This window comes from Pigmentiphaga sp. NML080357, from assembly GCF_002188465.1.
Taxonomy (GTDB): Bacteria; Pseudomonadota; Gammaproteobacteria; order Burkholderiales; family Burkholderiaceae_B; genus Pigmentiphaga.
Map to the genome: position 1 here is coordinate 1 of NZ_NINW01000031.1, position 56,976 is coordinate 56,976.

Consider the following 56,976-nt stretch of genomic DNA (forward strand, 5'->3'; position numbering starts at 1 on the left):
CTGCCGGGGGATATGGCCATCGACCTTTTGCACGACGGCGACCGGATGATCGAACTCGCCGCGCCGCGCATCGATACCAGGAACACCCACGGTACCGGCTGCACGCTGTCCGCGGCCTTGGCGGCGCCGTTGCCGCAGGCCCGGGCCGCGCGCGACGCCACGCGCCGCGCCCACCAGCCGCGCCGCGGGTATGTCGCCGATGATCCCGGCCAGGTCCTCCTCCACGTCCCAGCGCAGGTCCCGGGCCAGGTCGCCCGCCACGTGCGCCAGCGCGGCGTCGCCCTCGATGCGCACCGCGCCCATGCGGCGGGCCGCATCGTCCGACAGCAGATCCGGCAGCCTGCCGCCGTCCACGGTCAGGATCACGTCGGGCACGGCGTCGGGCGCGGCGGCCTGGACCAGGCCATGCGGCGTGATCGTCAGCGCCAGGCGCGCGCCGCCGGCAACGAGGCAGGCCGTCTTGCCGGCATGCGGACGCAGCCGCTCGCGGGCCCAGGGCTCGCGCAACAACAGCGTATCGAGCGCCCGGATGGCAGCGGCGGAAGGATTCAGCAAGGACACGGGCATAGAATGAAAAAAACGCCCGTCCGGGGACGGGCGTTCCACGGGGTTCGACCCCGCAAGTGTACCGGCTGATGCGCAGGGACGTTATTTATTGTGGTCCTGCACCGGAATCTGCTGCACGCCGGCCAGCAGCCAGCCGCCATCGTTGGGCTTGAAGAGGTTCCAGACCTCTTCGAAGCGGAACGCTTCCGTGCCCGGCGCCTCGCGCAGCATGCCCGAGAAGCGGACGCTGGCCAGGTGGCCGTCGGAGACGGTCTCGATGCCCAGCAGCTCGGCGTTGAGCAGCACCACTTCGGTGACGTTCTGGCCTTGCCGCTGGCCGATCTGCTGGCTCAGCTCGGCAAGCAGGTCGTCGGTGACGAGGTCGCGCAGCTCGTCGACGTCGCCGCGATCCCAGACGCCCTGCAGCTTGACGAAGTAGTTCTTCGCATGGCGCAGGAAGTTCGTGGTGTCGAAGTCGCTGGGGATGCCCCACTCTCCCCTGGCGGGCTCTTCGACCGCCGAGGCAGCGGCCGGCGCGGCCGCGGGAGCGGCGGAAACCGGCGACAGGGATTCGCGCGCCATCGGGGCGGGCGGCTCGCTGCGCTGCTGGAAGCGGCTGTTGCCCGCGCCCTGCAGGGCCGGCTGCTGGCCGCCGCCGCGCAGGCGCCGGACGATGAACAGCACGGCGAAGATCACCAGCGCGATGAGCAGCAGGCTGCCGATGAACTCGGCCGCGGCGGCGCCCAGGCCGAAGTGCGACAGCAGCGCCGCCAGGCCCAGACCCGCGGCGATGCCGGCGATCGGGCCGAGCCAGCGCGACATGCCGCTGCGTGCCGCGGTGGCGCCGGCTGCGGCACCCGCGGCGGCCGGCGCAGCCTGCGACGGCGCGGCCTGCTGGTTCTGCTGCGGATTGCGCGTGGGCGGCACCGCCTGCCGCTGCGTAATGTTGCTCGATTGGCGGCCTACGCTGCCGCCGCCTCCCAGCCGCTTGGCCAGGGCGTCGTGCGAGACGCCGAGCATCGCCACGGTCGATATGGCGATGACCAGCGCCGGAAGGATCCTGGAAAACAATCGTCGAGACATTGTATGGATTCTCCTGTAATCAATGTCGTGGCGGACGGAGCCTGCCGGGCCGCCGCGGGTCCATGCCCCGGGGCGTCCGGCGAAAACCGAATCCGCCGTTCATGCCAGGTCAGGATGTCCGGTGCCGCACCGCCCCCGCAGACGGGACGGCTGTAACAACCTTTCCTGACAATAAGCTGAAATTTAACGGACTACGGCGCAAATCGCCAGTCGGGTAGCCCCGGATTTGCGAAGGATTTTGAAACAAGCGGCGTTCCGGAGCCTAGAGGCGCACGCCCTCGTGCAGGGCGACCACCCCCGCGGTCAGGTTGAAATACTGGACCCGCGCCAGGCCGGCCTGTTCCAGCATGCCGGCCAGGGTGGGCTGGTCGGGATGCATGCGGATGGACTCGGCCAGGTAGCGGTAGCTGGCTTCGTCCTTGGCGATCTTGCGGCCCAGCCAGGGCAGCACGTTGAACGAATACCAGTCGTAGGCGGCGCGCAGCGGCTTGGCCACCTGAGAGAACTCCAGCACCAGCAGCTTGCCGCCGGGCCGCAGGACCCGGGTCATTTCCGCCAGGGCCCGGTCCTTGTGGGTCATGTTGCGCAGCCCGAAAGCAACGGTCACGCGGTCGAAATAGCCGTTCGGGAAGGGTAGTTTCTCGGCGTCGCACACGGCGGTCGGCACCATCAGCCCGGCATCGAGCAGCCGGTCCCGTCCGACGCGCAGCATGGAATCGTTGATGTCGGTCAGCCAGACCTCGCCGGTCGGGCCGGCCCGGCGGGCGAACGCCTTGGCGAGATCGCCGGTGCCGCCCGCGATGTCCAGGACCTTCATGCCGGGGCGCACCCCCGCCCGCGCCACGGTGAAGACCTTCCACGCCCGGTGCAGGCCGCCCGACATCAGGTCGTTCATGACGTCGTAGCGGGAGGCCACCGAATGGAAGACCTCGGCCACCTTGCGCGCCTTCTCGGCCTCGGCCACCTGCTGGAAGCCGAAATGCGTGGTGCCGTCCGGCGTGGCGCCGCCCTCCGGCCCGGGGGAATACTGCTTATCGCTCATTGCTTACCTTCACGGCGTACTTCGGTTGTTTCCATCCCGCCTTGCGGCTCGGGATCGCGGGATGCGCCGGCGGCCTCCAGCGCGGCGAGGTACTCGGCCCACAGCCGGTCCTGGTCGCGGCCGAGCGCATAGAGGATGTCCCAGGAGTAGATGCCCGTGGTGTGGCCGTCCGAGAACCGGGGCTGCACCGCATAATTGCCGACCGGGTCGAGGGCCAGGATGTCCACGCCCCGCTTGCCCACCTGCAGGGTCTCCTGGCCCGGTCCGTGGCCCCGTACTTCGGCCGACGGGCTGTAGACCCGCAGCAGCTCGAACGGCAGCCTGAACGTATTGCCGTCGTCGAACGATATTTCGAGCACCTTCGACTGGCGGTGCACGACGATGTTGGTGGGAAGAGGCGTATTCCTGTCCAGGCCGGCCATAATGTTCTCGCGCTTAAGGGCTCCATGGTAGCCGATGGGGCGCCCCGCCGCCCGCAAGCTGCGCGGCGCCGGGCTTGCGGCGGGCCCGCCATGTCACATACCTGAAACAATACCGCCATACTATGGACATGCTTCAGCAACCCAATCCGGCATACCCCATGTCCAGCACCATTTTAGTCGTCGAAGACGAACCGGCCATCCAGGAGCTGGTATCGGTCAACCTGTCCTTCGCGGGCCACAAGGTCCTGCGGGCGGCCGATGCGGAACAGGCCCAGACCCTGATCCGCGCCGAGCTGCCCGACCTGATCCTGCTCGACTGGATGCTGCCCGGCACCTCCGGCGTCGCGCTGGCCCGCAAGCTGCGCGCCGAGGAACGCACCAAGGGCGTCCCCATCATCATGCTGACGGCCAAGGGCGCCGAGCAGGATAAAGTCGACGGCCTGGAAGCCGGCGCCGACGACTACATCACCAAGCCGTTCTCGCCCAAGGAGCTCATGGCCCGCATCAAGGCCGTGCTGCGCCGGCGCGCGCCGCAGCTGACCGACGACCTGATCGACGTCGCCGGCCTGAGGCTGGATCCGGTCACCCACCGGCTCAACGGCAACGGCATGCCCCTGAACATCGGGCCGACCGAGTTCCGCCTGCTGCATTTCTTCATGACCCACCCGGAGCGCGTGTTCTCGCGCTCGCAGTTGCTGGACCAGGTGTGGGGCGACCACGTGTTCGTGGAAGAGCGCACGGTGGACGTGCACATCCGCCGCCTGCGCAAGGCGCTCGAGCCCAGCAAGCACGACGGCCACGTGGAAACGGTGCGGGGCAGCGGCTATCGTTTCACCGCCCATCCTGCCGCGAACGGCAGTGCCGCCTGATCCACGCCGCTGAATGACCGGCGGCGGCCGATGCCGCCGCCTGCCTGCCCGGCCTCGCGCCACTTCATCACTCAAGGACTGCATCGCTTGCGCCGCCAGGCAATGCGACAATTCGTTTCATGGTCTGGATACGCAACCTCATCGCCGTCCTCGTGTGGGCCGGGCTGGCGGCCCTCTCCCGGCCGGTCACGGGCAATTTCAGCTGGGCGGTATTCAGCTTCGGGCTGGGCACGCTCCTCGCCTGGCACATCTGGCAGCTCTCGCGCGTCGTACGCTGGACCCGCGACCTGCAGCGCCCGCCGCCGCCGTCGGCCGGACTGTGGGACGAGGCGCTGGCTCGCATCTACCGGCACCTTCGCAGCCAGGAGCGCCAGCTCGCCCTGCTGGAAGGAAACGTGCAGGGCTTCTTCGCCGCCGCCCAGGCCCTGCCCGACGGCCTGGTCACTCTGGACGAGGAATTCCACATCGACTGGTGCAACCGCATCGCGCGCCAGCACCTGGGGCTGCGCCTGCCCGCCGACCGAGGCCAGAACCTGCTGAACCTGGTGCGGGCCCCGGCATTCGTCGACTATGCGCGCCAGGAGGACTGGCCCGCGCCGCTGCTGGTGCGCAGCCCTGGCGGCGGCGAACGGCTCCTCATGGTGCAGCTCATCTCGTACAACAAGCACCAGCGCATGCTGCTGACGCGCGACGTGACGCAGATCGAAAAACTCGAGACCACGCGCCGCGACTTCGTCGCCAACGTCTCGCATGAATTGCGCACGCCGCTGACGGTGCTGGCGGGCTTCCTGGAAACGCTGCGCGACATGCCGCCCGGCGCGCTGAGCGACGAACAGCGCGAACAGTACCTGAAGCTGATGCTCGACCAGGCCCAGCGCATGCAGGCCATCGTGGCGGACCTGCTGACCCTGTCGACCCTGGAGTCCTCGCCCACGACCGACCCGCAGCCCGTCAACATGCCCATCCTGATCGAAACGGCCCTGAGCCAGGCGCGCGCCCTGTCCGGCGGCCGCCACGCCTTCGCCAGCGACATCGACGCGGACATGGACGTCCTGGGCACCGCCACCGAGATCTCCTCGGCGATTTCCAACCTCATCATCAACGCCGTCCGCTACACGCCTGACGACGGGCACATCACCGTGAGCTGGCGGCGCGAAGCCGACGGCAGCGCCCGCTATGCGGTCAAGGATACCGGCATCGGCATCGCGGCCCAGCACCTGCCTCGCCTGACCGAGCGCTTCTACCGGGTGGACCGCAGCCGCTCGCGCGAATCCGGCGGCACCGGCCTGGGCCTGGCGATCACCAAGCACATCGCCATGCGCCACGAGGCCGAGCTGGACATCGCCAGCGAACTGGGGCAAGGCAGCACCTTCTCGCTGCGGTTCCCCGAATCCCGCGTCGTGGCGGCCGAGCATCGTACTCGCCAGTAAGGTCTCTCCCTAGGGACGCAGGCCCCGGAGTTAAGATAGGGCATCAGCCGCGGCCACCGCGCCGCCGCGCGCGCCTCCCCCAACCGCCCCATCGCCCTTTAGCCGGAGCCGTACCCCATGGCGAAAATCGTATTGCTCGAGAACATCCATCCCAGCGCGGTCGAGGTCTTCTCGGCCGCGGGCTTCACCGACATCGCGACCCACGCCGGCGCCCTGCCGCCCGAGGCGCTGCGCGAAGCCCTGCAAGGCGCCAGCGTGGTGGGCATCCGCTCGCGCACCCACCTGGACGCCGGTATCATCGAAAGCCTGCCGGACCTGCGCGTCATCGGCTGCTTCTGCATAGGCACCAACCAGGTCGACCTGGCCACCGCGCTGGAAAGCGGCGTCCCGGTCTTCAACGCGCCGTTCTCCAATACGCGCTCGGTAGCCGAGCTGGTACTGGCCGAGGCCATCCTGCTGCTGCGCCGCATTCCCGAAAAAAACCTGCGCGTGCACCAGGGCCACTGGGACAAGAGCGCGACCGGCGCCTACGAGGCGCGCGGCAAGACGCTCGGCATCATCGGCTACGGCAACATCGGCTCGCAGGTCGGCATCCTGGCCGAAGCCCTGGGCATGCGGGTGATCTTCCACGACGTCGAAGCCAAGCTGCCCCTGGGCAACGCCCGCGCCTACCCGGACCTGTCCGCCCTGCTGGCCGAGGCCGACGTGGTCACCCTGCACGTGCCCGGCGGCCGCTCCACCGAGAACATCATCAACGAAGCCACGATCTCGCAAATGAAGCGCGGCGCCATCCTGATCAACGCCTCGCGCGGCACCGTGGTCGACATCGACGCGCTGCGGGCCGCGCTCGACGCCGGCCTGCTGCGCGGCGCGGCGCTGGATGTCTTCCCGGTCGAGCCCAAGAGCGTGGACGAGCCGCTCAAGAGCCCGCTCATCGGCCTGCCCAACGTCATCCTGACGCCGCACATCGGCGGCAGCACGATGGAATCACAGGAAAACATCGGCAAGGAAGTGGCCGAGAAACTGGTGCGCTTCATCCAGGGCGGCACCACCAAGGGCGCGGTCAACTTCCCCGAGCTGCCGCACCAGGACCTGACCGGCACCTCCCGCATCCTCCACGTGCACCGCAACGAGCCCGGCGCGCTGGCCATGCTCAACGCGGTCTTCGCCGAGCGCAAGATCAATATCTGCAGCCAGCAGCTGCAGACCAAGGGGCCGATCGGCTACGTGCTGACCGACATCGGCAACCAGGCCGACTCGGCCTTGATGGACGCGCTGCGGCAACTGCCGATCACCGTGCGCTGCGATCTGCTGTAGCGCCGGTCCGTTCGGCCTGCCGGCTCAGGCGGCGCGGAATCGCAGGGACAGCCGCTCCTGCAGGCGGCTGTGGAATTCCGGCACGCGCTGCGCCGCCGATTGCAGCATGCGCCGGAACTCCTCGGGCTCGCCGCCCGCCGGCACGCGCGGCGCGGCCCAGATGGCGTCGGGAAAATGGCGGTCGCCGCGCCAGCGGGGAATGACGTGCCAATGGAGATGGGGCACCATGTTGCCCAGCGCGGCCAGATTGACCTTGTCAGGCCGCATGTGGTCGCGCATGACCGACTCGACCTCCAGCACCACCTGCATGACATGCAGGCGATCGGCGTCGTCGAGGTCTGTCATCTCGGCGGCATGGGTACGCCAGACGACTCTCACATAACCGGGATAATCCGCCTCGCCGACGGCGATGACGCGTAGCTTTTCGTTGCGCCAGAGCGCCGGCGCGTCGTCGGACGCGCACAGCGGGCAGGCAGGGGCAGCGGTGGGAACCATGGCGTATCTCCGGAACAGGCCCTATGGCTGGCCAGCCTCGCGCTGGCGCAGCTGGGTCTGGCTGATGAATCGCTGCAGCGCGCGCAGGCCGTCCGCGTCCAGGCCGTTCAGCGTGCAGCCCATGTGGTGGCCCTTATCGGGTTCGCGGCATGGCGTGACATGCATCACCTTGAGATCGGCCTCGACGCGGGTGCCGGGGTCGAGCGCGAGGACCGCGCGGTGCACACGCGTGCCGACCTCGATCATGGGGCTGCCCGGCGGCAGCCGCAACCCGACGCCGGTCATGCTGATGTCGATCACCACCAGCTCCATGTGGCGCGGCGTCGCTCCCAGCCGCACCCGGGCGACCGGGGGCGGGCTCTGCACCGGCCGCACCCGGAAATACGAGCGGCGCTGGAATCGATAGAGCTCCATCGGCAACAGGCACGCCAGCCGGCTACCGCCCGTGCCGGGCAGCCATTGCAGGTTCTGCGCGGGGAACTGGATCTTGACGTGGTCGAGATAGCTCACGGCCACCACGGCGCGCGCTTCGGTCAGGCGCTGCAGGCGGGCATCGTCCTGGGCACCGAACAGCCACAGCAGCCGCCTGCCGCGGTCCACCTCGGCGATGGCGGACAGGCTCGAAACGCCGTCTTCCGACGTAAGGGAAAGGATTTCGGACTGCTCGGCCATCCGTCCGAGCAGGGTCAGGATTTCCAGCGGCTGCGAGATCCGGAAATCCTCCAGCGATGCCGCATCGATCGTTTCGGGCGACAGCGGGAGCAGCGGGTTCTCCCTCATGGCCGCCCCCGCTGCCTCATCTGCGCGCAGACCACGCGTCTCAGAGCAATACGCGCTCGATACCGCCGTCGTTGGCGCGCCTGACGTAATCCTCCATCCATTGCTGCCCCAGGACGTGACGGGCGATCTCGACCACGATGTAGTCGGCGTCGAGGTTCGCGTCGTCGTTATAACGGCTGAGCCCCTGCAGGCACGACGGACAGGAAGTCAGCACCTTGACCTCGCCGTTGAAACCGTCCGCGCGCAGCTTGTCGGCCCCCTTGCGCAGTTCCTCTTCCTTGCGGAAGCGGACCTGCGTGGAAATATCGGGTCGGGTGACGGCCAGCGTGCCCGACTCGCCGCAGCAGCGGTCGCTCTTGTCCACCCCGTCGCCAACCAGGGCCCGGACCGTCTTCATGGGGTCCTGCAGCTTCATCGGCGTATGGCAGGGATCGTGGTACATGTACCGCGTGCCGGTCACGCCGTCGAGCTTGATGCCCTTTTCGAGCAGATATTCGTGAATGTCGATCAATCGGCAACCCGGGAAGATCTTCTCGAACTCGTAGCCGGCCAGTTGATCGTAGCAGGTTCCGCAACTGACGACGACGGTCTTGATGTCGAGGTAGTTGAGCGTGTTGGCCATCCGGTGGAACAGCACGCGGTTGTCGGTGATGATCTTCTGCGCCTTGTCCTCCATGCCATTGCCGCGCTGCGGATAACCGCAGCACAGGTAGCCGGGGGGCAGGACGGTCTGCACGCCGGCGTGCCAGAGCATGGCCTGGGTGGCGAGCCCCACTTGGGAGAACAGCCGCTCGGAACCGCAGCCGGGAAAATAGAACACCGCCTCGGTGTCGGCCGAAGTCGAGCGCGGATCGCGGATGATGGGGATGTACTTGGCATCCTCGATGTCCAGCAGCTTGCGCGCGCCCTGCTTGGGCAGGTTGCCGGGCATCTTCTTGTTGACGAAATGCACCACCTGTTCGCGCATGGGCGGCTTGCCCACGGTGGCCGGCGGATGCTCGGTCTGCTTGCGTGCGAACTTGGCCAGCACGTCGTTGGCCAGGCGCTGGGCCTTGTAGCCCACATCCACCATGGCCTTGCGGGTGGCGTTGATGGTGCGGGGGTCCTTCGCGTTGAGGAAGAACATCGCTGCCGCCGTGCCCGGATTGAACGACTTGCGGCCCATGCGGCGCAGCAGGCTGCGCATGTTCATGGAAACGTCGCCGAAGTCGATGTCGACGGGACAGGGTTTCTCGCACTTGTGGCAGACCGTGCAGTGGTCGGCCACGTCCTCGAACTCTTCCCAGTGCTTGATGCTGATGCCGCGCCGCGTCTGCTCTTCGTACAGGAAGGCCTCGACCAGCAGCGAGGTCGCGAGAATCTTGTTGCGCGGGGAATAGAGCAGGTTGGCGCGCGGCACGTGGGTGGCGCACACCGGCTTGCATTTGCCGCAGCGCAGGCAGTCCTTGATGGCGTGGGAAATCGCGCCGATGTCGCTCTGCTGCATGATGAGGGACTCGTGTCCCATCAGGTTGAAGCTGGGCGTATAGGCGTGGCGCAGGTCGCCGCCCGGCATGAGCTTGCCGGCGTTGAACCGGTTGTGCGGGTCGATGCGGCGCTTGTAGTCCTGGAACGGCGCCAGTTCGGCCTCGGACAGGAACTCGTACTTGGTGATGCCGATGCCGTGCTCGCCCGAGATCACGCCGTCCAGGTTGCGCGCGACGTCCATGATCCGCGCGACGGCCTCGTTGGCCTCCTGCAGCATCTCGTAATTGTCGGAGTTGACCGGGATGTTGGTGTGGACGTTGCCGTCGCCCGCATGCATGTGCAGCGCGACGAAAACGCGTCCCTTCAGCACGCGGTCGTGGATTTCCTGCGCCTTGGCCAGGATGGGCGCACAGGCCGCGCCCGAGAAGATGCGCGACAACGGCGCCTTGAGCTCGGCCTTCCAGGACACGCGCACGGTGCGGTCCTGTACCACGTCGAATACCCTCGCCCCGGGCTGTGCCTGCAGGCGTTCCTGCAGGGCCGGCAACAATTGCCCGAGGCCGATACGGGCGAACTCGCCCAGCGTATCGGCCAGCGGCAGGTCCATGCTGCGCAGGATCCAGTTCCAGCGCTCGCGCACGGACTCCAGCAATTCCAGCGCCTGCACGGCGCGATCGCCGAGGATCTCCTCGCGCGACAGCTTTTCGCCTTCGGCGTCCTCGCTCTTGCCTACGGGCAGGTCGCCGTCGAAGAACTCGGCCAGGCGGTCGATCAGCCTGAGCTTGTTGCGGGTGGACAGCTCGATGTTGATGCGCTCGATCTCGTCGGTGTACTCGCCCATGCGCGGCAGCGGGATCACCACGTCTTCGTTGATCTTGAAGGCGTTGGTATGGCGCGCGATGGCGGCGGTGCGCGAACGGTCGAGCCAGAACTTCTTGCGGGCCTCCGCGCTGACCGCCACGAAGCCTTCGCCGTGCCGGGTGTTGGCCAGGCGCACGACTTCGCTCGCGGCCGTTGCCACGGCATCCTCGTCGTCGCCGACGATGTCGCCGATCAGCACCATCTTGGGCAGCGTGCCGCGCTTGCTCTTGGTGGCGTAGCCGACCGCGCGCAGATACCGCTCGTCCAGGTGCTCCAGGCCGGCCAGGATCGCACCGCGCGCGCGTCCCTCGCCATCGAGATAGCTCTTGATCTCGACGATGGACGGAATCGCGTCGCGCGCCTGGCCGAAGAATTCCATGCACACCGTGCGGACGTGCTTGGGCATGCGGTGCAGCACCCAGCGCGCCGAGGTGATCAGGCCGTCGGTGCCTTCCTTCTGCACGCCCGGCAGGCCGGCCAGGAACTTGTCGGTCACGTCCTTGCCCAGGCCTTCCTTGCGGAACACGCGGCCGTGGATCTCGAGCATTTCGCTGCGCAGCAGGCGCTCGCCCGGCTTGCCGGCGCCATCGAACCATTTCAGCTCGAAGCGCGCCACCGGCACGTCGTGGATCTTGCCCAGGTTATGGTCCAGGCGCGTGACTTCCAGCCAGTTGCCCTCGGGATCGACCATGCGCCACCAGGCCAGGTTGTCGAGCGCCGTGCCCCACAACACGGCCTTCTTGCCGCCCGCGTTCATGGCCACGTTGCCGCCCACACAGGATGCCTCGGCCGAGGTCGGATCGACGGCGAACACGAAGCCGGCCTTGTCGGCGGCATCCGCCACGCGCTTGGTGACGACGCCGGCGCCGGTGAAGATCGTGGCGACCTCGCGGTCCACTCCCGGCAGCGGGCCGACCGTGACCTCGCCCAGGGTCTCGAGCTTCTCGGTATTGATGACGGCAGACTTCCAGGTCAGCGGCACCGCGCCGCCGGTATAGCCCGTGCCGCCTCCCCGCGGGATGATGGTCAGGCCCAGCTCGATACAGCCACGCACCAGGGCGGCGATTTCCTCTTCGCTGTCAGGAGTGAGCACCACGAAGGGAAACTCGACCCGCCAGTCGGTGGCGTCGGTTACATGGGAAACGCGCGACAGGCCGTCGAACTTGATGTTGTCTCGCGCCGTCGTGCGGCCCAGCACCTTCTGGACGCGGCGGCGCAGCTCGCCGGTCTCGTTGAACTCGTGCTCGAACGCCCGCACCGCGCTGCGCGCCATCTCGAGCAGCCGGCCCACCTTGCCGTCGCGTTCGGGATCGTCCGGCTCGCGGCGGCGTTCGATCTCGCGCAGCCGATGGTTCAGCGCCTCGACCAGGAGGCCCCGGCGCTTGGGATTGTCGAGCAGGTCATCTTGCAGGTAGGGGTTGCGGCGCACCACCCAGATGTCGCCCAAGACCTCGTACAACATGCGCGCCGAACGGCCGGTGCGGCGCTCGCCGCGCAGTTCGCACAGCATTTCCCAGGCCTGCGACCCCAGGAGCCGCTGTACGATTTCCCGGTCGGAGAACGACGTGTAGTTGTAGGGAATCTCCCGCAGGCGGGTAGGCGCGTGCGCGGGGGCGAGGGCAATGGGCAAAGGGGCGTTCATGTTGGGGGCTGTACTTCATCCCGAGGGTAGCCAGCCATTCTAGCCGATTGGCCCGGCCTCCCGCTGGAGCGCCCCCCTTTTTTCCGACCCGTCAAAAGGGTCATATCTGGCGGGAATTGCGGTCAACGCGTTGGGATCTCGTCGGTCCGGGGCGAGTGGACACCCACCTGGCCCGCGGCCCGGCGCCTTTCACCCCGCCAGGCGCGCCTGCCAGCCCGCCTCGGAAAAACCAACGCTGGCCACGCCGTCGGCCGTCACCAGCACCGGCCGCTTCACCAGTTGCGGATGTTCGGTGACCAGCGCCAGCCACTGCTCGCCCGCGGGCTGCTTGCGGTCTTCCGGCAGATTGCGCCAGGTCGTGGATGAGCGGTTCACCAGCTTCTCCCACCCCCCTACCTGGGCCGCCCAGTCGCGCAACGCGTCCTGCCCGACCGGATGCTCGCGATAGTCGATGAACTCGAAGTCCCGCCCCTGCCTCTCCAGCCACTTGCGTGCCTTGCGGCAGGTATCGCAATTGTTCAATCCGTAGACCCGTATCTTTTTCATCCGTCGACATCCAAGCTCATTTATCGGGGAACACCCACAAGAGGGCGGCGGTCATCGTCACGTAGCGGCCGAACTTGCCTATCGCCATGTAGACCATGCAGGCGCGGAAATCCAGCCGCAGCCATCCCGCCACCGCGCACAGCGGATCCCCCACCAGCGGCACCCAGGACAACAGCAGCGTCTTGGCGCCGTAGCGTTCTATCCAGGCATGGGCATAGGCATGCCAGCGGTCCTTGCGGGTAGGCTCGTGCGCCTCGTCCTGGTCATGCTCGTGAGAATGCTTCGCCTCGCGCCTGGCCTTGATGCGCTCGACCGCCCGCTTGGCCCCCACCCCCATCCAATAGCTGATCGCCCCGCCCACCGTGTTGCCCGCCGTGGCCACCAGGACCGCCGCCCAGAACATGTGGGGCGCGAGCTTCACGTAGCCGAACACCGCCGGCTCCGAGCCCATCGGCAACAGCGTCGCGGACACCAGGCTGACCATGAAAATGGCCGACAGCCCCACTTCCGGCAGAGCCAGCGTGTGGAGCAGCCACTGTACGGAAGATTCCAGCCATTGGTGCATGGGCGGGAGTGTAGCTGAAGCCCCTGCGGGGGCGGGGCCCCGCCTTGGGGCGGCACTGGCGGACCGGCGGAGCCGGATCCGCTGTGCCCCGGGTCGGCCTCGCTGCCTGGCATGGGAGAGCGTCTCTACGAGGACGTTGCCTCGTTCGATGCCCTGGCACGGCCGCCCAAAGTACCCTGTCCGAAAACCCGCAAAAGAACGTACCCCACCATCTGTGTCACACTAAAGGGTTGAGTTTTTTCCCACCAACCCCTGACGCAGCATCATGGCCACCGACTATCTCAAACGCATTCTCACCGCCAAAGTCTATGACGTCGCTATCGAGTCCGCCCTCGAAGCCGCTCCGCAGATTTCGGCGCGAATTGCGAACAAGGTGCTGCTCAAACGGGAAGACACCCAACCCGTATTCAGCTTCAAGCTGCGCGGCGCCTACAACAAGATGGCCAACCTGCCTCCCAAGGCGCTGGAACGCGGCGTCATCGCCGCCTCCGCCGGCAACCACGCCCAGGGCGTCGCGCTTGCCGCCCAGCGGATGGGCTGCCGCGCCGTCATCGTCATGCCCGTCACCACGCCCCAGCTCAAGGTCGACGCCGTCCGCGCCCGCAACGCCGAAGTCGTCCTGCACGGCGAAAGCTTCACCGACTCCTACAACCACGCCAAAGAACTCGAAGCCAAGGAAAAGCTCACCTTCGTCCATCCCTTCGACGATCCCGACGTCATCGCCGGCCAAGGCACCATAGGCATGGAAATCCTGCGCCAGCATCCCGGCCCCATCGATGCCATCTTCGTGGCCATCGGCGGCGGGGGGCTGATTTCCGGCGTGGCGGCCTACGTCAAGCAACTGCGCCCCGAGATCCGCATCATCGGCGTGCAGACCGAAGACTCCGACGCCATGGTCCAGAGCGTGAACAAAGGCCGCCGCGTCACCTTGTCCGACGTCGGCCTCTTCTCCGACGGCACCGCCGTCAAGCTCGTGGGCGAAGAAACCTATCGCCTCGTGCGCAAATACGTGGACGATTTCGTGGTCGTCGACACCGACGCCATCTGCGCCGCCATCAAGGACGTGTTCGAGGAAACCCGCAGCGTGCTCGAACCGGCCGGCGCGCTCGCGCTGGCGGGACTCAAGAAATATGCCGCCGAGCACCGCCTGAAAGGCAAGACCCTGGTGGCGATCGCCTGCGGCGCCAACATGAACTTCGATCGGCTGCGCTTCGTCGCCGATCGCGCCGAGGTCGGCGAGGCGCGCGAAGCGGTCTTCGCCGTCACCATGCCCGAGGAGCGCGGCAGCTTCCGCCGCTTCTGCGAGCTGGTCGGCAACCGCAACGTGACCGAGTTCAACTACCGCATGGCCGATTCCGAAAAGGCGCACGTCTTCGTCGGCCTGCAGATCGCCTCGGCGGGCGAATCGTCGAAGATCGCCGCCAACTTCCAGCGGCACGGCTTCACCGCCATCGACCTCACCCACGACGAACTGGCCAAGACCCATTTGCGCCACATGATCGGCGGCAGCGGTCCGGCGGCCGACAACGAACAGTTGTACCGCTTCGAGTTCCCCGAGCGCCCGGGCGCGCTGATGCGCTTCTTGAACTCGATGTCGCCCAACTGGAACATCAGCCTCTTCCACTACCGCAACCAGGGCGGCGACTACGGGCAGATCGTCGTCGGCCTGCAGGTGCCGCCGTCAGACAAGAAGGAATTCAAATCCTTCCTGGCGGAGCTGGGCTACCGGCACTGGGACGAGTCCGAGAATCCGGCGTACAAGCTGTTCTTGCGATAACGGGAGGCGGGCGCACCCTGCCCGCCCGACGGCGCACCCCGCCGTTGCCGGCTCCGCCAGGAAGCCGGCAAACCTGCCCTGGCTATGCCAGCTCGAACACGATGTCCTGCGCCCCTTCCCACAGCGTCTTCACGCCCAGCGCGCGAAGGTTTTCCTTGCCCTCGACGACGGTCAGGAAGTGGTTGCCGGCCAGTTGCCCCATCTTGCTGGCGAACATGCAGCTGCCGTACGCAAGGATGATCTCGGTCTCGCTGTAGCCGCCGGGATAGAACAGGATGTCGCCCACCGAGGGATGGCTGGTGTGGTTCTCGAAGCCCACGCCGAGCTTGAACTCTCCCAGCGGGATCCAGCAGCCCTCGCCGCTCCAGCGCACGTGGATGATCTTCTGCTTGTAGGGCAGCAGCTTCAGGAATGCGGCCACGGTCTCGGGGGCATCCGGATTGGTTTCGGCGATCAAAGTGTATTCGGCGGCGCGGATGCGGATTCTTGTCATGGTTGTCTGCGAAAGGTGGAGGCCGGGGCCGGCCCGGGAGTGGAACAACGGCCGCGTGGCGGGCCACGGACGCCGCGGGAAGGCGGCACGGCACGTCAAGTTTAATCAAATGCGCGCCGTGCTCAAGCGCGGCGCGCAGCCAAGACCTGTTTACGCTAGAGTCCCGCCGGCGCAGGGTCGGGGTCGCCGATCCACTTCGTGACGGTCGGCGCTTTCCAGGCCGCCAGCCCGTCGAGCAGCGCGCCCGGATCCGCTTCGATGACGATCATGTCGCGATGTTCGGGCTTCATGAATCCCTCCTGCACGGCATGGCTCAGCATGGCCCGCATGGGCTCGTAGAAGCCGCGCACGTTCAGGACCCCGCAGGCCTTGGTGTGGTCTCCCAGCTGGGTAAGCGTGGCCGCCTCAAACAATTCTTCGAACGTACCCAGCCCGCCCGGCATGGCGATGAAGGCATCGGCCAATTCGGCCATGCGCGCCTTGCGCGCCCGCATGTCGAGCACGATCTCGTGCGACGTCAGCCCGGGATGCAGGTGACCGCGATCATGCAGCCGGCGGTTGATGATGCCCACCGCCTGCCCGCCGGCCTCCAGCACCGTGTCGGCCATGATACCCATCAAGCCCTTGTGGGTGCCGCCGTAGACCAGCGTCAGGCCGCGGGCGGCGATCTGCGCGCCCAGCCGCCGCGCGGCTTGCGCGTACTCGTCGGAAAAGCCGAAATTCGAGCCGCAGAAAACCGCGACCTTGCCTAGTGCACGCACAGTGCTATTCATGAAAAAGATCCTCATCGCCGGCACGCCAGTTGATCGTAAGACCTTCGATTCCCCGCTGCCGAAGCGTGAAAGTGTAAACGCAGTTTCGAGCGGCAGCGCCGGGTTGCGCTAGAACCACTTCCCTTAACGCCAGGCATGCCGGATGGCAGCGCTCCGCACCCGCCCCCTCTCACTCCAAGAATGACGAGCGAACCCCTACCCCTCCATCCCCTGGATTTCTCGCTGCGTCGAGCGTTCCAGCTCAAGACCTTCCGAACCTCCTGCGCAGTCAGCCTGACAGAACTCTTGGCCGCCTGTGGCGGGGTGCACGTGGCAGGCGGCAATGCGCTTGGTCGACCATGACGACAGGCGAGACCACCGGTCCCTCCGTCTCGCTCGACAGCACCCCGCTTAAACTCATAACGCCACGGCCGCCAAGTCAGAGAGGAAGGGATCACGCCCCAGGTATTGTTGCCGACAGAACTGATGATGTAGGAGGTATAGAGGCTGAGGTCACCCCTATGTCCATAGACATAGACTCAACCCTGTATCCTCAGCTTCATTCCCCCAGACCTATTTGCACACAGCGCAGATCGTGGGTGGCACGCTCGTGCATCTCCCATCCTCGCTACCGCTGGGAACACGAATGCCGGTTCGGTATCGAACGTGACAATCGGCGGTTCATCCCCGCTTACGCGGGGAACACGTGGATACCCACTTTCCGTTGATCTGGACTACCGGTTCATCCCCGCTCCCGCGGGGAACACCGCATGGCAAGCGATAGGCGAAGTTCCGGGCGCGGTTCATCCCCGCTCCCGCGGGGAACACCTGAAGAGTCGTACCTTGAGCGCTGCCGAAAGCGGTTCATCCCCGCTCCCGCGGGGAACACATGAGGCGCTCGTAGGCAGTCAGATCCTGCGCCGGTTCATCCCCGCTCCCGCGGGGAACACGGGTTGTCCGGCAACGCGGATGCCATCATTCCGCGGTTCATCCCCGCTCCCGCGGGGAACACTGGCCCGGACCAGCCAAGACGAAGGCCTGGCGCGGTTCATCCCCGCTCCCGCGGGGAACACGAAAGGCGCCGACTGGGTGTGCATGTACCACGGCGGTTCATCCCCGCTCCCGCGGGGAACACAACAACGAAGACGTCGAACTGCAATTCCTCGCCGGTTCATCCCCGCTCCCGCGGGGAACACGCGCGGGTTCGCCGTCTTGAAACGAGCAACTGCTGGTTCATCCCCGCTCCCGCGGGGAACACGCAGGCGGTCTCGTCGGATCGGACGAAGGTTACGGTTCATCCCCGCTCCCGCGGGGAACACCGCATTGCCAGCGACAGCCGCATCTCCGGACGCGGTTCATCCCCGCTCCCGCGGGGAACACGGCGTGCACCGAGTGTGCGTGTGCTTTCAGTGTGGTTCATCCCCGCTCCCGCGGGGAACACTGCCAAGCGCGAGCCGTGTCCCGCCGCCGTAACGGTTCATCCCCGCTCCCGCGGGGAACACGTGAAGTCGATCTGCGCCCGCTTCTTAGCCATCGGTTCATCCCCGCTCCCGCGGGGAACACTTCCTCAATTCGACAGGAAGGGCACGCAACTTCGGTTCATCCCCGCTCCCGCGGGGAACACGGTATTCCGCTACAACGGAGAACTATACCGGGCGGTTCATCCCCGCTCCCGCGGGGAACACTCGTCCAGAAGCTTCTGTAGAGGGGCGTCACTGCGGTTCATCCCCGCTCCCGCGGGGAACACTTGTCGCGAATTTCCGCGCTTATCGTTTCGAGCGGTTCATCCCCGCTCCCGCGGGGAACACGCCTCTGACATTTTCACCCAGGACATTGAAGACGGTTCATCCCCGCTCCCGCGGGGAACACGATTTCGCGCTTCCCCGGCCGCCGCGAACGAACGGTTCATCCCCGCTCCCGCGGGGAACACTGGCGCAGCATCCGCGCGAGGCTGGCCAGGGGCGGTTCATCCCCGCTCCCGCGGGGAACACTGTACGCCGGCGCGTTGTGCACCGCGCAGCAGCGGTTCATCCCCGCTCCCGCGGGGAACACCTAGGCAAGGCCGAAAAAACGCCGTGGCGGGCCGGTTCATCCCCGCTCCCGCGGGGAACACGGCGCCGCCCTCGTTACCTGGCCCCAGGCGCCCGGTTCATCCCCGCTCCCGCGGGGAACACGTCGCAAGTGGCGAAGCCGGGCTTTTTCCTGTCTGGTTCATCCCCGCTCCCGCGGGGAACACCAATCGTCCTCTCGGACGGTTTCGCCTACCAGCGGTTCATCCCCGCTCCCGCGGGGAACACGATACCCGGTATCTAGCAACAGCATCGAACGTCGGTTCATCCCCGCTCCCGCGGGGAACACCCGGCGAGATCACCACCCGCTCGCTCGACCTGCGGTTCATCCCCGCTCCCGCGGGGAACACCGAAGACCTGATTTCAGCCCTGGGCGGCGAAGCGGTTCATCCCCGCTCCCGCGGGGAACACGGATACCCGGTATCTAGCAACATCGCGGATCGCCGGTTCATCCCCGCTCCCGCGGGGAACACGCCTGCACGGTCGCCTGCACAGTAGCGGCGGCCGGTTCATCCCCGCTCCCGCGGGGAACACGGTAGCATCGACAATACGCCTACCCCAACTACCGGTTCATCCCCGCTCCCGCGGGGAACACTTAATCAGGGCGGACAGGTAGTGGCCGGCGATCGGTTCATCCCCGCTCCCGCGGGGAACACACCAAACCTAACCGATTGTTTTCAAAAGAAAAAATCGGACCACAAGAATCTACCAACTTTTTGTTAAAGAGCCTGACCCTCTGGGGGCAAGAACGCAACCAGCCTCAACCCATCGTAATCGATCGGCTCCCGACGGTTTGTCCCCAATGTCTGAAAGTCGTAGCCAGATTCACTATTGCTTGCCCAGGCCATTACGACGTTGCCGTCTTCGTGACCCGCGTCGAGCTGTTGCCAGATCATTTCCCTCGTGCGTCGCGAAACGTCTCCTATATAGACACCGGACCGGACCTCGAGCAACCAAATGGCCAATCGCCCTCGCAGCCTTGGGGGAACATTTTCCGTGACAACCACAAGGAAGCTCATTATCGGCTCCGATGCCCGACATCGCCGTCGCTATCAGGGTTTGGGATGGCGGGCGGCACCGACTCCGGCGGCGCTTCGGGCGGCTGAATCCCGCCAGCGGCCAATACATCCTCGATCAAGGGAATGATTCGTCCAAGCAGCTTGTCCGATCGAAACAAGTCCCGGCAGGCCAATCGCACTTCGCGCTCAGGCGCTTCCGGAGACTTCGCAGCTATGCGAAAAGCCAGGGGGACCACGGTCTCGAATTTGTACAGATCGGCGATGTCGTAGACGAAAGACAGCGGCTTGCCCGTATGTATGAAACCCACGGCCGGAGCATAGCCCGCCGCCAGCACGGCAGCCTCGGTAATGCCATAGAGACAGGCCGTCGCCGCAGACAGGCAACGATTGGGGATATCCGCGGCATCCCATTGCTGGCGATCGTAGTTGCGGGATTGCCAGTTCACCTTGAACTGTTGGGCCAATAGTTTGTATGTACTACGCACGCGGGCTCCCTCGATGCCGCGCAACTGATCGACACTGCGCCGGGCGGGAGCCGGCTCGCCGAACCTCACCTCGTACATCTTACGTACCACTTTCAAGCGCAAGTCATCGTCCAAGGCGAGTTTGGCCTGGTATAGCAGGCGGTCGGCTCTTGCTCCGCCCGGTTGACCGCTCGAATACAAGCGAACACCTGATTCGCCTACCCAGACCAGCAGCGTGCCAACGGTCGCCGCAAGATTGACCGCCGCATGCGAAATGCGCGTCCCCGGCTCGAGCATGATGCAAGCCACCGAACCCACGGGAATGTGTTTGCGCACCCCCGTCTTGTCAATAAGGACGAACGCCCCGTCCAGTACGTCGATTTGCCCATACTGAACAAAGATCATCGAAATACGATCTTTCATGGGCAATGGCTTGAGGGGAGGAAGTAGATGATTGCCGGCCATGCTCGACGCTTCTTCCGCTATACCCCGTCACACAGGCCTACGAACAAGCATCAGGCCGCATCCGAAGGCCTTGGCATGTCCCAACCCCGAAACCAGCATCGCTGCGAAGGCATCCTGGTCGGTCACTCGGAGTCCTCCGCGGAAATCCACGGAGCTGAAGCGAAGTTGGTCTTCCTTGGCCACATGCTGGGTATACCCATCGACGGACAGGCTGGCCTGGTCTACCTTAAAACCATGTTGTTCCCCCTGCTGGCTGAGCCAGGCCGTGCACGCCGATCGCACCAAGGAATAGCCGGTTGCGGGTTTAGATCCCTCCGCCTTCGCACGCGTCTTGGCGTCCATGACCACGTCGTGGCGCCGACTCTTGCCGTCATCGTGCCGGCGCGTAACCACCGGGTTGGCACGCAGCTCGAACTCCAATTCATCGCCATTTTGCAGCCGGGGAGCATAGGGCCGTGTACGCACGGACCACGCGTCACTAAAGGCGACAGGAGGCCGTTTGGATACGACATAGAAACGCATGGCCGGTCCCTGGTCCGCCCGGCGGAAGATGTGGTCTCGAGTCGTACCCGCTTCAGAGGGGAAGAAGCGCCATAGCCATTGATGTTCAGCGTAGGCGCCCGGCAACAGCTGGCGCACGGCCTCGTGCTCCGAGCCAGGGGTAGGCGTAATCACACTGAAGTGCATGTCAGGCCCCCTGCGGCAGCATGGCGACGTGCTGCGTACGTTCGCCGTATTGCCAGGCGCCGCGGTGAATCAGCCGGTCACGTTGGCGAATGGTCAGGCTCGACTCGATGCCGGGCGTCATACCATCACACCAGGTCAACTTGGTGGGGCGACTGGACGGCACCTCGGCAGCGTACGGATAACGGGACAACGCGGAAAGGACGTCATCGACCTCGATCAGGCAAGGTGCCATGGGAGCTTCCAGCGGGCAGGATTTGCGTCCCAGGTAAGGGACAAAAACCGGTGTCAGCAAGGCCTGGCGCAAGGCCTCCAGCGAATAAGGGGCGTCTTGGCCGGCCTGGACGGCAATGCGATACCTGACGTCTTGTAGATGATCGCGGGCGGACAAGATGGTGCTCAACTGAGACCTGGGAAATGCCAGCTCATCCTTGCGGGTAGCATGGCGAGTCCCTTTCAGCAGACTGCGTGGCGCAACTTGCGCGGTATGGTAATCGCGCAGCATCGGACCAGAGGCATATACGCCAACCGCCAACAAATAATGCCGGTGAACCGCCTGGATGGCCTCTTCCTGATCACGCCGCAGCCCCATGGCTGCACACAGCAGACCGGCAAGCGCAGACGCAGTGGGAAGATCATGTGTCCCCCGGTATTCGCCCACAGCCGACTCTCCCCAGGAAGCCATGGCGCCTTGCAGTTGAAAGACCAGGTACTGCATGGCTCAGTCCCGTACGAAATCGATCAGGGATTGCAATGAACCCGTGCCCGCATCGGCATCGAAGGCCTGGCTGGCATCCGAGCAGGCGCCATATATCTTGTCGAAATTTGCACGCTGTGCCGTCAACGCTTCAATGGCCTCGGTCAGCATCGACTTGTCGTCGCTACCTCGCACGGGCCGTAAGAAAGCTTGTGACAGACTACGCGGCTGCTGAGTGCCTTTTTCGGCCAACACATAGGCGGCATATGCTCGCGAAGCGTAGCTGTTCTGCATGCCGGTGGGGCTTACCTTGCAGATGGTTTCCAGCAAGGACGCCAGCGCCCGCCGGGCCAGTTCCTGGTCACCCTTGAGGTTCTCCTGCAGCAATGTCCGGTTCACGCAGACATACAGGTAGAACAGGCCAGCGCCATAACCGCGCTCGCCTATGTGGCCTGCGCCGGTATCGTTGTCCAGATCGTCCACAGCGCTGAAGTAATCATCCTCGACTTCCGCCCGATGGACGGTAAAGGCGTGCGCGACTTGCACTGCCGCGTCCACGTTGAACTCGTTGGCACTGGCAAGCATGCGGCCAAACATGGACACGTCCACCGCGGTGGCATCCTTGCTGAGCAGCTTGAGCTCATCGGATTCAGGCCCCTTGCCGCGTTGAACGCAGCTCGCGGCCAATCGCAATGCCGCCTGATGTTCGGCGGGCGAGACATGCACGATCTCTTTGATCTGAAGCAGCTTCTTCAAGTCTTGATCGGACAGTCCTTCGTCATCGGTTTTTTTCTTTTTCGACTCCGGTTTTTCCACTTCCAGAGAACCGAAAGCCGCAGCGATCTGGCGCGCCCACTCCAAGGCCTTTTGCGCATCCAGCCCCTGGGCAAGCATGGCGTCGTACACATCCTTTCCCAGAAGCCGGGTGCGTTTACCCAGATGATCGCCAACGGCGGTCTCGAACAGATCGGAAGTACGCCAGGCACGCTTGAGACTCTGCGATGACACGCGCAACCGTAAGGCCCCCCCCATCAGCGCCGTCTTGGGGCGGCCGGTATCGTCGCGGTTCAGATTGGCTGGAGCGTAGTGGGTCAAGACGTGCAATTGAATGAAGTCGGACATGGGATTCCTCGGTGCAACGCTAAAGGGAATAGGTGAGCAAATGCGCCAGGCGTCAGTTGGGCCAGCGGTAGTAGCCATAGGCCCAGTCACGCTTCACTTTGTCGCCCCAGAAGACGACATCTCGGGTGAGTTGAATCGGGCAGACCAAGCCGTCAATCAAGGGCAGGACCCGTCGCAGCCCTGTAAACAAAGCTTCGTCGTTGTGTGCGTCGAGCAGACGACGAAAACGCAATTCGCTGACGGCGTTGCGATCGGAGCCAGGGGTTCGTTCGCTCATGGCCAAGGGCATGGCAAGACGGCCGGTGGACTGCTTCAAATGAGACATCAGCGCGCAAGCCATGGCCAGACGGTCCCCCTTCCACTCATCGAACGCTCCTGGCTCGAGTTCGTTCAGTTGTTGGCGCAAACGATGCACCGCCGGACACATAACGGCATCGAGCACGGAAGAAGCCCGACGCAACTGCGCTCGCCCCCCCTTGTCGTGTTCGTCCATGTACGCCAGCCAACGCCGAATGGATAGTCCGCCAGGGCTGTCGGGGGTCAGAGTCAAAGACATGGATCCTCCTGCTCTTGCTGTGTTCTAAGCTGCCTGCTTTTTCCTGGATACTTGTTCGACAGGCAGGTTCAGTGTTTTCTTCAACTTGTCGCCCATCATGGTGGCGCGCAGGAACTCGCGGGCCTTGGCGACACGACGGGGGTTACTGCGGTCTATTTCCCCTGCGCCGACAAATACGTTTTCGAATAGCGCCATGTTGGTACGCTGCAGTGTTTTCAACCATGATTGGCTCAAGACCTCCAACTCTGAATCGCTCGGCCTCACATGCATGACATCGATCAAGCGTTGCAACAGCTTGTAGAATTCCGCCTCGGTGTCAGTCCAGAATGCGGCATCCACGGCGCTGTAGTCCCCCCGGGCTTCACCTCCGAACCAGGCGGCCTTGACTGCATTGCGTAATGCGTATGCACTGTCTTTGGCTCCCGCCAGCCAGCTTTGCAATACGGACTGCAGACGCTTGACATTGGCGGGGCTGTAATCGTCGAGGTTGTACACAGGCAGTCGGGCCTCATACCAGCACCTGGCTTTCATGTTGTCCATGTCGTAGCCGAACGCCCACAGGCTGGGAACGGGGCCCGCATGCCGCGTCCTGCGACTGGTTCGGAAATGCGTCACCACGCGGGCTGGACGCTGGGCTGCTTTCTCGTCGGTTACGCCTACCAGCCAGGGCAACCAATGGCGATACCCAAATCCCCCCGGCTGTGGGTGTAGGGGCAGCCATTCTCCCTTGACCTGGTAATAGGGCGATAGCACGTGATCCCAGGGCCCCTTGTAATTGAGCCCATATGGCGCCGTTGCGTACTGGGATAGCAACCTGACGTGATGTCGATGGCAGATGTCGCAATCACCTTCGACAGTTTGATCGAAGTCCAATCGGATGCGCCGAGGCGTGGACCAATAGATATGCAAAGGATGAGTCTGAATGGGACTCGTTTGCCCCTGGTCAGGCTGAATAGCGTCGACAGCCGCCAACCACGGAAAGGTGAAATGTGGGGCCGTCTTCCTGACGTCGCCTCCATGCGCCTCCCGCTCCGGCGATTCGATAACGTTCAACCAAAGATCGTGCCACAGCGACTTGGCAGGTTGGCACGCCAACAATGTGGTCAGCGGTCCGCCACCTCGCAAACCCGTACGGTGTCCGGCTCCACCTGCCGGAGCATTGACCTGGAGCGTAAACAGAGCGGTTACCGCGCAGTGAGGACACAGACGCTCGATGCGGCCACGCTTGACGAAGTGGTCGCTGTTGTTCTTGATGGCGTTCTCTCCTGGAGAGTCGATCAACAGACCGGAGATGCTGAAGTCGGCTTTCGCCGTCAGCGCGGCATCTTGCATGAACCGCGCGCCATTGCCGTCGTAGGTGAAATAGTCAACGCTGCCCTTCCACCACGATTGCAGCGTGCTGGCGTCGGGCGGAGTGGTAAACCACCGTTCCCAGTCGCGCGCGTTGCTCAGCGGCGCATGAGTTGATAGCAGGCCAATGGCGAATTGGGCCAGGGCTCCATTGAAATCGGCCCGATTCGCGTCAAAGGCAAGCAGTTCCGGATCCGCCAAGTCTGCGGGGGAGATCCAGCGACGCGCCCCGGAATGATCGCGAACGGGCATCCATGCATCGGTAAGCAGTGACACTGGACGTCCCCCATTATTGAGAATGAATTAATCGTACCCCGTTTTTTATCTGTTAAGCACGTATTGATCCTAGTTAAAAACCCTAGCATGGAAGATGCGATACTTGCACCACTCCCCAGTGGGGATGAACCGCACGTGTTGATTGCGGAAACAAGGTTCCCCAAGACATTGGGGTCGCAAGTCCGAGGGAAGGGGCTCTGTCCCTTCCCTCACCCACCCGATTCAACCGGACGCTGCAGCAGCCCGAACCCTGCGTCATACATCCACTGCCGCAACTCCAACGCCCCATCCCCTCTTCTTCCCAGCGCCTTTCCCACCCACCCCTGACTGACTTCCGCCAAGGGCAGCAACACCGACCATTTCCCCTGATCCGGCAGCGTCAACTTGGCTTCCTCCCACGCTTGTAAACATCGCGGATCACTCGGAGGTACCGCTTCAGCAATCAATCGCTCGGGCACTCTTATCGTGCTATAGGCCCATGCATGCCGAAGCTGTTCATGCAGCGCCCAGGGCAACAGCCGTTCGCCGTTCCATCGACACAGCACCACGCTCGTACTGGCCTCACCCAGGCGAGTCGGGGTTTGTGCATCTGACCACCATTGCTCGCCCCGCCACACATACCCGACGTCCAGCTTGATGGTGTTTCTGTATGCGTGGGATGCTTCACTACTCTCTTCGCCTCTGACTGCATTGGACGCACGCTGCAGCCCTGCGGGTAGATCCACATCGTCCGCGAAGACCCCCTCGATGAGTCGCCGCGCATCGGCAGGCATGCATAGCTGCCCTTCCTGCATGAAGCGAGCCGTCAGCCACAGTTGCCCAGGATCGCGATAGACCTTAAAGGACTTTGGACAGGCATCCTTGAACCAGGTCGCATCGGGCTGCTCGGTCCAGGCGGGACCCAGCACCCATAGGCAGGGTGGATCCCGTCCATCCGAATCCGAGGCGCAGGCAAGGCGATTGCCCAGGGCATCTCGTCGGTGACGTTGCAAACGACCTGCCCGCTGAATAAGACGATCGATCGGGGCCAGGTCGCTGATCATCCAGTCCCAGTCTGCATCCAGGGATTGTTCTGCAACCTGCGTGGCAATAACCAGTCGCCCGCGGCGCTGCCCGGAGGTGCTACGCACGCCGAAGTGGTCCAGAATGCGAGCCTCCATATCCAGCCGATCGCGCAGCGTGAACCGGGCATGGAAAAGCATGAGCTGCTCTGCTTCCAACTTGTTGGCAAACAGCGCGTAGGCCGCCATGGCATCGGCGACCGTATTGCGTATCCAGCAAACGCAACGCCCGTCGGCCAGCGCCTTGCGTACTCCCGCAACGACTTCGTTGATATCCGACACGTAGCGTATCTGCACAGTTCGGCTGACGTCGGCCCTGGTATCAACGCGGCGGGCCTCCACCTGCGGCCGAGCGGCACTCCAACTGGTGATCAATGGATAGTCCGTCTGGGCAGGAAGATTCGGTGCGGGCCGGCGACAGCCTTGCGCGAACGCGGTCAGCAACGCGCGCTTCATGCGCTCCGGCATCGTAGCCGAAAGCAGGATTGCGCTACCACCTGCCGACGCGTGAGCTTGCAGCAGACACTCCAGAATGCCCTGCATATAGGCATCGCAAGCATGGACCTCGTCAACGATCAACACCTTGCGAAACAGCCCCAGCAATCGCAATGATTGATGCTTGCCCTGCAAAACCGCCATCAAGGCCTGGTCTATGGTGCCTACGCCGGCCGGCGCCAACAAGGCCCGTTTATTGTGATCGGCCAACCACGCGGTGCAACGGGCCGACGCCGTTTCGTCCTCCTGATCCCGGTCCATTTCCGCAGGCCCGGCGCGCAGGACGGAACTGGCAAACGATTCAACCAACTCGCGCTGACCGTTGGCCAGGACCAGACTGGCCAAGCCATCGAACAGACGGGCGTAGAAATGGCTCATGCGGCCATACATGGCATTGGCCGTGGCCATCGTAGGCAGGCCGATGAAGAAACCGTCCACAACGCCTGCACCCATCATCCGATGGGTCAGCATCATGGCTGCTTCGGTCTTGCCTGCTCCGGTGACGTCCTCCAATAGATGAATCTGTGGGCTGTCGGTTAAGGGGACGTCGCTTGCCCAAGCTTGCAACGGAGATGGCTCCGTCAGCTCTGGGAACAATTCCGCAAAAGTGACACGCCGGCGGGTGCCGACAGGTAAGACACCGATTGCCTCGCAGGCTGCGCTAGCCCGTTCTTTTGCCCATTCCCAGTAGACATTGCATAGCACCTCGTCGTCGCGGTAGGGGAAATATTCCTGGTTGGAACCGACCCAATCTGCAAGCACCGCCAGTCCGGCTATCCACCAAGACAGTTCACGACTGGCATCCTCGAACGCCTGGGCATCGGCGAAACAAGGAGCCTGCCAGTCCATGTCAGCAAGAAACAGCTCCCGCATATAGCCAACGAACTCGCGAATAGCGCGATGGTCATCCGGATCCACGAAGTGAGGCCAGGGATGCTCCTCATTTTCCGAGGGCGGTTGACCATGATGGCCAGTCACTGCGCGTACCCAATGATCGATGGCAGGCAGCAGAGACCGGCTATCAGGCCCGAACCAACCTTCGTCAACTGCCTGGTCTTCCAGCACGGCAGTCCAGTAGACTAACCCCAAAGTATCGTGCCGGATCGAATAGCCATGACGGCTTTCGCGCTGTTGAAGCGTCAGCAGGATGTCGTTGCGCTGCCCTTGAAAGGCAGTGGAGAACTTGCCCAAGTCGTGTAGCGCAAGCCAGAAAGCCAGCCATCGCTCAAGCTGGCCGGCGACCATACCCAGGCGGTCGCAAAGCATGCGACGAAGCGAAGAAGCACGCCCAAGATATGCGACGCCGCAGGCCGCCACATCCAGGCAGTGGTAGGGCAGGAGGTGCCAACCAATCAGGCCGTCTTTCAACGGCCTCGCTTTTCCCCAATATCTCGACGATAAGCCAGCCATAGCTCGCAGATCCGTTGATGGCTTTTCGTCAACATAACATTTTGACAACTATGGATACAAATCGGGTTATCCCGCTGACAACAATGATGGCGAAACGCCTGATCAAGAAGAGACACGGAGCTATTCGGCCGCATGGCCCGGATTTGATCTGTACCAGGCAACCCAATGCAACTGAAGTGATTGAGCGCGTGCAGAGTGAGAAACCTAGCGTAGCGAGCTAGCGTTCGGAGCAGGAGAACTTTGTGCTGCCGCTTGAACTACCGGCGCAAACGGACCTGGCTCCCGTATTCTGAATCATTGTTCGCCAGCTTCGTCGCGCAGGTTTCCTAGCTGCAGCAGTAGTGTGGGCAAGGCCAGCTTCACGGTGTCCCACACAATGCCGAGATCGATATCGAAGTAGCCATGCGCCATGCGATTACGCATCGCACGCATATTGCGCCAAGGTACGTCGGGATGGGCTGCGGCAAAGCTGGCATGGTTGTCTATGATTTTCGTAACAGCCTCTCCGATGATGATGAGGCTCATTACAACCGCCTGCTGCGTTCGCCGGTCCGTCAGAAACTCGTCTTTGGACATGCCCTCGGTGAAGACGCACGCATTGACGGCGGCTTGGTGCATGTGATCGAGATAATCAGTAAGGCGATTCATACGGGTTGGGCTTCCGCAAGAACCTTGGCCCGAAACTTCATGGGCAAATCGCCCGGCGTGAGCAAGTCGACATGCACCCCCAGCAGCGTTTCCAATTCGTCCTGGAGGCCGCCGAGGTCGAACAATGTAGCGCCGGGCAGAGCATCGACCAAGATGTCGAGATCGCTGCCGTCCTGATCAGTACCGTGTAGAACCGAACCAAAGACGCGTGGATTCGCTGTCTTGAAACGAGCTGCCGCTTCGCGTACCGCGCTTCGTTTCAATGCAAGAATTTCGGATGGTCGCATGGTCGTCCTCCAGAGATCATTGCGAGGGCAGTTATATTGTAGTATCCGACAAGACGGAAGCCGGCCTCCGAAGGTTACGCCGCTCACTTCGTTTGGTCGCAGATGCTGGCGGCACTTTTGGTGTTGCGAAGCCGCTCAGTTGCATGTTTGATTACACCACGCTTTCGACAGACCGAGCGATTCATCCCCGGTTACGCGGGGAACACTGGATCCCATGGTGCTGAGGGGAACGAAAGGTCGGTTCATCCCCGCTTACGCGGGGAACACAATTGAAGAAGGCGTGCCACTGCCTGAACGCTACGGTTCATCCCCGCTTACGCGGGGAACACCTGCGCATTCCGGCATCCGCTTTCGCTTGCTGCGGTTCATCCCCGCTTACGCGGGGAACACATCTACCGCGATAAGGCGCGTGGTCGCCTCGTCGGTTCATCCCCGCTTACGCGGGGAACACTGGGTGAACGCCGCGGAGGAACTCGCCGTCAGCGGTTCATCCCCGCTTACGCGGGGAACACCTAACTGGCACCGTGACGGCGTTGTCCTGAAGCGGTTCATCCCCGCTTACGCGGGGAACACTGCTAGCGCGTCCTGCTCGCCTATTCGGATCGCGGTTCATCCCCGCTTACGCGGGGAACACGACAACATCGTCCAGCGGTTCAGGAGCCGATACGGTTCATCCCCGCTTACGCGGGGAACACACCGGCAGGCCAGTCATATCGGCTGCGCATCCCGGTTCATCCCCGCTTACGCGGGGAACACGATGGCGTAACAAGCGGCCGTTCGCTGGCCGCCTGGTTCATCCCCGCTTACGCGGGGAACACGCCTGCCGTCAAATCGGCATGCTCAAAAGTCACGGTTCATCCCCGCTTACGCGGGGAACACCAGTGCGGTCGCGATGGTGGAAAAGAAAGAGGCGGTTCATCCCCGCTTACGCGGGGAACACGCGTCGAAGGACTCTTTGAATTCGAGTTCCCGCGGTTCATCCCCGCTTACGCGGGGAACACGGGACTGTTCGATTGACGCGTGTTGACGTCTTCGGTTCATCCCCGCTTACGCGGGGAACACGCGCGTAGCGCCGTCCATCCATACGTTTTCGGCGGTTCATCCCCGCTTACGCGGGGAACACGTTGCTCAGTTTCGCTGACATCGTTGTGAGGGCGGTTCATCCCCGCTTACGCGGGGAACACGGAATCGCGGTATTTCTCGCAATTGCGCATGGCGGTTCATCCCCGCTTACGCGGGGAACACTCACTCATGGCGCTGCACATTGCGCTTGCATGGCGGTTCATCCCCGCTTACGCGGGGAACACGCTGGCGCCAATCCACGAGCAAGCCGTATAGGCGGTTCATCCCCGCTTACGCGGGGAACACCTAGCTATGCATGCGATGGGGCACGGCGTCGGCGGTTCATCCCCGCTTACGCGGGGAACACATGTCCATCTCGTTGCGTTGGTCAGGGTGAATCGGTTCATCCCCGCTTACGCGGGGAACACGACAAGGAGTTCCGCGACTTCCTGCTGTCCGCCGGTTCATCCCCGCTTACGCGGGGAACACCTATCATTTCCCGATTAGGCGAAGCCTACGCCCGGTTCATCCCCGCTTACGCGGGGAACACCCGTTCCCGCGTTGACGTGCGCGGGCATGTCCCGGTTCATCCCCGCTTACGCGGGGAACACCCAAGCGCCGGGATCATTCCGCCACGAAACGACGGTTCATCCCCGCTTACGCGGGGAACACGCGCGCTGATCATCGATGGCGAGGAACGGCCGCGGTTCATCCCCGCTTACGCGGGGAACACATCTCCGGCTGCTGCATCAGCTTGTTGACGATCGGTTCATCCCCGCTTACGCGGGGAACACGGCGCGATCAATGATGACCTGACCGGCGGCCTCGGTTCATCCCCGCTTACGCGGGGAACACACCGAGAAGCCCTCGAGGGAGTTCGCCGGCCGCGGTTCATCCCCGCTTACGCGGGGAACACCCGAACGCTATTGCTATCGACCTGGAGGTCCCCGGTTCATCCCCGCTTACGCGGGGAACACCTCCATCACGCGAGCGGCACGATCGAGCGCGGCGGTTCATCCCCGCTTACGCGGGGAACACTCGCTCAGGCGCTTAATGTCCTCGGTCAGCGACGGTTCATCCCCGCTTACGCGGGGAACACGCAACAACGCGGATCGCCTTTCTCGCCTGCTACGGTTCATCCCCGCTTACGCGGGGAACACGTCCGTTTCAACAGCCAGTGGGAGCGCGACAACGGTTCATCCCCGCTTACGCGGGGAACACGGACGTTTCGGTCGTGTCGGTCATGCTGCCTCCGGTTCATCCCCGCTTACGCGGGGAACACTATCGGACGCCGGCCGCAAACCTCCAAGCCATCGGTTCATCCCCGCTTACGCGGGGAACACTGGAACCGCGAGCAGCAGGCCATCGACCAGGACGGTTCATCCCCGCTTACGCGGGGAACACCGCGCCTGCCCGATGACGTACGGGTCTACATCCGGTTCATCCCCGCTTACGCGGGGAACACTGAAGTCTGGTTTGTACCGACCGGAACAAGCACGGTTCATCCCCGCTTACGCGGGGAACACGCGCATACGTTCATGCGCAATGTCCGCGTCATCGGTTCATCCCCGCTTACGCGGGGAACACACCTTGTCGATCCTGGAACTCGCCTCCGAGGCCGGTTCATCCCCGCTTACGCGGGGAACACGAAAGTCTGGCGGCCTTCCCGCATCGTCACCACGGTTCATCCCCGCTTACGCGGGGAACACGGGATCGTCTGCGAAGCCATCTCGTGCAGCGGCGGTTCATCCCCGCTTACGCGGGGAACACACCAAATATAAGTAATTGTTTTAAAAAGAGAAAATCGGTCTCTTGGAATCTACCAACTTTTTAAAGAACCAAGCCCGCCTGAAAAGGCAAACAGATCGTCCCTCAAGCCATCATAGCCAATCAGCTCTCAGCCGCAACAAATGCGAGCTCTGGACGTTCCGCATGGAATGAGGATCCAGGCTCCATCCCGCGAGCACAACCCCCTCACATCCTTAACTCAAAGTGGCTTTTCCCTCGGGTCAGCATATGACCCATCTAAACAGGTCGCTAAAAAGCGGTTACGAGAACAAGTTGACCGAACCGACGGCATTGACATCAGCGTGTTTTTTTCACGTAGCGGGACCGTCCCGATCATGCAGCCGGCGGTTGATGATACCCATCAAGCCCTTGTGGGTGCCGCCGTAGACCAGCGTCAGGCCGCGGGCGGCGATCTGCGCGCCCAGCCGCCGCGCGGCTTGCGCGTACTCGTCGGAAAAGCCGAAATTCGAGCCGCAGAAAACCGCGACCTTGCCTAGTGCAACTGCTGTGGTGCTCATTCAAGATTCCCAATCGCCGGCCGCGTCACGCCATGGCCATGTCGTTCTTGCGTTGCGCCCACCCGGTCAGCCTGACTTCGATCAGGGCGGAGACCGCATACAGCGCGACACCCAGCACCGCCAGGATGAACAGGCCGGCGAACACCAGTGGCACGTCGAAATTGCCGCTTGCGATCATCATCACGTTGCCGATGCCCTTGTTGGCGGCAACGGTCTCGGACAGCACGGTGCCGACGAACGAAAGTGTAATGGCAATCTTCAGCGATGCGAACAGATAGGGCAGCGCGCGCGGCAGGCCTACGTTCCAGAGCACGTCGCGCTTGCTGGCGCCCAGCACCTTCAGGACGTCCTCCAGTTCGGGCTCGGTATTGGCGAGGCCCGTGGCCACGTTGACCACCACCGGGAAGATGCTGATGACGAGCGAGGTCAGGATCGCCGGCATCGTTCCGGCGCCGAACCAGACGACGAAGATCGGCACCACGGCCACCTTGGGAATGCTGGAGAAGCCGACCAGCAGCGGATAGGCCACGTCGTAGGCCAGGCGCGAGGAGCCGATGATCACGCCCAGCACGATGCCCACCAGCACGCCGAGCACGAACCCGGTCACGGTCGTGTAGAGCGTCTGCACGGTATGCGGCCAGAGCAGCGGCATCTTCTCCACCAGCACGGCGGCGATCTGGCTGGGGCGCGGCAGGACCAGGTCGGACACGCCCGTTGCCAGGCAGATCGCCTCCCACAGCAGGAAGAAGCCGGCCAATGCCAGGACGGACAGGATGTAGCGCTTCGTCTTGGGCGAAAGCAGCGGCTTTTTCTCGTCGCTCATGCGACTCTCCTTTCGAGCGGTTCGATCTTGGCGGGAGCGGTATCGCTTTCCGTGCGTGCATGGGCGATGCGCATGCGCAGTTCCTGGACCAGGGTGGCGAATTCCGGCGCGTAGCTGTCCTCCAGCGTACGCGGGCGCGGGAAGCCGACCTCCCGGTCCTCCAGGATGCGGCCGGGGCGCGAGCTCATCACGCAGATGCGATTGGCCAGGTAGGCGGATTCACGCAGGTCGTGCGTCACCAGCAGCACCGTCGGCCGCTTGGCGATCCACAGTTCCTGCATGATGGCCCACAGTTCTTCCCGGGTGAACTGGTCCAGCGCACCGAACGGCTCGTCCAGCAGCAGCAGTTGCGGGTCATGCACCAGCGCGCGGCACAGCGACGCCCGCTGCAGCATGCCCCCGGACAATTGCCATGGGCGCTTGTCGCCGAAGCCTTTCAGGCCCACCTGTTCCAGCAGTGCCTCGGCCCGCTCGGCGAACTCGCCCCGCTTCTTCCGGGCGTAGTCGGCGCGGAACGGCTGAACGATCTTGAGCGGAATCATGACGTTCTCGCGGATGGTCAGCCAGGGCAGCATGGTGGGGTTCTGGAACGCCAGGCCGATGCGCACGCGCGGCGTATGCGGATCGGCCGGTCCGCCGCCCTTGGCGCCGGCCTCGCGCCCGCCGACGATGACGCCGCCGGAACTGGGATTGAGCAGCCCCGCCACCAGTTTCAGGATGGTGGATTTGCCGCAGCCGCTGGGGCCGACCAGCGCGACGAAATCGCCCTGGTCGATGTCCAGGTCGGTGTGGTCCAGCGCCAGCGTGCCGCCGCCGTAGCGCAGCGTCACGTCCGCCAGTTCGATGAAGGATCGAGTCATGAAATCATTCCCTGAGGAGAGGCGGCGCTTCGATGCGCAAGATGGCGGCCACGGGCCCGCCGCCGGGTGGACCTTGATGCTCGGCACCGCCGGACACGTACAGGGCGGTATGGCCTGCTACCGAAGCGAGCACGCCGCCGACCGCCGCGCGCGCATGGCGGGTGGCATTGATGTCGGAGTCGTTCAGCATGGTGTGGCGCTGCCCGCGCACGCCGCCGTCGGGACTGGCCTCGGCCTTGGCAAGCAGGTTCACCAGCCGCTGGCCGAGCGCCTCGGCATCGCGGTCGGGATCCAGGCCGAAAGACTCGCGCAGCATGGCGCGCACGCTCGCGGCGTCCACGGCGTCCCGCATCAGCGTGTGCGCCATGCGGTAGGGCGACAGGCTGCCCTGGGCCTCGCCCAGAACGATCACCACGTTGCCCTCGAGTTCGATGCCGGCCGATACCGACGCGCGGGCCGACCACAGCGACCAGTCGTTCAGCACCGAGGCGTCGCCGACGCGTTCGCGCGCGACCTCGCCGGTCGCCACCGCCACGCCCAGCGCCGAGGCGCCGCGCGAGTAGCCCATGGACTCGTACGTGTCGCGCGTGACCGGGTCTGCCGAGCGCGACAACGCATCGTTCACCTTGGCCGACGTCAATAGCGGGCACTTGACCTGCACGAAATGCACGTCGGCCGCCGACGCGATGCCGGCGTCGGCCATGGCGGCCTTCACGGCCTCGGCCGTGGCGTCGATCTGCGCCGCGCGACCGATTTCCTCGGGCGCGAAATCGCGCGTGTGCGCGACGCCGACCACCAGTCGCTTGTCCGCCGGCGGCGCGTCCGCAGCCTCGGCGAAACGGCGCGTGAATACGGTGAAATGCGGCGACAAAACGCCTTCGGTCCCGCCCGACATGACAAGCGCCACGCGCGACTCGGCCTCGGCCGGCGAGCAGCCCAGGTAGGGAGCCAGGAAATGGCACCAGCTCACCGCCGCATACTCGCGCGTGTGGTCGTTGACACAGCCATTGCCTTCGGTCTTGCCCATGACCGCCACGATCTGGCGCGGATCCAGCTCGCCCGCATCCACCAGCGCCCGGACCCCGGACAGGTCGCCCGGCCCGCGGCAGGATACGCGGTGCACGCCCACGACCTGCGCCCGGCGGCCCGCGGTTTCTGCTCTCCCGGTCATGCGGCCTCCCGGCGGGGTGCAGCCGTGGGCGGAACACCCGCCGGCGTCTCCAGGATGTTCGACGTGTAGCTCTCGACGTTGCGGGGCTTGGAAGCCGGCATGCGCTGCACGCCCTTGACTGACTGCCCCCACCCGGCGGCCTCCTCGACCAGCCGGCCGTCGCGCATGACGAAGCGGCCACGCACCAGGGTATGCAGCGGATACCCCTTCACGACGCGGCCGTTCCATGGCGAGATCTTGCTGACGCTGTGCAGCTTGCCTTCCGACAGGACCCCTTCGCGCTCCAGGTCCACGATGGCGATGTCCGCATGCGCGCCGGCGGCGATCACGCCTTTCGTGCCATACAGGCCCCAGGCCTTGGCCGGGTTGACCGAGCTCCAGCGCACATAGTCCATAAGGCTTGCCCGCCCGCGGTTGATCTCGGTCAGCATCAGCGGCATCTGCGTTTCCACCCCGGGAAAGCCGCAGTCGCATTGCCAGATATTGGGCCGGCTTTTCTCTTCCGGCGTGTGCGGGGCGTGGTCGGTGGCGATCATGTCGATCACGCCCTCCACCAGGGCATCCCATAGCGGCTGGTTGTGATGGGCTTCCCGTATCGGCGGGTTCAGGCGCAGGATGCCGCCCAGGCGAGTCATGTCGCCGATGTTCAGCAGCAGGTATTGCGGGCAGGTCTCGACCGTGACGTCCACGCCGCGCCGCTTGGCGTCGCGCAGCAGGAACAGCGAATCGCGCGAACTGTGGTGGGCGATGTGCACCCGGGCCCCGGTCCATTCGGCCAGCGTCAGGACCCGGCCGATGGCCTCGATCTCGCACACGGCCGGGCGCGAGGCAAGATGGGCCATGGCGTCTATCCGTCCCGCCTCTTCCATGCGCTGCTGGCGGCGCGCCATGATGGACGAGTTCTCGGCATGCACGACCGTGCGTATGCCCAGGGGCGCCAGCTTCTCGAACCCCTCCAACAGCGCGCCGTCGGTGGGCGCGGGCAAATTGCCGAAGGTGTTGCCGACGAAGGCCTTGAAGCTGGTCACGCCAGCGTCCAGCAATTCTTCCAGCCTGTCTATGGTGTCGTCGCCCAGGAGGCCATGGATGCCGTAGTCCACATAGGACGATTCCGCCGCCTTCTGCTTGATTCGCAGCGCCTCGACCGTGCCGGTGGCGGGATTCGTATTGGGCATCTCGAACACGGTGGTGACACCGCCGCAGGCTGCTGCGGCCGACCCGCTCTTCCACGTTTCCTTGTTGGGATACCCTGGATCGCGAAAATGCACGTGGCTGTCGATCGCGCCCGGCAAGAGGTACAGGCCGTCGGCCTGCAGCGTCTCGCGCGCGGAAGGCATCATGTCGTCATGGCCGACGGCGACGATCCGGCCGCCGTCGATGGCGACCGACGCCTCGATGATCTGGTCGGGCGACACGATCCTGCCACCCCGGATGAGGAGATCCACCTGGCTCATGCATCTTCTCCTTACAGTGCGGCCCAGCCGCCGTCGACCGGCAGATCGACGCCGGTGATCTGGCGCGACGCGTCGCTGGCAAGGAAGAGGCAGGCCATGGCCACGTCCTCGTCAGTCGAAACGCGGCGCAATGCATAGTCGGCGGCATGGCGCGCCATGGCTTCTTCCAGCGGGATGCCCAGCTTCCTGGCCATGTCGGCGCAGACCTTCTCGCGAAAGCGCGGGCCGTCCACCATGCCGGGCGCAACGCAGTTGACGTTGATGTTGTGCGGGCCGGCCTCCAGCGCGAAGCTCTTGGTAATGCCGCGCAGGCCCCATTTCGAGGCGGAATACGCCATGCGGCCGGCGCGCCCGCGCATGCCGAAAGTGCCGCCGACGTTGACGATCTTGCCGTAGCGCCGGGCGATCATGCCTGGCAGCACGGCATGCATGGTGTTGAAGCAGCCCTTCATGTTGAGGCCGACGATCTCGTCGAACTCCTCGGCGGTGGTCTCCCAGCCCGTCTTGCCGATCGGGCCCGAGCCGCCGGCCACGTTGACCAGGATGTCGACCCGGCCGAAAGCCGCTTCGGCTTCCCGCCCCAGGGCCTCGGTCTGGCCGGCGTCGGTCAGGTCGCACCGGATAACCTTGGCGCGCACGCCCAGCGCGCGCGCCTCGGCCGCGACCGGCTCGATGGCGGCGACATCCCGCCCGGCCAGTACCAGCGAGCATCCTTCCCGGGCAAAGGCGAGCGTGATCGCCCTGCCCATGCCCTTGGCGGGACCGGTGATGACCGCCACTTTGTCTTTCAGCTGCAATTCCATGTCATGTCTCTCGATCAATACGGGTACGGCTTCATGTCTCCCGCGCCGGCTGGCGGGAGGCGGTTCAGAAGTGCGTGGGGCGTTCGGCGCGCGCCGGCAGGAAGCCGCGGTCGAATACCGCGGACGTGGCGGGGGTGCTGCTCAGCTGGTTGGCCTGCACCACGAGGTCGATGGCGCGCTTCAAGCGAGCGTCGTCCACGTCGCCAAGCCCGATCCTGGCGATCTCGGGGTGGCTCATGTCGCGTTTCATGGTGGCCAGCAACTTCTCCTTCTCCAGCTCGGCCTTGAGCAGCGGTTCGCGCTTGAGCACCGCGGCGATGCCGGCATCGGGATCGGCCACGACGTCCTTGATCGCCTTGTTGAGCGCGCGCAGGAAGCCCTTGACCGCCTCGGGGTTCTCCTTGGCGAATTTGCGCGAGAACATGATGGTGTTGGAGTACAGGTCCAGGCCATAGTCGGCGTACTTGATGAAGCGCAGGTCCTTCTCGGGATCCATGCCGCTCAGCTTGGCGGCGAACCACACGGTATTCACGTAGCCGAACACGCCGTCGACCTGGTCGCGCAGCAACATTTGCTCGCGCAGGTTGGGCGCCATGTTGTTGATCTTGACCTTGGCCAGGTCGAATCCCGCCGTCTTCGCCAGCGTCGGGAACAGCTTGAGCGCGCCGTCGCCGGCCGGCCCGCCGAGGGTGCGGCCCTCGAAATCCTTGGGCGTCTTGATGGGGCTGTCTTTTTTCACGACCACGGTGAAGGGCGCGACGTTGTACAGCATGTAGACGGCCACCGGCGCGTCGTCGGGGCGGCGTGCGGCAAAGTCGATCAGCGCGTTCATGTCGCCGAACGCCGCCGTGTACGTGCCGGCGGCGACCTTGGGCACGCCGGCGGCCGATCCCTCGCCCTGGTCGATCTGGACATCCAATCCTTCGGCCTTGAAATAGCCGCGCTCCTGGGCCAGGAAGAACCAGGCCTGCGCCCCCTCGTACTTCCAGTTCAAGGTGAGCTTGATCCGGCTCTGGGCAGCGGCCACGGCGGGAAGCACCGACAGGCACAGCCCCAGTGCGGCGGCGCCGGCCGCGGAAAGGGCAAGCCGTTTGAAACGATCGATCATGGAGCGACTCCTAGAGAACGGGGGTGGAGGAACGCCCCGGCGATGGCGGGGCGATGGCCGCCAGGGCGCCGGTCAGGTCGCGCGCGCTGGCGACGAAACCGTGCAATTGCCTGACGAGGAAATGAATGGCCTGGGTCACGTAATCCGGCGACGGCGACCCGCAGGCATCGGCCAGGAGGATGTTGTCGTAGCCGAGAAAGCCCGCGTCCTGCAGCGTGGAGAACACGCAGCGGTCGGTATTGACGCCCGCGTAGAACAGTGTCGTGATGCCCTGCTGGCGCAGCAGGCTGTCCAGTTCGTTGTCCCAGAACCCGCTCAGGCGATGCTTGTAGACGGTAGTGTCGCCCTGGGCCACAGGCAGCTCGTCGACGACGCGCGCGCCCCACTCGCCAGCCACGACGCTGGGACCGCGATCGTCGGGCGAGCGCTCGGCATAGCCCACGCCGTCGGCGCTGCGCTTGCCCTTGAAAAGGATGGTGGGGCTCAGATTCAGGCGATCGGCGCGCACTCCCCAGTTGAGCCAGACTACCCGTCCGCCCGCGGCGCGCCACGCGGGCAACAGCGCGGCGATGGCGGGGATGGGCGCGCGCATGGGCGAGACGTCCACGCCCTTCTGGCCGAACCAGCCGCTCGCATGGCAAAAGTCATTCTGCATGTCGATCACGATCAGGGCGGAACGGGCGAGATCGAATTCCAGCGCCTGCCCGTCGGCCGGCAGTCGCAGCGGCCGCGGCGGCCGGGGAGAACGGACGAGGCTCAGGCAGTCGCCTCGTTGCGTCCATGCGTTGTCCGGCGAGGGGCCGAACGGGGTGATCGGAATGGATGGTGCGTTCATGGTCTCGGCAAAGCGTGGTCCGGTGAATCCCGGAACGTGATTTGCTCTATGCAATGACCGTACCCGTCCACCCGTTTCAGCGATTCAGTTCAATGCCATTTGAAGGACTACCCGTTGCCGCGGCGGCAACGATGCGAAATAGGCCCGCACCACGCTTGGCTGGCGCCCTGTCCGCACAAGCCCTGGGCTCGTTCCGGCGCCAGAGCCGGGATGGCCCGCGCGCCTCGATCGCTCGCCGGCCCATGCACCAAAGCGAGGCGGCATGCCCGTCATCGGGCGGTCCGGGCCACGAGACGGTGCACCCATCACTCCCCTGCTTCCAGGTCCTATCCTCATGAATCATCTGCGCTTTCTCCGCTACGTCGACGAAGTCGCACGCATCGGCTCCATCCGCCAGGCCGCCGAGCGGCTCCATGTCGCGCCATCGGCCGTCAACCGTCGCATCCAGGACCTGGAGGAAGAACTGGGCACGCCCATCTTCGAGCGCCTGCCGCGCGGCATGCGGCTGACCGCCGCCGGCGAGCTCTTCGTACGCTACATACGCAGCCGCAGTGCCGAACTCGACGGCGTCCGGTCACAGATCGAGGAGCTGAAAGGGAAGCGCCGAGGAACGGTCCGCATCGTCGCCAGCCAGGCGCTGGGGCCGGCCTACCTGCCCGGTGCGGTGGCTTCTTTCCGCACCGCCCATCCCCTGGTCGCGTTCGAGGTGACCATCGGCGATCACCTGCAGGCACTCGAGGCGCTGCGGGCGTTCGACGTGGACCTGGCGCTGGTGTTCAACCTTGCGCCGGAGGCCGACATCGAGGCCATCAGGCAGTTCGACCAGCCGCTGGTGGCCCTGATGCACCGCAGCCACCCGCTGGCCCGGCGTCCGCACGTCTACTTGCGCGACTGTGCCGACTATCCGGTGGTGCTGCCCGATCGCGACATAGGCGGCCGCCAGCTGCTGGAACGCTTCATGATGCGCAGCTCGGTCAAGCTGCGGCCGATGGTGGAAAGCAACTCGTTCGAGTTCCTGCGCGGCTGTCTCTACTACCAGCACGCCATTTCTTTCCAGATCGCCATAGGCGCGGTCACCGAGGGAGGGGAGCTGGTCGCGCGGCAACTGGAGGATCGGCATTTCCCCAAGGGCAAGCTGGTGCTGGCGAGTTTGCGGCACCGCCAGTTGCCGGTCATCGCGCACGCCTTCGTCGAGCACGTCCAGCAGACGCTGGCGACGGCCGGCGACTGATGCCGGCCGCCACCAGCGTCAAGCCATTCGACGCCCCGCCACCTGCACGCCGCGCTTGAACACGGCAAGCCGGGCGGCCTGCCGCAATATCGCGTCAGGCGCGGAATGCGCGTCCAGCAACACCAGGTCGGCGTGGCAGCCAGGCTCCATGCCATAGTCCTGCAATCGCAGCATGCGCGCCGCATTGCCGGTCATGGTCGACCAGATCCGTTCCAGCCCGGCGTTGTGCAGTTGGTGCGTGATCTGGGCGAGCAGCAGCATGGCCTTGAGCGGGTCGGCATCGCCATAGCGCACGAACGGATCTCGCATGTTGTCGGTGCCGCAGGCCACGTTGATCCCGGCCTCCATCAGCTCGAGCACGCGCGTGAGCCGCATGCGGGTGGGCAGCACGCAGACGTTCACGCCGGCGCGCCCGAGCGCATCGATCGCGTCGGCCGCCTCGGCCTCGCCCACGCAGGCCAGCGACGCGATGTGCGACACCGCGACCCGGCCCTGCCATCCCTGCGCCAGCGTCTTGTGCGCCACATAGGGCAGCGTGAAGGACTCCGGCGTGTCCCAGTTGTCGAGGTGATAATCGATGTCGCAGTCGTAGCGGGCCGCCAGCGCGAAACTCTCGTCCACCTGGCGCTCGGGGTCCGATGGCCACAGTGCCCGGTTGACGTTGCCGCCGACGATGCGCACGCCAGCCTCGAGGGCTTGCTCGATGTACGGCGCCGCGCCGTCCTCCACGGACCCCGCGGTCTCGAACCAGCCTTCCTGGGGAAAGGCGATGACCTGCAGGTCCACCTTTCCCGCCAGCACCCGCGCCGCCGCGCGCACGCCCGCCACGGCCCTCAGGCCGACGTGGCGGTCAGCCTCGCAGTTGGTGCGCGCCACGGTCGTGCCGTGCATCAAGCCCATTTGCAGTGACGCCGTCGCGCGGGCGGCGACGTCCTCTTCGGTAAAGGCGGACTTGAGGCGGCGCACCGCCCGTATCGCCGCGTCCAGGTCGGACGCGGCCACGGCGTCGTGCACGCGATCGCTGGTCAGCGCCTTGTCCACATGGACGTGGGGATCGACAAAGGCCGGCGAGAGCAGCCGCCCGCCCGCGTCCCAGACGTCGGCATACCTGCCGCCGTCTCCCTCCGGCGCCACCTCGGCGATGCGCCCGCCCGCCACGATCACGCGCCACCGCCCCTCGCGCCCCGGAAGGGCGGCATTGCGGATGCCCCAGGCATCCCGTCCTCCCGGCCCGGTCGTCATAGCGGCAGCTTGGCCGTGCGTTCGGCCTTGGACGGCAGGAAGCCCCGGTTGAACACCTCGTTGGGGGCGGGCTTGTGGGGCAATCCGTAGCTGTCGGCGATCTGGTCGATGGCGCGCGCCATCCGTTCGTCGCGCACGTCCCCCAATCCGATCTCGGCCACCTCGGACGTCAGGATCGAATGCTTGAGCACGTACAGCATGCGGCGCTTCTCGATGCTCTTGTCGATCAGCGGTTCGTTGCGCGCCAGGTTGTCGATGCAGGCATCCGCGGCGGCGATGCATTCCTTCATCGCCCGGTTGACCGCCTTCACCAGGCCGCCCACCGCGCGCGGCTGCTCGGCCAGCAGCTTGGCGGACACCAGCACGCCGTTGCTGTACAGGTCCAGGCCGTTGTCGTTGTAGAAGATCCAGCGGATGTCCTTGTCCGGGTCTACGTGCTGGGCGACCAGGTTCATGTAGCTGGTGGCGGCGAACACGGCCGAGGCATCTACCTGCCCGCGCAGCAGCATCTGCTCCTGCAGGTTTGGCGCCATGTTGGTCCAGTTCACCTTCTTCTCGTCGATGCCGTTGCGCCGGGCGAGCGCGGCGAAGACCTTCAGGGCCGCCGCCCCCGCGGGCGATCCCAGCGTCTTGCCCTCGACGTCCTTGAGCGTCCTGATCGGCCCGTCCGCCTTGGCGATCAGCGCGAACGGCGCCTGGTTGTAGATCATGTACACCATGACCGGCGCCTCGCCCGGCTTGGTTGCCGCATTCTGGATGATGGCATTCACGTCGCCCACGCCCGCCTGGTAGCCGCCGGACATGACCCGCGTCACCGCCGCCGCCGACCCGTCGCCCTGGTCGATGGCCACGTCCAGCTTTTCATCCTTGAAGTAGCCCTTGTCCTTGGCCCAGTAGAACCAGGCGTGTACGCCCTGGATCTTCCAGTCCAGCGTGAATCTGATCTTGGTGGGAGCCTGGGCGGCGGCAGGCAGGGCGCACGCCAGGGCAAGCAAACCGGCGCCCAGGGTAGTCCAGCGGGAAATAGGCATGTCGGATCGTTCCTTCGATAGGGTGGCGACCCGAAAGGCAATCCCCCTCGCAGCTTCGAGCGGCAGGACGCCCGCTCATGGTGCACGCGGGGTCCTGTTCCGGGCCATACCCGGCTCATGCATGCCTTGTGCCAGGCGGCGAGCGCGCGCCTTGCTTTTTTACGGCCCATCCGTTGCCGTATGGGCAACGGATGGGCGGGCTGGAGTGCTCAGTGTCCGGATTTGCGCTTGCGGCCCGGTTCCAGCAGCCGCGGATCGAGCGCGTTCAGGTGTTCGTAGATGTCGAGCATGGCCGACTTCAGCCGCGCCACTTCGCTCTTGCCGAAACTGTGGATGGCCACTTCCTCGAACTCGACAGCCAGCGGAATCAGTTCTTCCGCCAACCGTCTTCCTTCCGCGGTGAGGTTTATCGCCACGGCGCGCGCATTGTCCTCCAGCCGGTTCCGGACCACCAGGCCGCGCTCCTCCATGGTGCCGATCAGCCGCGACAGCGACGACACCTCCAGCGTGGTCGCCTTGCCCAGTTCGTTCAGTCTCTGGTCGCCCCTTTCCCATAGCGACACCAGCACGCGATACATCGGCAGCGTGAGGTCATAAGGCTTGAGCCGCTTGCTGAACAACTCGCCTATGCGCACGCCCACGCGGTTGAGCAAGTAGGGAAAGGAATCGGTCAATCGATACATGGTCAAGGCTGCGCTCAGGAACCGGGGCAGAGAAAACCCCTATCTGATTTGGACTTTACAACAGTTGTATTTTCAATTGTTGTATGTGAAACTGTTCAAACAGTACGAAGAACATGGAGGAAGACACATGGCCGCCACGCCTTCCGGCAACGTGCAAGCCGCGTTTCGCCAGGCCATGCGCAGCATCGCCGCCACCGTCTCCATCATCACCGCTGGCGACCGCGAGCGCGGCCACGGCATGACCGCCACCGCGGTCACCTCTGTATCGCTCGATCCCGCGGCGCTGCTGGTCTGCATCAATAACCACACGCTGCTGCATCACATCATGTCCTCGACCGAGCGGTTCTGCGTCAACGTATTGGCGCAAGAACACCAGGACCTTTCCGCCGCCTTCAGCGGCGCGGTCGCGCCCGGCGAACGGTTTTCCCTGGGCGACTGGGCCGAAACCGAAGAAGGCATCAAGCACCTGGCCTCGGCGCAGGCCCGCATTTTCTGCGTCAAGAAGCTCGCCGTTCCGTTCGGCACGCACACCGTCTTCATCGGCGAGGTCCACGACGTGCAGCTGTCAGACCGCAGTGCCCCGCTGCTTTACCAGAACGCGACTTATTGCCGCTCGATCCCCATGGCGTCGGGCTAGCGCATTTCCACTCCCTTGCACCGCGTGCCGGAAGGCCGGCCATTCATGCACACAACTCGGAGACCATCATGAGCAGTTTCGCGGAACACGCCATTCTGTCGCCGCCCGGCGGCACGGACGCGCCCTCCCCGCCCCTCGTCGCCGCATTGCGCGAGCTGGCTCCCGGCTTGCGCGCCGCTGCGCGAGAAGTGGAGGCCGCGCGCCGCATACCCGCTGCTCACATGGAACTGGTGCGCGCCACCGGCTTCTTCGACCTGGTCAAGCCAGCTGCATACGGCGGCGCGGAGCAGAGCTTCGCAGCGCTGGTCGAGGCCAATCTGCTCCTTGCACAGCACTGCGCATCGACCGCCTGGGTGTGCGGCCTGCTGGCCGCGCATCAATGGCTGCTGGCGGGCTTTCCGGCCGAAGCGCAGCACGACGTCTGGGGCGCCGACCCCGATGCGCTGCTATGCGGATCGTATGCGCCGGCAAGCCGGGCGCAGCCGGCGCCAGGCGGCCTGCGGCTGAGCGGAAGCTGGAGTTTTGCCAGTGGCTGCGAGAACGCCCGGTGGGCGCTCTGCGCCGCCATGGTGCCGTGCGCCGACGATCCGTCTCGCCTGGAGCCCGCCTTCCTGCTGGTACCCGCGACGGACTATCGCATCGTCGACACATGGAACGTGGTCGGGCTGGCGGGCACAGGCAGCAAGACACTGGTGCTCGACGATGTGTACGTGCCTGCCCATCGTCTGCTGACCTTCGCCCAGACCACGTCGGGCAACACTCCAGGCGCCGCGCATTACCGGCAAGTCCCCGGCTACCGCATTCCCATGCTGACCGTCATTCCCTCGTGCCTGGCCTCGGTCGCGGTAGGTGCCGCGCAGGGGGCACTCGACGAGTACGTAGCGGTCACCAGCGGCCGCGTCACCCGCGGCGCGGTGGCCGGCGCGCATCAGAAGATGGCCGAGTTCGCCACGGTCCAGTTGCGCGTGGCGGAAGCGGCCGCCAGCGCGGACGCGGCACGGGAGATCCTTCTGCGCGACCTGCGCTGGGTCACCGCCAGGGTCGGCGGCGGCCATGCCGTGACCGAGGAAGACCGCATCGTTTGCCGGCGCGGCCAGTCGTTCGCGGTATCGCTGGCGCTGCGGGCGATCGAGGCCCTCAACGCGTCCACCGGCGGCGCGGGCCTGCAGATGGACAACCCGGTGCAGCGGGCCTGGCGCGACATCAACGCGGTCGGCCGCCACATCAGCATGAACTGGGATGCGGTGGGCACGATGTACGGGCAGATGGCGCTGGGGTTGACGCCGCGTGGGCAATATTGACCCCCCCTACGCCTTTCGGGCGCCCCCCAGGGGGCGATGCGGGTGGACCGGCGTAGCCGGATCCACCGCATCCTGGATCTAGTACCGCTTTCTTGGAATGTGGCGCCGGTGCTTCGCTGGCTGCCAGCGGTAGCAGTGGCGTGACACCTCAAGAAGCTCGTACTAGATCCCGGGCACCGCGTTCTGCGTGAATTGGGATCTTGCATTTTCTGACTGCATGTACAGGAGAGAGGGATGAAAGGAAAAATCGCGCTGGAAGAGCATTTCGCCACGGAAGAGACCCTGATGGATTCGGCGGGCTTCGTGCCGGAGAAGGACTGGCCGGAGCTGAAGTCGCGGCTGCTCGATATCCAGGACAGGCGGCTGCGCCTGATGGACGAGCATGGCATCGAGGTCATGATCCTGTCGCTGAACGCGCCGGCGGTGCAGGCCATCGGGGACCACCGCAAGGCGCATGAGACGGCCCGCAGGGCCAACGACTTCCTGGCGGAGGAAGTGGCCAAGCGGCCGGACCGGTTCCGCGGCTTTGCCGCGCTGGCCATGCAGGAACCGGAACTCGCGGCGGCCGAACTGGAGCGCTGCGTGAAGGACCTGGGTTTCGTCGGCGCGCTGGTCAACGGATTCTCCGAAGACGTGCGGCATTCCAAGCCGCTGTACTACGACATGCCGCAGTACCGGCCGTTCTGGGCAACCGTCCAGACGCTCGACGTCCCGTTCTACCTGCATCCGCGCAATCCGCTGCCACTCGACGCCGGGATCTACGACGGACACGGCTGGCTGCTCGGACCGACGTGGGCATTCGGGCAGGAAACGGCGGTGCATGCCCTGCGGCTGATGGGCTCGGGCCTATTCGACCAGTTTCCGGCGCTGCGCATCATCCTGGGCCACATGGGAGAAGGCCTGCCCTACAGCATGTGGCGCATCGACCACCGCAACGCCTGGCTCAAGGCCAAGCCGAAGTATCCGGCCAAGAGGAAGATCGTCGACTACTTCAACGAGAACTTCTACCTGACCACCTCGGGCAACTTCCGCACGCAGGCGCTGATCGATGCCATCCTCGAGATCGGCGCCGACCGCATTCTGTTCTCCACCGACTGGCCGTTCGAGAACATCGACCATGCGGCCGAATGGTTCGACTCAACCAGCATCAGCGAAGCCGACCGGCTCAAAATAGGCAGCGCCAATGCGGCGCGGCTGTTCAAGCTGGACCGGTAATCGCCCCCCCCCCCCCGGCCGGACATCGTATCCGGCCGGCGATCCCATCCCATAGATGGCCCGAGCCATCAGGAGGAAGACAATGAAGACGATCAATCGATGGTGGATCGTGGTCGGATCCGTGTTCGGCCTGTTGGTCGGCAATGGTCCCATCATGCAATTCACCTTCGGCGTGTTTCTGCTGCCGGTCACCAGCGAGTTCGGCTGGTCGCGTTCCACCACATCGCTGGCCCTGGTGATCGGGCTATGCGTGACCGCGCTATGCGTGCCGCTGGCCGGAAGGCTCGCCGACCGCCACGGCGTGCGCGCCGTCACCCTGCCGGCCATCACGCTGTTCGCGCTCTCGATGGTCGCGCTGGCCTTCCTGGCCGATACGCCGGCGAAGTTCATGATCATCTATGCGCTGATGGGCATCGCCGCGGCGGGCCAGACGCCCCTGCCCTACGCCAAGGCCATTGCCACCTGGTTCGACGACAAGCGCGGGCTGGCGCTGGGCGTGGCCATGTCCGGCGTCGGCCTGGGAGCGGCGCTGGTTCCCCAGTTCGCCCAGGCGCTAGTCGCGCACGTGGGCTGGCGCGGCGCATACGTCGGGCTGGCGGCGCTCACCTTCGTTGTCGGGTTTACCGCAGTCGGCCTGGCGGTGCGCGAACCGCCCCATCGCGCCGCGGCCGACGGCCTGCCGGCGTTGCCCGGGCTGACCGGGCGACAGGCGCTGCGCAGCCCCCTGTTCTGGAAACTGGCCATCGCCTTTGCGGGCGTCGCCCTCGCCACGAACGGCGTCATCGCCCACGTGGTTCCGTTGCTGGTCGACCGCGGCATTGCCGCCACGCTCGCCACCTCGGCGCTGGGCTTCGCCGGCCTTGCGCTCATCGGAGGCAGGCTGCTGGCTGGCTTCCTGCTCGACCGCATCTTCGCGCCCTACGTGGCGGCCTTCTTCTTCCTGGTCCCGGTAGCCGGCATCGCCCTGCTGCTCGCCAACCCGTCGCCCGCCTATGCGGCCGTCGCGGTCGTGCTGATAGGGCTGGGCCTGGGCGCGGAAGTGGACCTGATCGCCTTCCTGCTGTCGCGCTACCTGGGCTTGAAGAGCTTCGGCGAGATCTATGGCTATTTGTTCGCCGCCTTCATGGCGGGGTCCGGCGGAGGCCCCTATGTCATGGGGCTCGTGTTCGACGCGACAGGAAGCTATTCGTCGGCATTGACCGGATTGAGCCTGGTCCTGCTGGCTTCCGCGATGCTGGTGCTGCGGCTCGGCGCCTACGCCTACCCTCGCCAGAATGGCGGCGGCAATCGGTCGGAGGTGTTGCAGGCGGCGCATTGACGAGCACGGCGTCACCGCGATGTAACGGGAAGCGGGGAGGATGGCAGCGCTTTGCACCTGCAAGCGCCCCCTCCCACGACATCCCGAGAACAATGAGCCAGCATACCTACCCCGCCGTCCCCCTCGATTTTTCCTTGCGCCGGGCTTTCCTGCTCAAGACCTTCCGCACCGCGGGCGCCGTGAGCCTGGCGGGATTCCTGGCCGCCTGTGGCGGCGACGGCGACGACCCGGCCGATCCCACCGCGCCGGTCGATCCCGATCCGGTCGATCCGAACCCGCCTGTCGAGCCCGAGAAGTTCAACCCCTTCGCGCAGTTTTCCGCCCTGCAGCCCGCGGACGCCAACGGCGTGATGCTTCCCAAGGGCTTCTCCTCGCGCATCGTCGCGCGCAGCGGCCAAGCGCCGGTGAGCGGCAGCAGCTTCCTGTGGCACGCGGCGCCCGACGGAGGCGCCTGTTACCCCACGGACGGAGGCGGCTGGATCTATGTCAGCAACGCGGAGATGACTGCTCCGCTAGGCGGCGTCAGCGCGTTGAAGTTCGACAAGAACGGGAAAATCATCGATGCCTATCCGGTCCTCAAGGGCACTTCCGGAAACTGTGCGGGTGGTCCCACGCCGTGGAATACCTGGCTGTCTTGCGAAGAATTCGAACTTACCCAGCAGATAGCCGGCCTGGTATGGGAATGCGATCCCTACCGGCCCTGGTCCGACGCCACCCCGCCGCGCGCCTGGCCCGCACTCGGCAAATATGCGCACGAAGCGGTGTGCGTGGACCCGGCGAATCGCATGCTGTACCTGACCGAGGACGCAGGCGGTGGGCGTGTCTACCGCTACGTCTGCGACTCGACCGACTGGCCGGCCGGCGCGGAACGCCCCGTCAAGTTCGAGTCGGGCCAGTTGCAAGTGTTGCGCATCGATGCGCTGCCACGCGACGCCAATGCGTCGGACGCGGCCTACGCCGACATTGTCGGCTTTGGCAAACCGCCCGCCTCGGTCACTTGGGAGCCGGTCGCCTTTCCCGACCAGGGGCAGAAGAGCATACGCGATACCTTGCGTGCCGGCGGCATTCTTCCGCCCGGGAATTATTTCCAGAAAGCCGAAGGCATCTGGTTCTTCAACGGCATCGTGTTCTTCGTCACCTCCAGCAATAGCCGGATCTGGGCTTACGACACCGCCAACCGCACGCTGGAAATCATCTTCGACGGCAAGCAGGGCACGCCGGAAACACACAGCATCGACGAACCCGACAACATCACGATCACGTCCTTCGGCGAAATGCTGGTCGCCGAGGACGCCGGCAATCTCGAGATCGGCGTACTGCGCGACAACGGCACCTCGCAGGCGGTGATGCGCCTGGTAGGCCACGACGACAGCGAGATCACCGGCCCCGCGGTGTCTCCCGACGGGACGCGACTCTACTTCAGCTCGCAGCGTGGCGCCACGGGCCGGTCGGAGGACGGAATCACATTCGAGATCCTGTTGCCCACCAAACTGGTGCTGTGAGGGGCATCGGTAGTAGCGAAAGCGACGGGCATCCCTGCTCCCGTGGGGAACACTGGGCCAGCCTAATGCGTTCGTCGAACTTGCTAAGCTCATCCCCGCTCCCGCGGGGAACACTTTCATTGCTGATCAGGACGAGGTGTCGTGGACGGTTCATCCCCGCTCCCGCGGGGAACACAATGCCTCGATCCTCGAAGTACCAAATGTGCTCGGTTCATCCCCGCTCCCGCGGGGAACACGGACGTTCGACCCCGGTTGCGAGGGCATAGAGCGGTTCATCCCCGCTCCCGCGGGGAACACTTCGGACGCGAGCTGGAGGAGAAGGGCCTGACCGGTTCATCCCCGCTCCCGCGGGGAACACGCCCGGATAACCCTCATGGCCCCTCGCTTGTCGCGGTTCATCCCCGCTCCCGCGGGGAACACGCTGCGCCCCATGCGCCCGCTGGTGAAATTCACGGTTCATCCCCGCTCCCGCGGGGAACACGCAGTTCCAGGCGTTGCCATTCACGACTCCCCCGGTTCATCCCCGCTCCCGCGGGGAACACAGCCCATTGCTGTCTCACTGAACGGCGCTTCGCGGTTCATCCCCGCTCCCGCGGGGAACACGGCCATATTGCCGCCGTGTTGCTCCACCCAGGCGGTTCATCCCCGCTCCCGCGGGGAACACATATCCCCGCATATCTCGCAATCACGCGCAAACGGTTCATCCCCGCTCCCGCGGGGAACACACCAAACATAACTGGTTGTTTTCAAAAGAAAAAACCAGGCCGAAAAAATCCACCAACTTTTGTTAAAGATCCGGAATCTCTAAAGGCGAGAAAGCAACCAGCCTCAATCCATCGTAGTCGATAGGTTCACGACGGTTTGCTCCAAGCGTTTGAAAATCATAGCCAGATTCGCTATTGCTGGCCCAGGCCATCACGACGTTCCCCTCTTCATGGCCCGCATCAAGCTGCTGCCAAATCATTTCCCTCGTGCGCCGCGAGACATCGCCTATATAGACACCGGATCGAACCTCGAGCAACCAGATGGCCAATCTCCCGCGCAACCTCGGTGGAACATTTTCGGTGACGACCACGAGGAAGCTCATCATCGGCTCCGGTGCCCGACGTCCCCATGGCTCTCGGGATTCGGGATGGCTGGCGGTACTGACTCGAGGGGCGCTTCCGGTGGCTGGATACCACCAGAAGCCAGCACCTCCTCGATCAACGGAATGATCCGACCAAGCAATTTATCTGATCGAAACAAATCCCGGCAGGCCAGGCGCACTTCGCGCTCAGGCACTTCTGGAGATTTGGCCGCGATGCGAAAGGCAAGCGGTACCACAGTCTCGAATTTATACAGATCCGCGATATCGTAGACGAATGAGAGTGGCTTGCCGGTATGTATGAAGCCGACCGCCGGAGCGTACCCCGCCGCCAGCACGGCAGCCTCTGTGATGCCATACAAACAGGCTGTCGCTGCAGACAGGCAACGATTCGGAATGTCCGCGGCATCCCACTGCTGGCGATCATAGTTGCGGGACTGCCAATCCACTTTAAACTGTTGAGCCAACAGCTTATATGTGCTGCGCACGCGTGCTCCTTCGATGCCGCGCAGTTGCTCGACGCTACGTCGAGCGGGAGCGGGTTCGCCGAATCGCACTTCGTACATCTTTCGTACGACTTTCAAACGCAAGTCGTCGTCCAGCGCAAGCTTGGCCTGATAGAGCAAGCGATCAGCCCTTGCGCCTCCGGGCTGTCCACTCGAATAGAGACGTACGCCGGACTCCCCCACCCAGACTAGCAGCGTGCCCACGGTCGCGGCAAGGTTGACCGCCGCGTGAGAAATGCGCGTGCCCGGTTCGAGCATGATGCAAGCCACCGAGCCAACCGGAATGTGTTTACGCACACCGGTCTTGTCAATGAGAACGAACGCCCCGTCCAGTACATCGATCTGACCGTACTGGACGAAAATCATCGAAATACGGTCCTTCATGGGCAGGGGCTTTAGGGGTGGAAGTAGATGATTGCCGGCCACGCTCGATCCTCCACATGTCCATGCGAACCGTCACAGCGGCCTGCGAACGAGCATCAAGCCACATCCGAAGGCTTTGGCATGCCCTAAACCCGACGCCAACATCGCTGCGAAGGCATCCGGATCGGTCACTCTCAGGGCCCCACGAAAATCCACAGAGCTGAAGCGGATCCGATCCCCCTTGCCTACATGCTGGGTATAGCCATCCACGGACAAACTGGTCTCGTCGACCAGGAAACCGTGTCGTCCTCCCTGTTGATTGAGCCACGCGGTGCATGCGGATCGCACCAGGGAATAGCTCGATACCCGTTCGGAGCCGTCTTCCTTGGCTCGCCTCTTGGCATCCATCACCACGTCGTGACGGCGACTTTTGCCGTCATCGTGTTGACGGGTAACGACAGGGTTGGCACGCAGTTCGAACTCCAGTTGGTCGCCGGCCTGCAGCCGGGGGGTGTAGGGCCGCGTTTGCACAGACCAGGCATCGCTGAAAGCCACGGGAGGACGCTTGGAGACCACGTAGAAGCGCATCGCCTGTCCGTGATCCGCCCGACGGAAAATGTGGTCTCGAGCCGTACCGGTTTCAGAGGGGAAGAAGCGCCACAGCCATTGGTGTTCGGCATAGACTCCCTGGAACAATTGATGCATCGCCTCGTGTTCCAAGCCCGGCGTGGGGGTGATGACACTGAAATGCATGTCAGGCCTCCTGGGGCAGTATCGCCACGTGCTGAGTGCGTTCACCGTACTGCCAGGCGCCTCGATGAATCAGGCGGTCACGTTGGCGAACGGTCAGACTGGATTCGACACCAGGCGTCATGCCATCGCACCAGGTCAACTTGAAAGGAAGACTGGTCGACCCTTCCGCAGCGTACGGGTAGCCGGACAGTGCGGACAACACATCATCGGCATCCACCAGGCAAGGAGCCATAGGCGCATCCAGCGGGCAGGACTTTCGTCCCAGATAAGGGACAAAAACGGGTGTCAACAAGGCCCGGCGCAGGACATCTAGGGGATAGGGGGCCTCCTTTTCGGTTTGGACTGCGATGCGATACCGGACTTCCTGCATATGATCGCGGGTAGAAAGGATGGTGCTCAGATCCGTCCTCGGAAATGACAATTCATCTTTGCGAGTGGCATGGCGAGTCCCCTTGAGCAAGCTGCGCGGAGCAACCTGCGCCGTATGATAATCACGCAGCATTGGACCACAGGCATACACGCCGACCGCCGGCAAATAGTGTCGGTGAACGGCCTGGATATCGTTTTCCTGATCGCGTCTCAGACCCAAGGCGGCACACAGCAAGCCAGCGAGAGCGGATACAGTTGGAAGGTCCTGCGTGCCGCGATACTCGCCCACGGCCGCTTCTCCCCAGGAGGCCATGGCGCCTTGCAGTTGAAATACCAGGTACTGCATGACTCAGTCCTGAATGAAATCGATCAGGGCCTGCAGCGAACCCGTGCCCGCATCGGTGTCCAGCGCCAGGCAGGCATCCGAGCAGGGGCCGTATGTCTTGTCGAAATTTTCCCGCTGTTTCTGTAGAGACGCGATGGATTCGGTCAACATCGACCGGTCGTCGCTACCGCGCACGGGCCGCAGGAAAGCCTGAGAGAGGCTGCGCGGCTGTTGTGTGCCCTTCTCTGCCAACACATAGGCGGCATAAGCCCTCGAGGCATAGCTATTTTGCATACCGGTGGGACTAACCTTGGTGATGGCTTCCAGCAAGGAAGCCATTGCCCGGTTCGCCAAGGCCTTATCGCCTTGCAGGTTCTTTTGCAGCAACGTGCGGTTCACACATACGTACAGGTAGAACAGGCCGGCACCATAGCCGCGCTCTCCAATGTGGCCTGCCCCCGTGTCCGTATCCAGATCGTCCACGGCGCTGAAATAATCGTCTTCGACTTCCGCACGATGGACCGTAAATGCGTGGGCGACTTGCACGGCTGCCTCCACGTTGAACTCGCTGGCACTGGCAAGCATGCGGCCAAACATGGAGACGTCTACGGCGGTAGCGTCTTTGCTGAGCAGCTTCAGCTCGTCGACCTCAGGGCCCTTGCCGCGCTGGACACAATTCGCCGCTAACTGCAACGCAGCTTGCCGCTCTGCGGGAGAGACGTGCACGATCTCCTTTATCTGCAGCAGCTTCTTCAGGTCTTGCTCCGCCGCGCTGTCGCCGTCGGATTTCTTCTTCTTAGACTCCGGCTTCTCGATTTCCAGCGAACCGAAGGCTGCGGCGATCTGACGGGCCCACTCCAGTGCCTTCGGCGCGTCCAATCCCTGGGCCAGCATGGCGTCATACACATCCTTTCCCAGAAGACGAGTGCGTTTTCCCAAGTGATTTCCTACTGCTGCCTCGAATAGATCGGAAGTCCGCCAGGCACGCTTGAGGCTTTGCGAAGAGACACGCAGCCGCAAAGCGCCTCCCATCAGCGCCGTCTTGGGGCGGCCGGTATCATCGCGATTCAGGTTGGCCGGTGCGTAATGAGTCAGGATATGCAATTGGATGAAGTCGGACATGAATTTCCTCTGTACAGCGCAAGTAGGAGAAGCAGACAAGCGAATGTGTCAGGTTGGCTCAATTGGGCCAACGGTAGTAGGCGTACGCCCAGGCGCGCTTGACTTTGTCGCCCCAGAAAACGACATCGCCGGCGAGTTGAATCGGGCAAACGAGACCGTCAATCAAGGGCAGCGCCCGACGTAACCCCGTGAACAACGCTTCGTCATTGTGCGCATCGAGCAAGCGGCGGAAGCGCAACTCGCTCACGGCATTGCGATCGGAGCCCGCAGCTCGTTCGCTCATGGCCAACGGTACGGCGAGGCGACCGGTGGGCTGCTTCAGATTTGCCATCAACGCGCAGGCGATGGCCAGGCGATCAAGCAGTTGATCATTGATCGATGTTGAGCGGAGTTCTTCCAGTTGTTGGCGCAAACGATGCACCGCAGGACACATGACGGCGTCGAGCACAGAAGAAGCCCGGCGCAATTGCGCTCGCCCGCCTTTATCGTATTCGTCCAGGTATGTCAGCCAACGTCGGATGGACTGGCCTTCGGGGCTGTCGGGGATCAGGATCAAGGACATCAAGCCTCCTGCTCATGTTGGGTTCTAGGCTGCGTATCCGTGGCGGGTTTTGCAGCGCTGACGGGGAGATTCAGTGTTCTCCTCAACTTCTCGCCAAACATAGTGGCTCACCGCCATAGACAAAATGGGCGACGCTGTCCCTCCACCAGGACTGCAGAGTGCTGGCATCGGGGGGCGAGACAAACCAGCTTTCCCAGTCGCGTGCATTGTTCAAAGGGGCATGCGTCGAGAGCAAGCCGATAGCAAACTGAGCCAGGGCGCCATTGAAATCGGCCCGCTCCGCATCGAAGGCGACCAAGTCGGGGGCTGACAACTCGCTGGGTGCAACCCAACGGCGCTTCCCGGAGTGGTCGCGTACGGGCATCCATTCATCGGTTAGCAGTGACACGGATTTCCCCTGATTCAAATAATGGACGCAGTCTAAACATACAGTTAGCCCTCGTCAATAAGTATGTATTGCTCACAAAAAAACTTATGGATAAACACCTACTGTCCGATAATGCGATAATTGCCTTTGATTCCCGACGGTAAGCCGGCCACGGGATGAACCGTATGTGTTGCTACGGAAAAACCGTTCCCCAAGCTCTTGGGGATGTGAAGCGAGGGCAATGGGCTCCTACCCTCGCTCGTTCACCCTAAGTGGCAGCGGAAACAATCCAAACCTCGCGTCATAAACCCACTGCCGCGACACCAGCTCACCACTACTTGCCCTCCCCATGGCGACGCCGATCCAATCTCGTCCCGTCTTCTCCAACGGCAACAACACCGACCATTTCCCCTGATCCGGCAGCGTCAGTTTGGCTTCTTCCCAAGCCCGCAAGCGCTGCGGATCGCTCGGGGGAACGACTTCTGCAATCAACCGTTCCGGCACTCGTACCGTACTGTAGGCCCATGCGTGCCGGGGTTGTGCATGAGTGGCCCATGGAAGCAGCCGTTCTCCGTCCCACCGGCACAGCACCACACTCGCGCTAGCCTCGCCTAGGCGAGTAGGGGTTTGTGCATCCGACCACCACTGCTCTCCTCGCCAGACGTAGCCGACATCCAGCTTGATGGCGTTTCTATATGCGTGGGAGGCCTCGCTGCTTTCTTCGCCAATGACGTGATTGGCTACGGGCTGCAGACCGGCCGGAAGATCCACGTCCTCCGTGAAGACACCTTCGATCAATCGCCGCGCATCGGCGGGCATATGCAATTGACCTTCTTTAATGAAGCGTGCAGTCAGCCACAATTGACCATGATGGCGGTAGACCTTGGAGGACTTTGGGCAGGCATCCTTGAACCAGGTCGCACGAGGTGCGTCTGTCCAGGCCGGGCCTAACACCCATAGGCAAGGTTGCTCGCGACCATCGGGATCTGCAGGATTGGCAAGGCGATTGCCCAATGCATCGCGCCGATGGCGTTGCAGGCGGCCCGCTCTCTGGATGAGACGATCGATCGGAGCCAAATCGCTGATCATCCAGTCCCAGTCCGCGTCAAGAGACTGTTCGGCCACCTGAGTTGCGATGACCAGTCGTCCGCGGCGCTGCGCCGAGGTGCTGTGCGCGCCAAAGTGGTCAAGGATACGAGCCTCCATGTCGAGTCGATCACGCAAGGTGAAGCGTGCATGGAAGAGCATGAGCCGCTCCGCGTCCAATTCATGGGCAAACAGCGCATAAGCAGTCATGGCATCCGCTATCGTATTGCGTACCCAGCAAACGCAACGCCCCCCGTCCAGCGCCCGGCGAATGCCGGCAACGACTTCGTCGAGATCCGCTACGTAGCGGATCTTGACGGTCCGACTGACATCTGCCCGCGTTCCCACGCGGTAGGTCTCCACATGTTGCGCCCGGTCCGCGTTCCAACTCGTGATCAACGGATAGGCCATATCGGCGGGTAATGTAGGCGGCTGTTGACGGCAGCCTTCCGCAAACGCAGCAAGCAACGCGCGTTTCATTCGCTCGGGCAACGTGGCCGATAGCAGGATCGCGCTGCCCCCCGCAGATGCATGAGCACGGAGCAAGTGTTCCAACACCCCCTGCATGTATGCATCGCAGGCATGAACCTCATCGACGATGAGCACCTTTCGGAACAAGCCCAACAGTCGCAAAGACTGATGCTTACCCTGTAGAACCGCCATCAAGGCTTGGTCTATGGTGCCCACGCCAGCCGGTGCCAGCAGGACACGCTTGTTGTGATCAGCCAGCCAGGCGGTACACCGGGCAGAGGCTGTTTCATCCCTCTGGGCCAGATCGTGCTCGACAGGTCCCGACCGCAAGACCGAAGCGGCAAAGGCTTCAACCAGTTCACGCTGGCCGTTGGCCAGTACCAGACTGGCAAGACCATCGAACAGCCGAGCATAGAAATGACTCAGGCGGCCGTACATGGCATTGGCAGTGGCCATGGTAGGCAGGCCGATAAAGAAACCATCCGCAACCCCGGCACTCATCAGCCGATGAGTCAGCATCATGGCGGCTTCGGTCTTGCCCGCGCCGGTGACATCTTCCAATAGATGGATCGTAAGCGGTTAGCGAACAACGCCCTATCGGGGTAGCGTACAAGTGGTCAAGCTTGCGTCCGCAACGACTTTTGCGGACGCAACCATGACGATCGAACAGGTAGACTTTCTCCCGCTGCAACCCAT

At 64.1% G+C, this 56,976-nt stretch carries 49 protein-coding genes, 2 pseudogenes and 3 CRISPR repeat arrays; of the genes and pseudogenes, 11 read left to right on the top strand and 40 right to left on the bottom strand.

All coding sequences use genetic code 11. The features are described 5' to 3' along the window. Nucleotides 1-171, top strand: a pseudogene (locus tag CDO44_RS27620) (bifunctional hydroxymethylpyrimidine kinase/phosphomethylpyrimidine kinase); the annotation flags it as partial. Between the two features lie 96 nt (nt 172-267). Here the strand turns inward: CDO44_RS27620 and CDO44_RS28090 are convergent. The 4 genes and pseudogenes from CDO44_RS28090 to CDO44_RS13515 all read right to left on the bottom strand — a co-directional run. Further along, nucleotides 268-567, bottom strand: a pseudogene (locus CDO44_RS28090) (SCP2 sterol-binding domain-containing protein); the annotation flags it as partial. Nucleotides 568-648: 81 nt separating this feature from the next. Next, nucleotides 649-1,629, bottom strand: a complete 981-nt coding sequence (locus CDO44_RS13505) for a Tim44 domain-containing protein (protein WP_087780736.1) — start codon at nt 1,627-1,629, stop codon at nt 649-651. Between the two features lie 262 nt (nt 1,630-1,891). Next, the gene (gene ubiE, locus CDO44_RS13510) at nt 1,892-2,671 is read right to left on the bottom strand and encodes a bifunctional demethylmenaquinone methyltransferase/2-methoxy-6-polyprenyl-1,4-benzoquinol methylase UbiE (protein WP_087780737.1); all 780 of its coding nucleotides are present in this window, start codon (nt 2,669-2,671) and stop codon (nt 1,892-1,894) included. Then, nucleotides 2,668-3,093 (bottom strand): gamma-butyrobetaine hydroxylase-like domain-containing protein, encoded by a 426-nt coding sequence (locus CDO44_RS13515; RefSeq protein ID WP_087780738.1) that lies wholly within the window; start codon nt 3,091-3,093, stop codon nt 2,668-2,670. Before CDO44_RS13515 ends, ubiE begins: the two co-directional genes overlap by 4 nt. A gap of 158 nt (nt 3,094-3,251) precedes the next feature. Between CDO44_RS13515 and phoB the strand changes: the two genes are divergently transcribed. The 3 genes from phoB (at nt 3,252) to serA (ending at nt 6,709) form a co-directional block, all read left to right on the top strand. Further along, complete coding sequence (gene phoB / locus CDO44_RS13520; RefSeq protein ID WP_087780781.1) at nt 3,252-3,962, top strand: phosphate regulon transcriptional regulator PhoB; 711 nt, start codon at nt 3,252-3,254, stop codon at nt 3,960-3,962. A 119-nt stretch (nt 3,963-4,081) separates the two neighbouring features. After that, nucleotides 4,082-5,392 carry a phosphate regulon sensor histidine kinase PhoR gene (gene phoR, locus CDO44_RS13525; RefSeq protein ID WP_087780739.1) on the top strand — a complete coding sequence of 437 codons (1,311 nt, stop codon included), beginning with the start codon at nt 4,082-4,084 and terminating at the stop codon, nt 5,390-5,392. A 117-nt stretch (nt 5,393-5,509) separates the two neighbouring features. Continuing rightward, nucleotides 5,510-6,709, top strand: coding sequence for a phosphoglycerate dehydrogenase (gene serA, locus CDO44_RS13530; protein WP_087780740.1), 1,200 nt, complete (start codon nt 5,510-5,512; stop codon nt 6,707-6,709). 24 nt (nt 6,710-6,733) lie between these two features. On the opposite strand, the gene CDO44_RS13535 is transcribed toward serA, so the two are convergent. The 5 genes from CDO44_RS13535 to CDO44_RS13555 all read right to left on the bottom strand — a co-directional run bounded on the left by CDO44_RS13535 (nt 6,734) and on the right by CDO44_RS13555 (nt 13,065). After that, nucleotides 6,734-7,204 carry an HIT family protein gene (locus CDO44_RS13535; protein WP_087780741.1) on the bottom strand — a complete coding sequence of 157 codons (471 nt, stop codon included), beginning with the start codon at nt 7,202-7,204 and terminating at the stop codon, nt 6,734-6,736. Between the two features lie 21 nt (nt 7,205-7,225). After that, on the bottom strand, nt 7,226-7,984 hold the full coding sequence (locus CDO44_RS13540) for a flagellar brake protein (protein ID WP_087780742.1): 759 nt from the start codon (nt 7,982-7,984) through the stop codon (nt 7,226-7,228). A 40-nt stretch (nt 7,985-8,024) separates the two neighbouring features. Then, nucleotides 8,025-11,954 (bottom strand): FAD/FMN-binding oxidoreductase, encoded by a 3,930-nt coding sequence (locus CDO44_RS13545; RefSeq protein ID WP_087780743.1) that lies wholly within the window; start codon nt 11,952-11,954, stop codon nt 8,025-8,027. A 189-nt stretch (nt 11,955-12,143) separates the two neighbouring features. Then, the gene (locus CDO44_RS13550) at nt 12,144-12,500 is read right to left on the bottom strand and encodes a Spx/MgsR family RNA polymerase-binding regulatory protein (RefSeq protein ID WP_087780744.1); all 357 of its coding nucleotides are present in this window, start codon (nt 12,498-12,500) and stop codon (nt 12,144-12,146) included. Between the two features lie 16 nt (nt 12,501-12,516). After that, the gene (locus CDO44_RS13555) at nt 12,517-13,065 is read right to left on the bottom strand and encodes a YqaA family protein (RefSeq protein ID WP_087780745.1); all 549 of its coding nucleotides are present in this window, start codon (nt 13,063-13,065) and stop codon (nt 12,517-12,519) included. 265 nt (nt 13,066-13,330) lie between these two features. On the opposite strand from CDO44_RS13555, the gene ilvA reads away from it, so the two are divergent. Continuing rightward, the gene (ilvA, locus tag CDO44_RS13560; RefSeq protein WP_087780746.1) at nt 13,331-14,842 is read left to right on the top strand and encodes a threonine ammonia-lyase, biosynthetic; all 1,512 of its coding nucleotides are present in this window, start codon (nt 13,331-13,333) and stop codon (nt 14,840-14,842) included. Between the two features lie 82 nt (nt 14,843-14,924). Here the strand turns inward: ilvA and CDO44_RS13565 are convergent, their stop codons facing one another. The 20 genes from CDO44_RS13565 to CDO44_RS13660 form a co-directional block, all read right to left on the bottom strand. Then, complete coding sequence (locus CDO44_RS13565) at nt 14,925-15,335, bottom strand: DUF3830 family protein (protein ID WP_087780747.1); 411 nt, start codon at nt 15,333-15,335, stop codon at nt 14,925-14,927. A 155-nt stretch (nt 15,336-15,490) separates the two neighbouring features. After that, nucleotides 15,491-16,108, bottom strand: coding sequence for a TIGR00730 family Rossman fold protein (locus CDO44_RS13570; protein WP_087780782.1), 618 nt, complete (start codon nt 16,106-16,108; stop codon nt 15,491-15,493). A 656-nt stretch (nt 16,109-16,764) separates the two neighbouring features. Beyond that, nucleotides 16,765-18,812: a CRISPR direct-repeat array (repeat unit 29 nt; unit sequence CGGTTCATCCCCGCTCCCGCGGGGAACAC). Between the two features lie 63 nt (nt 18,813-18,875). Then, nucleotides 18,876-19,175 carry a type I-E CRISPR-associated endoribonuclease Cas2e gene (cas2e, locus tag CDO44_RS13575; RefSeq protein ID WP_087780748.1) on the bottom strand — a complete coding sequence of 100 codons (300 nt, stop codon included), beginning with the start codon at nt 19,173-19,175 and terminating at the stop codon, nt 18,876-18,878. Next, on the bottom strand, nt 19,175-20,062 hold the full coding sequence (gene cas1e, locus CDO44_RS13580) for a type I-E CRISPR-associated endonuclease Cas1e (RefSeq protein WP_087780749.1): 888 nt from the start codon (nt 20,060-20,062) through the stop codon (nt 19,175-19,177). The genes cas2e (CDO44_RS13575) and cas1e (CDO44_RS13580) overlap by 1 nt, the downstream gene beginning before the upstream one ends. 69 nt (nt 20,063-20,131) lie before the next feature. Next, the gene (gene cas6e / locus CDO44_RS13585; protein ID WP_087780750.1) at nt 20,132-20,791 is read right to left on the bottom strand and encodes a type I-E CRISPR-associated protein Cas6/Cse3/CasE; all 660 of its coding nucleotides are present in this window, start codon (nt 20,789-20,791) and stop codon (nt 20,132-20,134) included. A 1-nt stretch (nt 20,792) separates the two neighbouring features. Continuing rightward, nucleotides 20,793-21,506, bottom strand: coding sequence for a type I-E CRISPR-associated protein Cas5/CasD (gene cas5e, locus CDO44_RS13590; protein ID WP_087780751.1), 714 nt, complete (start codon nt 21,504-21,506; stop codon nt 20,793-20,795). 3 nt (nt 21,507-21,509) lie between these two features. Continuing rightward, on the bottom strand, nt 21,510-22,607 hold the full coding sequence (cas7e, locus tag CDO44_RS13595) for a type I-E CRISPR-associated protein Cas7/Cse4/CasC (protein ID WP_087780752.1): 1,098 nt from the start codon (nt 22,605-22,607) through the stop codon (nt 21,510-21,512). A gap of 52 nt (nt 22,608-22,659) precedes the next feature. After that, a complete protein-coding gene (casB, locus tag CDO44_RS13600) occupies nt 22,660-23,163 on the bottom strand; it encodes a type I-E CRISPR-associated protein Cse2/CasB (protein WP_087780753.1) in 504 nt (167 codons plus the stop codon). Nucleotides 23,164-23,187: 24 nt separating this feature from the next. Continuing rightward, on the bottom strand, nt 23,188-24,789 hold the full coding sequence (gene casA / locus CDO44_RS13605) for a type I-E CRISPR-associated protein Cse1/CasA (RefSeq protein ID WP_144389521.1): 1,602 nt from the start codon (nt 24,787-24,789) through the stop codon (nt 23,188-23,190). Nucleotides 24,790-24,998: 209 nt separating this feature from the next. Beyond that, a complete protein-coding gene (locus CDO44_RS13610) occupies nt 24,999-27,755 on the bottom strand; it encodes a CRISPR-associated helicase/endonuclease Cas3 (protein WP_087780755.1) in 2,757 nt (918 codons plus the stop codon). Between the two features lie 294 nt (nt 27,756-28,049). Further along, nucleotides 28,050-28,403 carry a DUF86 domain-containing protein gene (locus tag CDO44_RS13615; protein ID WP_087780756.1) on the bottom strand — a complete coding sequence of 118 codons (354 nt, stop codon included), beginning with the start codon at nt 28,401-28,403 and terminating at the stop codon, nt 28,050-28,052. Further along, nucleotides 28,400-28,690, bottom strand: coding sequence for a nucleotidyltransferase family protein (locus CDO44_RS13620; protein ID WP_087780757.1), 291 nt, complete (start codon nt 28,688-28,690; stop codon nt 28,400-28,402). Before CDO44_RS13620 ends, CDO44_RS13615 begins: the two co-directional genes overlap by 4 nt. 177 nt (nt 28,691-28,867) lie before the next feature. Further along, nucleotides 28,868-31,522: a CRISPR direct-repeat array (repeat unit 29 nt; unit sequence CGGTTCATCCCCGCTTACGCGGGGAACAC). A 329-nt stretch (nt 31,523-31,851) separates the two neighbouring features. Continuing rightward, nucleotides 31,852-32,058 carry a hypothetical protein gene (locus CDO44_RS13625; protein ID WP_087780758.1) on the bottom strand — a complete coding sequence of 69 codons (207 nt, stop codon included), beginning with the start codon at nt 32,056-32,058 and terminating at the stop codon, nt 31,852-31,854. Between the two features lie 25 nt (nt 32,059-32,083). After that, a complete protein-coding gene (locus CDO44_RS13630; RefSeq protein WP_087780759.1) occupies nt 32,084-32,881 on the bottom strand; it encodes an ABC transporter permease in 798 nt (265 codons plus the stop codon). After that, entirely contained in the window at nt 32,878-33,741 is an 864-nt protein-coding gene (locus CDO44_RS13635) for an ABC transporter ATP-binding protein (protein WP_087780760.1), read from the bottom strand. The genes CDO44_RS13630 and CDO44_RS13635 overlap by 4 nt, the downstream gene beginning before the upstream one ends. 4 nt (nt 33,742-33,745) lie before the next feature. Continuing rightward, nucleotides 33,746-34,912: a ring-opening amidohydrolase gene (locus tag CDO44_RS13640; protein ID WP_087780761.1), complete on the bottom strand. Its 1,167-nt coding sequence runs from the start codon at nt 34,910-34,912 to the stop codon at nt 33,746-33,748. Beyond that, complete coding sequence (allB, locus tag CDO44_RS13645; RefSeq protein ID WP_087780762.1) at nt 34,909-36,366, bottom strand: allantoinase AllB; 1,458 nt, start codon at nt 36,364-36,366, stop codon at nt 34,909-34,911. Before allB ends, CDO44_RS13640 begins: the two co-directional genes overlap by 4 nt. 11 nt (nt 36,367-36,377) lie before the next feature. After that, on the bottom strand, nt 36,378-37,169 hold the full coding sequence (locus CDO44_RS13650) for an SDR family NAD(P)-dependent oxidoreductase (protein WP_087780763.1): 792 nt from the start codon (nt 37,167-37,169) through the stop codon (nt 36,378-36,380). A 64-nt stretch (nt 37,170-37,233) separates the two neighbouring features. Next, on the bottom strand, nt 37,234-38,277 hold the full coding sequence (locus tag CDO44_RS13655) for an ABC transporter substrate-binding protein (protein WP_087780764.1): 1,044 nt from the start codon (nt 38,275-38,277) through the stop codon (nt 37,234-37,236). 10 nt (nt 38,278-38,287) lie between these two features. Continuing rightward, nucleotides 38,288-39,112: a cysteine hydrolase family protein gene (locus CDO44_RS13660; RefSeq protein ID WP_087780765.1), complete on the bottom strand. Its 825-nt coding sequence runs from the start codon at nt 39,110-39,112 to the stop codon at nt 38,288-38,290. Nucleotides 39,113-39,446: 334 nt separating this feature from the next. Here CDO44_RS13660 and CDO44_RS13665 point away from each other — a divergent pair, with 334 nt between their 5' ends. Further along, entirely contained in the window at nt 39,447-40,343 is an 897-nt protein-coding gene (locus CDO44_RS13665; protein ID WP_087780766.1) for a LysR family transcriptional regulator, read from the top strand. Between the two features lie 18 nt (nt 40,344-40,361). Here the strand turns inward: CDO44_RS13665 and CDO44_RS13670 are convergent, their stop codons facing one another. From CDO44_RS13670 to CDO44_RS13680, 3 genes are all read right to left on the bottom strand, one after another. Continuing rightward, on the bottom strand, nt 40,362-41,585 hold the full coding sequence (locus CDO44_RS13670; RefSeq protein ID WP_087780767.1) for an amidohydrolase family protein: 1,224 nt from the start codon (nt 41,583-41,585) through the stop codon (nt 40,362-40,364). Beyond that, complete coding sequence (locus CDO44_RS13675) at nt 41,582-42,616, bottom strand: ABC transporter substrate-binding protein (RefSeq protein WP_087780768.1); 1,035 nt, start codon at nt 42,614-42,616, stop codon at nt 41,582-41,584. Before CDO44_RS13675 ends, CDO44_RS13670 begins: the two co-directional genes overlap by 4 nt. Before the next feature lie 209 nt (nt 42,617-42,825). Continuing rightward, entirely contained in the window at nt 42,826-43,299 is a 474-nt protein-coding gene (locus CDO44_RS13680; RefSeq protein ID WP_087780783.1) for a MarR family winged helix-turn-helix transcriptional regulator, read from the bottom strand. Between CDO44_RS13680 and CDO44_RS13685 the strand changes: the two genes are divergently transcribed. The 5 genes from CDO44_RS13685 to CDO44_RS13705 all read left to right on the top strand — a co-directional run bounded on the left by CDO44_RS13685 (nt 43,298) and on the right by CDO44_RS13705 (nt 49,272). Next, nucleotides 43,298-43,936 (top strand): flavin reductase family protein, encoded by a 639-nt coding sequence (locus CDO44_RS13685; protein WP_233146176.1) that lies wholly within the window; start codon nt 43,298-43,300, stop codon nt 43,934-43,936. The genes CDO44_RS13680 and CDO44_RS13685 overlap by 2 nt on opposite strands. Before the next feature lie 68 nt (nt 43,937-44,004). Continuing rightward, nucleotides 44,005-45,237, top strand: coding sequence for a monooxygenase (locus CDO44_RS13690; RefSeq protein WP_087780769.1), 1,233 nt, complete (start codon nt 44,005-44,007; stop codon nt 45,235-45,237). A gap of 234 nt (nt 45,238-45,471) precedes the next feature. Beyond that, complete coding sequence (gene tsdA, locus CDO44_RS13695; protein ID WP_087780770.1) at nt 45,472-46,452, top strand: gamma-resorcylate decarboxylase; 981 nt, start codon at nt 45,472-45,474, stop codon at nt 46,450-46,452. Nucleotides 46,453-46,534: 82 nt separating this feature from the next. Beyond that, nucleotides 46,535-47,770, top strand: coding sequence for an MFS transporter (locus CDO44_RS13700; RefSeq protein WP_087780771.1), 1,236 nt, complete (start codon nt 46,535-46,537; stop codon nt 47,768-47,770). Nucleotides 47,771-47,862: 92 nt separating this feature from the next. Next, nucleotides 47,863-49,272, top strand: coding sequence for an alkaline phosphatase PhoX (locus tag CDO44_RS13705; RefSeq protein ID WP_087780772.1), 1,410 nt, complete (start codon nt 47,863-47,865; stop codon nt 49,270-49,272). 24 nt (nt 49,273-49,296) lie between these two features. Continuing rightward, a CRISPR array of direct repeats spans nt 49,297-49,997; the repeat unit is 29 nt; unit sequence CGGTTCATCCCCGCTCCCGCGGGGAACAC. Nucleotides 49,998-50,059: 62 nt separating this feature from the next. Here CDO44_RS13705 and cas2e (CDO44_RS13710) read toward each other — a convergent pair. The 8 genes from cas2e (CDO44_RS13710) to cas3 form a co-directional block, all read right to left on the bottom strand. After that, entirely contained in the window at nt 50,060-50,362 is a 303-nt protein-coding gene (gene cas2e / locus CDO44_RS13710; protein ID WP_369824656.1) for a type I-E CRISPR-associated endoribonuclease Cas2e, read from the bottom strand. Then, entirely contained in the window at nt 50,359-51,246 is an 888-nt protein-coding gene (gene cas1e, locus CDO44_RS13715; RefSeq protein WP_087780774.1) for a type I-E CRISPR-associated endonuclease Cas1e, read from the bottom strand. The genes cas2e (CDO44_RS13710) and cas1e (CDO44_RS13715) overlap by 4 nt, the downstream gene beginning before the upstream one ends. A 72-nt stretch (nt 51,247-51,318) precedes the next feature. Next, complete coding sequence (cas6e, locus tag CDO44_RS13720; RefSeq protein ID WP_087780775.1) at nt 51,319-51,978, bottom strand: type I-E CRISPR-associated protein Cas6/Cse3/CasE; 660 nt, start codon at nt 51,976-51,978, stop codon at nt 51,319-51,321. 1 nt (nt 51,979) lies between these two features. Continuing rightward, a complete protein-coding gene (cas5e, locus tag CDO44_RS13725) occupies nt 51,980-52,693 on the bottom strand; it encodes a type I-E CRISPR-associated protein Cas5/CasD (protein ID WP_087780776.1) in 714 nt (237 codons plus the stop codon). Nucleotides 52,694-52,696: 3 nt separating this feature from the next. Continuing rightward, the gene (gene cas7e / locus CDO44_RS13730; protein WP_087780777.1) at nt 52,697-53,794 is read right to left on the bottom strand and encodes a type I-E CRISPR-associated protein Cas7/Cse4/CasC; all 1,098 of its coding nucleotides are present in this window, start codon (nt 53,792-53,794) and stop codon (nt 52,697-52,699) included. A gap of 58 nt (nt 53,795-53,852) precedes the next feature. Further along, a complete protein-coding gene (gene casB, locus CDO44_RS13735; RefSeq protein ID WP_087780778.1) occupies nt 53,853-54,356 on the bottom strand; it encodes a type I-E CRISPR-associated protein Cse2/CasB in 504 nt (167 codons plus the stop codon). 82 nt (nt 54,357-54,438) lie between these two features. Further along, nucleotides 54,439-54,744: a type I-E CRISPR-associated protein Cse1/CasA gene (locus tag CDO44_RS28380; protein WP_144389522.1), complete on the bottom strand. Its 306-nt coding sequence runs from the start codon at nt 54,742-54,744 to the stop codon at nt 54,439-54,441. Nucleotides 54,745-54,972: 228 nt separating this feature from the next. Next, entirely contained in the window at nt 54,973-56,841 is a 1,869-nt protein-coding gene (gene cas3 / locus CDO44_RS13745) for a CRISPR-associated helicase Cas3' (protein ID WP_158213287.1), read from the bottom strand. Between the last annotated feature and the right edge of the window lie 135 nt (nt 56,842-56,976).

Bases quoted from the DNA above. Each gene is read 5' to 3' on its own strand.
- CDO44_RS13650 (WP_087780763.1), bottom strand. From the start codon at position 37,169: ATGGAATTGCAGCTGAAAGACAAAGTGGCGGTCATCACCGGTCCCGCC.
- CDO44_RS13550 (WP_087780744.1), bottom strand. From the start codon at position 12,500: ATGAAAAAGATACGGGTCTACGGATTGAACAATTGCGATACCTGCCGC.
- allB (WP_087780762.1), bottom strand. From the start codon at position 36,366: ATGAGCCAGGTGGATCTCCTCATCCGGGGTGGCAGGATCGTGTCGCCC.
- CDO44_RS13515 (WP_087780738.1), bottom strand. From the start codon at position 3,093: ATGGCCGGCCTGGACAGGAATACGCCTCTTCCCACCAACATCGTCGTG.
- CDO44_RS13620 (WP_087780757.1), bottom strand. From the start codon at position 28,690: ATGCGACCATCCGAAATTCTTGCATTGAAACGAAGCGCGGTACGCGAA.
- CDO44_RS13680 (WP_087780783.1), bottom strand. From the start codon at position 43,299: ATGTATCGATTGACCGATTCCTTTCCCTACTTGCTCAACCGCGTGGGC.
- cas5e (WP_087780776.1), bottom strand. From the start codon at position 52,693: ATGCAGTACCTGGTATTTCAACTGCAAGGCGCCATGGCCTCCTGGGGA.
- CDO44_RS13610 (WP_087780755.1), bottom strand. From the start codon at position 27,755: ATGGCTGGCTTATCGTCGAGATATTGGGGAAAAGCGAGGCCGTTGAAA.
- phoB (WP_087780781.1), top strand. From the start codon at position 3,252: ATGTCCAGCACCATTTTAGTCGTCGAAGACGAACCGGCCATCCAGGAG.
- CDO44_RS13540 (WP_087780742.1), bottom strand. From the start codon at position 7,984: ATGAGGGAGAACCCGCTGCTCCCGCTGTCGCCCGAAACGATCGATGCG.
- CDO44_RS13675 (WP_087780768.1), bottom strand. From the start codon at position 42,616: ATGCCTATTTCCCGCTGGACTACCCTGGGCGCCGGTTTGCTTGCCCTG.
- cas1e (WP_087780774.1), bottom strand. From the start codon at position 51,246: ATGAAGGACCGTATTTCGATGATTTTCGTCCAGTACGGTCAGATCGAT.
- cas5e (WP_087780751.1), bottom strand. From the start codon at position 21,506: ATGCAGTACCTGGTCTTTCAACTGCAAGGCGCCATGGCTTCCTGGGGA.
- CDO44_RS13630 (WP_087780759.1), bottom strand. From the start codon at position 32,881: ATGAGCGACGAGAAAAAGCCGCTGCTTTCGCCCAAGACGAAGCGCTAC.
- cas2e (WP_087780748.1), bottom strand. From the start codon at position 19,175: ATGAGCTTCCTTGTGGTTGTCACGGAAAATGTTCCCCCAAGGCTGCGA.
- CDO44_RS13640 (WP_087780761.1), bottom strand. From the start codon at position 34,912: ATGACCGGGAGAGCAGAAACCGCGGGCCGCCGGGCGCAGGTCGTGGGC.
- CDO44_RS13505 (WP_087780736.1), bottom strand. From the start codon at position 1,629: ATGTCTCGACGATTGTTTTCCAGGATCCTTCCGGCGCTGGTCATCGCC.
- CDO44_RS13660 (WP_087780765.1), bottom strand. From the start codon at position 39,112: ATGAACGCACCATCCATTCCGATCACCCCGTTCGGCCCCTCGCCGGAC.
- CDO44_RS13705 (WP_087780772.1), top strand. From the start codon at position 47,863: ATGAGCCAGCATACCTACCCCGCCGTCCCCCTCGATTTTTCCTTGCGC.
- CDO44_RS13625 (WP_087780758.1), bottom strand. From the start codon at position 32,058: ATGAGCACCACAGCAGTTGCACTAGGCAAGGTCGCGGTTTTCTGCGGC.
- CDO44_RS13555 (WP_087780745.1), bottom strand. From the start codon at position 13,065: ATGCACCAATGGCTGGAATCTTCCGTACAGTGGCTGCTCCACACGCTG.
- CDO44_RS13635 (WP_087780760.1), bottom strand. From the start codon at position 33,741: ATGACTCGATCCTTCATCGAACTGGCGGACGTGACGCTGCGCTACGGC.
- CDO44_RS13685 (WP_233146176.1), top strand. From the start codon at position 43,298: ATGGTCAAGGCTGCGCTCAGGAACCGGGGCAGAGAAAACCCCTATCTG.
- cas7e (WP_087780777.1), bottom strand. From the start codon at position 53,794: ATGTCCGACTTCATCCAATTGCATATCCTGACTCATTACGCACCGGCC.
- cas6e (WP_087780775.1), bottom strand. From the start codon at position 51,978: ATGCATTTCAGTGTCATCACCCCCACGCCGGGCTTGGAACACGAGGCG.
- casB (WP_087780753.1), bottom strand. From the start codon at position 23,163: ATGTCTTTGACTCTGACCCCCGACAGCCCTGGCGGACTATCCATTCGG.
- CDO44_RS13700 (WP_087780771.1), top strand. From the start codon at position 46,535: ATGAAGACGATCAATCGATGGTGGATCGTGGTCGGATCCGTGTTCGGC.
- CDO44_RS13690 (WP_087780769.1), top strand. From the start codon at position 44,005: ATGAGCAGTTTCGCGGAACACGCCATTCTGTCGCCGCCCGGCGGCACG.
- cas6e (WP_087780750.1), bottom strand. From the start codon at position 20,791: ATGCACTTCAGTGTGATTACGCCTACCCCTGGCTCGGAGCACGAGGCC.
- tsdA (WP_087780770.1), top strand. From the start codon at position 45,472: ATGAAAGGAAAAATCGCGCTGGAAGAGCATTTCGCCACGGAAGAGACC.
- cas1e (WP_087780749.1), bottom strand. From the start codon at position 20,062: ATGAAAGATCGTATTTCGATGATCTTTGTTCAGTATGGGCAAATCGAC.
- ubiE (WP_087780737.1), bottom strand. From the start codon at position 2,671: ATGAGCGATAAGCAGTATTCCCCCGGGCCGGAGGGCGGCGCCACGCCG.
- CDO44_RS13545 (WP_087780743.1), bottom strand. From the start codon at position 11,954: ATGAACGCCCCTTTGCCCATTGCCCTCGCCCCCGCGCACGCGCCTACC.
- CDO44_RS13655 (WP_087780764.1), bottom strand. From the start codon at position 38,277: ATGATCGATCGTTTCAAACGGCTTGCCCTTTCCGCGGCCGGCGCCGCC.
- ilvA (WP_087780746.1), top strand. From the start codon at position 13,331: ATGGCCACCGACTATCTCAAACGCATTCTCACCGCCAAAGTCTATGAC.
- CDO44_RS13665 (WP_087780766.1), top strand. From the start codon at position 39,447: ATGAATCATCTGCGCTTTCTCCGCTACGTCGACGAAGTCGCACGCATC.
- CDO44_RS13565 (WP_087780747.1), bottom strand. From the start codon at position 15,335: ATGACAAGAATCCGCATCCGCGCCGCCGAATACACTTTGATCGCCGAA.
- cas2e (WP_369824656.1), bottom strand. From the start codon at position 50,362: ATGATGAGCTTCCTCGTGGTCGTCACCGAAAATGTTCCACCGAGGTTG.
- casB (WP_087780778.1), bottom strand. From the start codon at position 54,356: ATGTCCTTGATCCTGATCCCCGACAGCCCCGAAGGCCAGTCCATCCGA.
- CDO44_RS13570 (WP_087780782.1), bottom strand. From the start codon at position 16,108: ATGAATAGCACTGTGCGTGCACTAGGCAAGGTCGCGGTTTTCTGCGGC.
- CDO44_RS13535 (WP_087780741.1), bottom strand. From the start codon at position 7,204: ATGGTTCCCACCGCTGCCCCTGCCTGCCCGCTGTGCGCGTCCGACGAC.
- cas7e (WP_087780752.1), bottom strand. From the start codon at position 22,607: ATGTCCGACTTCATTCAATTGCACGTCTTGACCCACTACGCTCCAGCC.
- CDO44_RS13670 (WP_087780767.1), bottom strand. From the start codon at position 41,585: ATGACGACCGGGCCGGGAGGACGGGATGCCTGGGGCATCCGCAATGCC.
- CDO44_RS13615 (WP_087780756.1), bottom strand. From the start codon at position 28,403: ATGAATCGCCTTACTGATTATCTCGATCACATGCACCAAGCCGCCGTC.
- phoR (WP_087780739.1), top strand. From the start codon at position 4,082: ATGGTCTGGATACGCAACCTCATCGCCGTCCTCGTGTGGGCCGGGCTG.
- serA (WP_087780740.1), top strand. From the start codon at position 5,510: ATGGCGAAAATCGTATTGCTCGAGAACATCCATCCCAGCGCGGTCGAG.